Origin of the sequence: Streptomyces sp. NPDC048275, assembly GCF_040652275.1 — a bacterium.
In the GTDB taxonomy this organism is placed as follows: domain Bacteria; phylum Actinomycetota; class Actinomycetes; order Streptomycetales; family Streptomycetaceae; genus Streptomyces.
Genome location: NZ_JBEZLR010000002.1, coordinates 1 through 56,773 on the forward strand (window position 1 = coordinate 1; position 56,773 = coordinate 56,773).

General features: G+C 69.8%; 54 protein-coding genes (1 of these 54 cut by a window edge). 29 read left to right on the forward strand and 25 right to left on the reverse strand.

Annotated elements, in window-relative coordinates:
* Nucleotides 1–252: 252 nt before the first annotated feature.
* The 5 genes from AB0D57_RS01335 to AB0D57_RS01355 form a co-directional block, all read right to left on the reverse strand.
* Entirely contained in the window at nt 253–3,171 is a 2,919-nt protein-coding gene (locus tag AB0D57_RS01335) for a glycoside hydrolase family 2 TIM barrel-domain containing protein (RefSeq protein WP_362065695.1), read from the reverse strand.
* The gene (locus AB0D57_RS01340; protein WP_362065697.1) at nt 3,171–4,037 is read right to left on the reverse strand and encodes a carbohydrate ABC transporter permease; all 867 of its coding nucleotides are present in this window, start codon (nt 4,035–4,037) and stop codon (nt 3,171–3,173) included. Before AB0D57_RS01340 ends, AB0D57_RS01335 begins: the two co-directional genes overlap by 1 nt.
* 11 nt (nt 4,038–4,048) lie before the next feature.
* Nucleotides 4,049–5,011: a sugar ABC transporter permease gene (locus tag AB0D57_RS01345; RefSeq protein ID WP_362065699.1), complete on the reverse strand. Its 963-nt coding sequence runs from the start codon at nt 5,009–5,011 to the stop codon at nt 4,049–4,051.
* Nucleotide 5,012: 1 nt separating this feature from the next.
* Nucleotides 5,013–6,299 carry an extracellular solute-binding protein gene (locus AB0D57_RS01350; RefSeq protein ID WP_362065701.1) on the reverse strand — a complete coding sequence of 429 codons (1,287 nt, stop codon included), beginning with the start codon at nt 6,297–6,299 and terminating at the stop codon, nt 5,013–5,015.
* Between the two features lie 82 nt (nt 6,300–6,381).
* Nucleotides 6,382–7,419, reverse strand: a complete 1,038-nt coding sequence (locus AB0D57_RS01355; protein WP_362065703.1) for a carbohydrate kinase family protein — start codon at nt 7,417–7,419, stop codon at nt 6,382–6,384.
* A gap of 125 nt (nt 7,420–7,544) precedes the next feature.
* On the opposite strand from AB0D57_RS01355, the gene AB0D57_RS01360 reads away from it, so the two are divergent.
* The 4 genes from AB0D57_RS01360 (at nt 7,545) to AB0D57_RS01375 (ending at nt 13,790) form a co-directional block, all read left to right on the forward strand.
* Nucleotides 7,545–8,312, forward strand: coding sequence for a DeoR/GlpR family DNA-binding transcription regulator (locus AB0D57_RS01360; RefSeq protein WP_362066157.1), 768 nt, complete (start codon nt 7,545–7,547; stop codon nt 8,310–8,312).
* Nucleotides 8,309–9,646, forward strand: coding sequence for a 6-phospho-beta-glucosidase (locus AB0D57_RS01365; protein ID WP_362065705.1), 1,338 nt, complete (start codon nt 8,309–8,311; stop codon nt 9,644–9,646). The genes AB0D57_RS01360 and AB0D57_RS01365 overlap by 4 nt, the downstream gene beginning before the upstream one ends.
* Before the next feature lie 27 nt (nt 9,647–9,673).
* Nucleotides 9,674–12,721, forward strand: a complete 3,048-nt coding sequence (locus AB0D57_RS01370; RefSeq protein WP_362065707.1) for a glycoside hydrolase family 38 C-terminal domain-containing protein — start codon at nt 9,674–9,676, stop codon at nt 12,719–12,721.
* A gap of 178 nt (nt 12,722–12,899) precedes the next feature.
* Entirely contained in the window at nt 12,900–13,790 is an 891-nt protein-coding gene (locus AB0D57_RS01375) for a sulfotransferase (protein WP_362065709.1), read from the forward strand.
* Nucleotides 13,791–13,817: 27 nt separating this feature from the next.
* Here the strand turns inward: AB0D57_RS01375 and AB0D57_RS01380 are convergent, their stop codons facing one another.
* A complete protein-coding gene (locus AB0D57_RS01380) occupies nt 13,818–15,497 on the reverse strand; it encodes a carbohydrate binding domain-containing protein (protein ID WP_362065711.1) in 1,680 nt (559 codons plus the stop codon).
* A 134-nt stretch (nt 15,498–15,631) separates the two neighbouring features.
* Nucleotides 15,632–16,786, reverse strand: coding sequence for an ATP-grasp domain-containing protein (locus AB0D57_RS01385; RefSeq protein ID WP_362065713.1), 1,155 nt, complete (start codon nt 16,784–16,786; stop codon nt 15,632–15,634).
* Nucleotides 16,787–17,097: 311 nt separating this feature from the next.
* On the opposite strand from AB0D57_RS01385, the gene AB0D57_RS01390 reads away from it, so the two are divergent.
* Both AB0D57_RS01390 and AB0D57_RS01395 read left to right on the forward strand, forming a co-directional pair.
* Nucleotides 17,098–18,006 carry a metallophosphoesterase gene (locus AB0D57_RS01390; protein WP_362065715.1) on the forward strand — a complete coding sequence of 303 codons (909 nt, stop codon included), beginning with the start codon at nt 17,098–17,100 and terminating at the stop codon, nt 18,004–18,006.
* On the forward strand, nt 17,954–18,736 hold the full coding sequence (locus AB0D57_RS01395; RefSeq protein ID WP_362065717.1) for a 4'-phosphopantetheinyl transferase superfamily protein: 783 nt from the start codon (nt 17,954–17,956) through the stop codon (nt 18,734–18,736). The genes AB0D57_RS01390 and AB0D57_RS01395 overlap by 53 nt, the downstream gene beginning before the upstream one ends.
* 5 nt (nt 18,737–18,741) lie before the next feature.
* Here the strand turns inward: AB0D57_RS01395 and AB0D57_RS01400 are convergent, their stop codons facing one another.
* Complete coding sequence (locus tag AB0D57_RS01400) at nt 18,742–18,984, reverse strand: hypothetical protein (protein ID WP_362065719.1); 243 nt, start codon at nt 18,982–18,984, stop codon at nt 18,742–18,744.
* Between the two features lie 239 nt (nt 18,985–19,223).
* Between AB0D57_RS01400 and AB0D57_RS01405 the strand changes: the two genes are divergently transcribed.
* A complete protein-coding gene (locus AB0D57_RS01405; RefSeq protein ID WP_362065721.1) occupies nt 19,224–20,267 on the forward strand; it encodes an alpha/beta hydrolase in 1,044 nt (347 codons plus the stop codon).
* Between the two features lie 142 nt (nt 20,268–20,409).
* Here the strand turns inward: AB0D57_RS01405 and AB0D57_RS01410 are convergent, their stop codons facing one another.
* Genes AB0D57_RS01410 through AB0D57_RS01425 form a run of 4 tightly spaced genes read right to left on the reverse strand, consistent with a single transcriptional unit; the run spans nt 20,410 to nt 24,305 of the window.
* Nucleotides 20,410–21,870, reverse strand: coding sequence for an FAD-dependent monooxygenase (locus tag AB0D57_RS01410; protein WP_362065723.1), 1,461 nt, complete (start codon nt 21,868–21,870; stop codon nt 20,410–20,412).
* Nucleotides 21,854–23,068, reverse strand: a complete 1,215-nt coding sequence (locus AB0D57_RS01415) for an MAB_1171c family putative transporter (RefSeq protein WP_362065725.1) — start codon at nt 23,066–23,068, stop codon at nt 21,854–21,856. Before AB0D57_RS01415 ends, AB0D57_RS01410 begins: the two co-directional genes overlap by 17 nt.
* A gap of 14 nt (nt 23,069–23,082) precedes the next feature.
* Nucleotides 23,083–23,613 (reverse strand): toxin-antitoxin system, toxin component, encoded by a 531-nt coding sequence (locus AB0D57_RS01420; protein ID WP_362066159.1) that lies wholly within the window; start codon nt 23,611–23,613, stop codon nt 23,083–23,085.
* Nucleotides 23,614–23,645: 32 nt separating this feature from the next.
* Nucleotides 23,646–24,305, reverse strand: a complete 660-nt coding sequence (locus AB0D57_RS01425; RefSeq protein WP_362065727.1) for a helix-turn-helix transcriptional regulator — start codon at nt 24,303–24,305, stop codon at nt 23,646–23,648.
* A gap of 218 nt (nt 24,306–24,523) precedes the next feature.
* Here AB0D57_RS01425 and AB0D57_RS01430 point away from each other — a divergent pair, with 218 nt between their 5' ends.
* Entirely contained in the window at nt 24,524–25,180 is a 657-nt protein-coding gene (locus AB0D57_RS01430) for a hypothetical protein (protein WP_362065729.1), read from the forward strand.
* A gap of 64 nt (nt 25,181–25,244) precedes the next feature.
* Here the strand turns inward: AB0D57_RS01430 and AB0D57_RS01435 are convergent, their stop codons facing one another.
* On the reverse strand, nt 25,245–26,033 hold the full coding sequence (locus AB0D57_RS01435) for a cache domain-containing protein (RefSeq protein WP_362065731.1): 789 nt from the start codon (nt 26,031–26,033) through the stop codon (nt 25,245–25,247).
* Nucleotides 25,990–26,814, reverse strand: coding sequence for a GntR family transcriptional regulator (locus AB0D57_RS01440; RefSeq protein WP_362065734.1), 825 nt, complete (start codon nt 26,812–26,814; stop codon nt 25,990–25,992). Before AB0D57_RS01440 ends, AB0D57_RS01435 begins: the two co-directional genes overlap by 44 nt.
* 107 nt (nt 26,815–26,921) lie before the next feature.
* Between AB0D57_RS01440 and AB0D57_RS01445 the strand changes: the two genes are divergently transcribed.
* From AB0D57_RS01445 to AB0D57_RS01460, 4 genes are read left to right on the forward strand one after another with little or no spacing between them, the layout of a single operon-like run.
* Nucleotides 26,922–27,959, forward strand: coding sequence for an ABC transporter ATP-binding protein (locus AB0D57_RS01445; RefSeq protein ID WP_362065736.1), 1,038 nt, complete (start codon nt 26,922–26,924; stop codon nt 27,957–27,959).
* 38 nt (nt 27,960–27,997) lie between these two features.
* The gene (locus AB0D57_RS01450; RefSeq protein ID WP_362065738.1) at nt 27,998–29,194 is read left to right on the forward strand and encodes an ABC transporter substrate-binding protein; all 1,197 of its coding nucleotides are present in this window, start codon (nt 27,998–28,000) and stop codon (nt 29,192–29,194) included.
* 3 nt (nt 29,195–29,197) lie between these two features.
* Nucleotides 29,198–30,088 (forward strand): ABC transporter permease, encoded by an 891-nt coding sequence (locus AB0D57_RS01455; protein WP_362065740.1) that lies wholly within the window; start codon nt 29,198–29,200, stop codon nt 30,086–30,088.
* 10 nt (nt 30,089–30,098) lie between these two features.
* On the forward strand, nt 30,099–30,914 hold the full coding sequence (locus AB0D57_RS01460; protein WP_362065742.1) for an ABC transporter permease: 816 nt from the start codon (nt 30,099–30,101) through the stop codon (nt 30,912–30,914).
* Nucleotides 30,915–31,042: 128 nt separating this feature from the next.
* Here the strand turns inward: AB0D57_RS01460 and AB0D57_RS01465 are convergent, their stop codons facing one another.
* Nucleotides 31,043–31,600, reverse strand: a complete 558-nt coding sequence (locus tag AB0D57_RS01465) for a DUF1062 domain-containing protein (RefSeq protein WP_362065744.1) — start codon at nt 31,598–31,600, stop codon at nt 31,043–31,045.
* Between the two features lie 366 nt (nt 31,601–31,966).
* On the opposite strand from AB0D57_RS01465, the gene AB0D57_RS01470 reads away from it, so the two are divergent.
* From AB0D57_RS01470 to AB0D57_RS01525, 12 genes are all read left to right on the forward strand, one after another.
* Nucleotides 31,967–32,320: a VOC family protein gene (locus tag AB0D57_RS01470; RefSeq protein ID WP_362065746.1), complete on the forward strand. Its 354-nt coding sequence runs from the start codon at nt 31,967–31,969 to the stop codon at nt 32,318–32,320.
* A gap of 138 nt (nt 32,321–32,458) precedes the next feature.
* Nucleotides 32,459–33,610, forward strand: coding sequence for an FAD-binding oxidoreductase (locus AB0D57_RS01475; protein ID WP_362065748.1), 1,152 nt, complete (start codon nt 32,459–32,461; stop codon nt 33,608–33,610).
* Nucleotides 33,607–33,906, forward strand: coding sequence for a (2Fe-2S)-binding protein (locus AB0D57_RS01480; protein ID WP_362065750.1), 300 nt, complete (start codon nt 33,607–33,609; stop codon nt 33,904–33,906). The genes AB0D57_RS01475 and AB0D57_RS01480 overlap by 4 nt, the downstream gene beginning before the upstream one ends.
* Nucleotides 33,899–35,389 carry an NAD(P)/FAD-dependent oxidoreductase gene (locus tag AB0D57_RS01485; protein ID WP_362065752.1) on the forward strand — a complete coding sequence of 497 codons (1,491 nt, stop codon included), beginning with the start codon at nt 33,899–33,901 and terminating at the stop codon, nt 35,387–35,389. The genes AB0D57_RS01480 and AB0D57_RS01485 overlap by 8 nt, the downstream gene beginning before the upstream one ends.
* Before the next feature lie 87 nt (nt 35,390–35,476).
* The gene (locus AB0D57_RS01490; RefSeq protein WP_362066161.1) at nt 35,477–36,373 is read left to right on the forward strand and encodes a dihydrodipicolinate synthase family protein; all 897 of its coding nucleotides are present in this window, start codon (nt 35,477–35,479) and stop codon (nt 36,371–36,373) included.
* Nucleotides 36,374–36,405: 32 nt separating this feature from the next.
* A complete protein-coding gene (locus AB0D57_RS01495; RefSeq protein WP_362065754.1) occupies nt 36,406–37,407 on the forward strand; it encodes a proline racemase family protein in 1,002 nt (333 codons plus the stop codon).
* A gap of 61 nt (nt 37,408–37,468) precedes the next feature.
* Nucleotides 37,469–38,167, forward strand: a complete 699-nt coding sequence (locus tag AB0D57_RS01500) for a GntR family transcriptional regulator (protein ID WP_362065756.1) — start codon at nt 37,469–37,471, stop codon at nt 38,165–38,167.
* Between the two features lie 100 nt (nt 38,168–38,267).
* Entirely contained in the window at nt 38,268–39,266 is a 999-nt protein-coding gene (locus AB0D57_RS01505; protein ID WP_362065758.1) for a LacI family DNA-binding transcriptional regulator, read from the forward strand.
* A 144-nt stretch (nt 39,267–39,410) separates the two neighbouring features.
* Complete coding sequence (locus AB0D57_RS01510) at nt 39,411–40,757, forward strand: sugar ABC transporter substrate-binding protein (RefSeq protein WP_362065760.1); 1,347 nt, start codon at nt 39,411–39,413, stop codon at nt 40,755–40,757.
* 8 nt (nt 40,758–40,765) lie between these two features.
* Nucleotides 40,766–41,728, forward strand: a complete 963-nt coding sequence (locus AB0D57_RS01515; protein ID WP_362065762.1) for a sugar ABC transporter permease — start codon at nt 40,766–40,768, stop codon at nt 41,726–41,728.
* Entirely contained in the window at nt 41,725–42,600 is an 876-nt protein-coding gene (locus AB0D57_RS01520) for a carbohydrate ABC transporter permease (protein WP_362065764.1), read from the forward strand. Before AB0D57_RS01515 ends, AB0D57_RS01520 begins: the two co-directional genes overlap by 4 nt.
* A gap of 39 nt (nt 42,601–42,639) precedes the next feature.
* Nucleotides 42,640–44,250, forward strand: coding sequence for a glycoside hydrolase family 13 protein (locus AB0D57_RS01525; protein ID WP_362065766.1), 1,611 nt, complete (start codon nt 42,640–42,642; stop codon nt 44,248–44,250).
* A 26-nt stretch (nt 44,251–44,276) separates the two neighbouring features.
* Here the strand turns inward: AB0D57_RS01525 and AB0D57_RS01530 are convergent, their stop codons facing one another.
* Genes AB0D57_RS01530 through AB0D57_RS01545 form a run of 4 tightly spaced genes read right to left on the reverse strand, consistent with a single transcriptional unit; the run spans nt 44,277 to nt 47,630 of the window.
* Nucleotides 44,277–45,083, reverse strand: a complete 807-nt coding sequence (locus AB0D57_RS01530; protein WP_362065768.1) for an ABC transporter ATP-binding protein — start codon at nt 45,081–45,083, stop codon at nt 44,277–44,279.
* A gap of 20 nt (nt 45,084–45,103) precedes the next feature.
* Nucleotides 45,104–45,880 carry an ABC transporter permease gene (locus tag AB0D57_RS01535; RefSeq protein WP_362066163.1) on the reverse strand — a complete coding sequence of 259 codons (777 nt, stop codon included), beginning with the start codon at nt 45,878–45,880 and terminating at the stop codon, nt 45,104–45,106.
* An 8-nt stretch (nt 45,881–45,888) separates the two neighbouring features.
* Nucleotides 45,889–46,662 carry an ABC transporter permease subunit gene (locus tag AB0D57_RS01540; protein WP_362065770.1) on the reverse strand — a complete coding sequence of 258 codons (774 nt, stop codon included), beginning with the start codon at nt 46,660–46,662 and terminating at the stop codon, nt 45,889–45,891.
* Complete coding sequence (locus AB0D57_RS01545; RefSeq protein WP_362065772.1) at nt 46,659–47,630, reverse strand: ABC transporter substrate-binding protein; 972 nt, start codon at nt 47,628–47,630, stop codon at nt 46,659–46,661. The genes AB0D57_RS01540 and AB0D57_RS01545 overlap by 4 nt, the downstream gene beginning before the upstream one ends.
* A gap of 190 nt (nt 47,631–47,820) precedes the next feature.
* Here AB0D57_RS01545 and AB0D57_RS01550 point away from each other — a divergent pair, with 190 nt between their 5' ends.
* Nucleotides 47,821–48,639, forward strand: coding sequence for an IclR family transcriptional regulator C-terminal domain-containing protein (locus AB0D57_RS01550; protein ID WP_362065774.1), 819 nt, complete (start codon nt 47,821–47,823; stop codon nt 48,637–48,639).
* Here AB0D57_RS01550 and AB0D57_RS01555 read toward each other — a convergent pair.
* The 5 genes from AB0D57_RS01555 to AB0D57_RS01575 form a co-directional block, all read right to left on the reverse strand.
* Nucleotides 48,590–49,528: a PDR/VanB family oxidoreductase gene (locus AB0D57_RS01555; RefSeq protein WP_362065776.1), complete on the reverse strand. Its 939-nt coding sequence runs from the start codon at nt 49,526–49,528 to the stop codon at nt 48,590–48,592. The two genes, AB0D57_RS01550 and AB0D57_RS01555, sit on opposite strands and share 50 nt — an antisense overlap.
* Complete coding sequence (locus tag AB0D57_RS01560) at nt 49,525–49,695, reverse strand: hypothetical protein (RefSeq protein ID WP_362065778.1); 171 nt, start codon at nt 49,693–49,695, stop codon at nt 49,525–49,527. Before AB0D57_RS01560 ends, AB0D57_RS01555 begins: the two co-directional genes overlap by 4 nt.
* A complete protein-coding gene (locus AB0D57_RS01565) occupies nt 49,692–50,756 on the reverse strand; it encodes an aromatic ring-hydroxylating dioxygenase subunit alpha (protein ID WP_362065780.1) in 1,065 nt (354 codons plus the stop codon). Before AB0D57_RS01565 ends, AB0D57_RS01560 begins: the two co-directional genes overlap by 4 nt.
* A gap of 226 nt (nt 50,757–50,982) precedes the next feature.
* Complete coding sequence (locus AB0D57_RS01570; protein ID WP_362065782.1) at nt 50,983–51,357, reverse strand: hypothetical protein; 375 nt, start codon at nt 51,355–51,357, stop codon at nt 50,983–50,985.
* A gap of 31 nt (nt 51,358–51,388) precedes the next feature.
* Nucleotides 51,389–51,676 carry a hypothetical protein gene (locus AB0D57_RS01575; RefSeq protein WP_362065784.1) on the reverse strand — a complete coding sequence of 96 codons (288 nt, stop codon included), beginning with the start codon at nt 51,674–51,676 and terminating at the stop codon, nt 51,389–51,391.
* 130 nt (nt 51,677–51,806) lie between these two features.
* Between AB0D57_RS01575 and AB0D57_RS01580 the strand changes: the two genes are divergently transcribed.
* Entirely contained in the window at nt 51,807–52,883 is a 1,077-nt protein-coding gene (locus AB0D57_RS01580; RefSeq protein ID WP_362065786.1) for an iron chelate uptake ABC transporter family permease subunit, read from the forward strand.
* Between the two features lie 148 nt (nt 52,884–53,031).
* Here AB0D57_RS01580 and AB0D57_RS01585 read toward each other — a convergent pair whose 3' ends face one another.
* Nucleotides 53,032–53,847 (reverse strand): DUF3152 domain-containing protein, encoded by an 816-nt coding sequence (locus tag AB0D57_RS01585; protein WP_362065788.1) that lies wholly within the window; start codon nt 53,845–53,847, stop codon nt 53,032–53,034.
* Nucleotides 53,848–54,179: 332 nt separating this feature from the next.
* Here AB0D57_RS01585 and AB0D57_RS01590 point away from each other — a divergent pair, with 332 nt between their 5' ends.
* The 3 genes in view from AB0D57_RS01590 to AB0D57_RS01600 are tightly spaced (each overlapping or abutting the next) and all read left to right on the forward strand, a layout consistent with a single transcriptional unit that may run on beyond the window.
* Entirely contained in the window at nt 54,180–54,878 is a 699-nt protein-coding gene (locus AB0D57_RS01590; protein WP_362065790.1) for a response regulator transcription factor, read from the forward strand.
* Nucleotides 54,875–56,344, forward strand: a complete 1,470-nt coding sequence (locus AB0D57_RS01595) for a HAMP domain-containing sensor histidine kinase (RefSeq protein ID WP_362065792.1) — start codon at nt 54,875–54,877, stop codon at nt 56,342–56,344. Before AB0D57_RS01590 ends, AB0D57_RS01595 begins: the two co-directional genes overlap by 4 nt.
* Nucleotides 56,341–56,773: the 5' portion of a hypothetical protein gene (locus AB0D57_RS01600; RefSeq protein WP_362065794.1), read on the forward strand. The gene runs 95 nt beyond the window's last position; the window shows 433 of its 528 coding nt (coding positions 1–433); it begins with the start codon at nt 56,341–56,343; its stop codon lies off the right edge, out of view. The genes AB0D57_RS01595 and AB0D57_RS01600 overlap by 4 nt, the downstream gene beginning before the upstream one ends.

Here is a 56,773-nt window from a genome sequence, read left to right on the forward strand (position 1 = left end):
CAGGGCAAGGCGCTGTCGATAAACCGGCGCACGAGTCCGGACGTGATCGAGTCGCTTCCCAACTCCCGCCGTGGTCATCACCACATGGACCTGGCTCCGCCATCACTCCCTCCTCCGCCTTGCAGCTGCACGCACCAGACCCCGCTCCTTCTCCCACCCTCCAATTGCCGGTCGGTCTAAGGGACAGTGAAGGTGTGAGTCAGGTCGGTGAAGGTGCGAGTCGGGCCGACGCCGGGTGCCGTGAGTACGAGGTCAGAGCACGCGCAGCGTCCAGGACCAGTGGTGGATGCCGGTCCCGATCAGATGGCCGGGCGAGGTGTCCGACCCGCACGAGGCCGTGCCCAGGCCCCGGTGGGCCGCGTCGAGGTGCACCACGCAGCCGGGGCGCGGGACGAGTTCGTCGTGGTGGGTGGCGGCGGCCAGGTCCTCGGCCCGGTACCGGGTCACGGTCACCTGCCGCGGCTGGTCCAACGCGACCGCGAGCCCCGTGGCGTCCGGCGCGGAGAGCGTGAACCGGCGTACCCCGTGCCGCCCGCCGCTCTCCTGCGGACGCAGGTACGGAGTGAACAACTCGTCCACGGCGACGGAGTGGTGCCCCACGGGCGCGCCCGCGCTCCGGTCCGGATAGGACTCCCAGGGGCCCTGCCCGTACCACTCCAGGACATCGAGCCCGGCGACCGTCTCGAACACCGAGCCCACCCGGGGCACATCGTCGAGCCCCTCCGGCAGCTCGGCCGTCTCCTCGACCCGCACCCCGCCCTCGACGCTCGTGAACACCTGCTCGTGACGCACGACGCCCGCCATGGTCGGGTACTCGGCGACCACGGTGACGCTCCCGCCCTCACGGCGTACGTCGACGACCTTGCGTTCGAGCGTGTCGAGCCCCCAGGCCCGCCAGCGCGCCGCCATGCCGCCCAGCTCGTCGTTGTCGGTCGGCGTCCGCCACAGCGACAGCACGGGGGCCGACGTCAGCAGCGGATGGACGAGCAGCCCGTCCTCGGCGACCTCCACGGCCGGGGCGTCCAGCGTCACCGGAGTCTCGGATTCCGCCGCCCGCAACCTCACCTGCGGCATACATACCTCCGTACCCCGCGGCGCCCACGCCTCCTCGTCCGCCGTCGTCACCCGCAGCGTCAGCCAGGCCTCGCCACCGTCCTTGGGCAGCGCGAACGGCATCGGCACCACCACCGACTCACCCGCCCGTACGTCGGGCAGTTCGGCCGGCGCCGTCAGCGTGCCGCCGTCCGCGAGCGACAGCTGCCACTCGGCGGCCAGCCACGCAAGGCCGCGGAAGTGCTGGTGATTGCTCACCCGCAGTTCGCCCCCGACGTGGGCGAGCCGCACCGGCGCCGCGATCTCCCGGTGCTCGTACATCACCGGCTTGGGCGTGCGGTCGGGAAAGACCACCCCGTCGGCGATGAACGCGCCGTCGTGGATCGTCTCGCCGAAGTCGCCGCCGTACGCCCAGCGGTGGCCCGGTGCCGCGACACCGTTGTCATACAGCCCGGCGCCACCGCGCCCGGCCGGTCTTCCGTCACTCACGCGTTGCAGAATGCCGTGGTCCCAGAACTCCCAGATGAAACCGCCCTGAAGCCCTGGGGTCGACTCGATGGCGACCCAGTGCTCGGCGAGCGTGCCACTGCTGTTGCCCATGGCGTGGGAGTACTCGCACCAGATGAGCGGCTTGGTCTGCTCGCCGGAGAGGGCGTGCGCGACACAGTCCTCCAGGGGCGCGTACATCGGGCAGGCGATATCGGACGCGAGCGACGGATCGGCCCAGTCGAGCTTGGCCGCGCCCTCGTACTGGAGGGGCCGGGTCGGGTCGTGGCGCCGCACCCAGCCCGCCGCGGCGTCGTGGTTCGCGCCGTAGTCGGACTCGTTGCCCAGCGACCAGATGATGACGGAGGGATGGTTCTTGTCGCGCAGGACCATGCGGGAGACGCGGTCCACGAAGGCGTTCAGATAGCGGGGGTCGTCGGCGATCTCGTGGGCGTGGTCGTGCGCCTCGATGTTCGCCTCGTCGACGACGTAGAAACCCAGCTCGTCGGCGAGGTCGAGCAGGGTCGGGTCGTTCGGGTAGTGGGCGGTGCGGATCGCGTTGAACCCGAAGCGCTTCAGCAGCTCCAGATCCGCGCGCATGTCGTCGTACGACACCGTGCGGCCCGTCAGCGGATGGAAGTCGTGCCGGTTGACGCCTCGGATGTAGACCCGCTCGCCGTTCAGGAGCAGGTCCCGGCCGCGGATCTCGACCTCGCGGAAGCCCACCCGGTGGCGCGAGGTGTCGGCGACCGAGCCGTCGGCACGGTGCAGCCGGACGGTCAGGGCGTACAGCTCGGGTGTCTCGGCGGTCCAGGGGCGGACATCGGCGACGACGGTGGTGAGGCGGGCCTCGCCGAGGAAGTCGGAGACCCGGTCGTCCTCCTCCTTGAACCGCTCGAATTCCGCGTCCTGGGTGAGGAGGTGGCCGTCCAGCTCCCCGGTGACGTACCACCCGTCCGGCAGCGCACCCCCCGCGTCCCGCACCTGGCAGTCGACCCGCAGCCCGCCGTCGCACCGCGTCCGCACGGTCACGTCGGCGAGACGCAGCGGATCGGTGGCGTACAGCAGCACCGAGCGGGTGATCCCGGCGTGCCACCACTGGTCCTGGTCCTCGATGTGCGAGGCGTCCGACCACTTGACCACGGTCAGCCGCAGCCGGGAGCGTGCTCCGGGGCGTACGACGGCGGAGAGGTCGAACTCCGCCGCGAGATGGGAGTCCTTGGAGACGCCGACCGGCCGCCCGTCCACATGGACCAGCAGCACGCTCTCGGCGGCGCCGACCTGGAGCACGATCCGGCGTCCGGCCCACTCGGCGGGAACGTCGACCTCACGCTCGTAGACGCCCGTCGGATTCGCGGCGGGAGAGGTGGGCGGGAACTCGCCCCAGGGCATCGTGAAGTTGGTGTACTGCGGCAGGTCGTCGGTGCCCTGCATGGTCCAGGCGCCCGGGACCTGCTGGGAGGACCAGGTGTCGGACGGCGGCGCGGCCGGCGAGGGCAGCAGCTGGAAGCGCCAGTCCCCGTCCAGCGACAGGGCATCCGCCCGCCGGTCCAGGGCGTTCATGGGCAAACGCCCCCAGGAAGTCACCTCAGGTGCTTCCCAGGGGCGCAGCGCGAAGAGCGGGTCCGTCATCAGCGGATGGCCCCCTTGCCGAGGTCCGCGATGATCTGCTTGGCGCCGATCGCGAAGACGATCAGCAGTGGGATGAGGGCGAGAAGTGCGCCGGTCATGACCATTCCGTAGTCGGTGGTGCCATGGACACCGTTGAGCTGGGACAGCGCGACCTGCAGGGTCACGTTGTCGGGGTTGGTGAGGGCGATCAGGGGCCAGGCGTAGTCGTTCCACTGGCCCATGAAGGTGAAGATGCCGAGGAAGGCGAGGCCCGGCCGGACGACCGGGAGCGCCACATGCCAGTACTGGCGCAGGAAGCCGGCCCCGTCGAGCTTCGACGCGTCGATCAGCTCGTCGTGGATCGCGCTCTTCATGTACTGGCGCATCCAGAAGATGCCGAACGCGTTCGCCGCCGCCGGGACGATCAGTGCGGTCATCGAGCCTATCCAGCCCAGCTTCGCCATGATCACGAACTGCGGGATCGCCTGGAGCTGTCCCGGAACCATGAAGATCGCCATCATCAGGGCGAACAGCACCCCGCGGCCCGGGAACTGGAACTTGGCGAAGACGAACGCGGCCAGCGAGTCGAAGAACAGGACCAGGAAGGTCACCGAGGTCGCGACCAGCAGCGAGTTGAACATCGACCCGAAGAAATCGATGTTGTCGAAGAGATGGCGGGCGTTCTCGAGGAAGTGCGAGCCGGGCAGCAGCTTCGGCGGGTAGGAGAAGATCTCGGTCGACGAGTGCGTCGACATGATCACGGCCCAGTAGAACGGGAAGACCGAGACCAGCAGACCGATGATCAGGACCAGATGGAGGGCGATGCCCCGGCGCCGGTCACCCTTGATGGAGGACGTGCGCCCCGAGCCTTTGGTGGTTGATGCCATGGTGGGGCCTCCTAGTCTTCGCCCCGGCGCTGCACCAGGCGCCAGTTGATGATCGAGAAGATGATGACGACGAGGAAGATGCCCCAGGCCACCGCGGCGCCGTAGCCGAAGTCGTTGTTGTCGAAGGTCTGCTGGAAGAAGTAGAGGACCATGGTCTGTCCCGAGTGGCCCGGACCGCCCGCGAACGACGAGTTGTTGTCCGTGGTCTGCAGCAGCACCTGCGGTTCGGAGAAGGTCTGCAGGCCGGTGACCGTCGAGATGACGAGGACGAAGAGCAGCACCGGACGCATCATCGGCAGCGTGATCCGGAAGAAGGTCTGTACGGGCCCGGCGCCGTCCATGCGCGCCGCCTCGTACAGCTCGCCCGGGATCGTCTGGAGCCCGGCGAGGAAGATGATCGCGTTGTAGCCGGTCCACTGCCAGGTCATCAGCGTGGCGATGGCGACCTTGATGCCCCACGGTGTGTTCAGCCAGGCCACCTGGTCCAGGCCGACCGCCTCCAACAAGGCGTTCATCAGACCGAAGTTGGTGGAGAAGACCGAGCCGAAGATGATCGCGACGGCCACGATCGAGGTGACGTTCGGGAGGAAGAACGCGAAGCGGTAGACGTTCTTGAAGCGGACCGCCGAGTTGAGCATCACGGCCGTGACCATCGCCAGGAAGATCATCGGGATGGTGGCCAGCGCCCAGATGACGAGCGTGTTCCCGATCGAGGTCCAGAACTGGCTGTCCGACAGCAGATAGCGGTATTGCGAGAGCCCCGCGTACTCCATCGAGCCGAGGCCGTCCCAGCGGTGGAACGACAGATAGAGGGAGAAGCCGACGGGGATCAGACCGAAGGCGAGGAACAGCAGATAGAAGGGGGAGATCGCGGCGTACAGCCGCCAGTAGCTCAGGATGCCCTTCTTGGGGTGGACGGCGGGGACGGCGGCCACGGCCGCGGGGGGCGTGTCGACCACAGGTGCGGTAGCCATGTCAGTAACTCACCCCCAGGTGGTCCGCGATGCGCCGGCACTTGCTCATGGCGTCCTTCCATGCCTGCTTCTCGTCCTTGCCGAGGATGGAGAAGTTGCGCAGCTCGTCGTTGATGGGGGTGCTGAGTGCGATGTCGTACGGGCTGTTGAAGGCGACCGGGATCTTTTCCGCGGCCGGGCCGAAGACGTCCATGGTGATCTGGTTGCCGAAGAACGCGTCAGGTTCGCGCAGCTTCTTCATGGCGTACGACGCCGGAGTCGACGGGAAGAGCACCGAGTCGACAAAGCCCTGGGCCTGGTTGTCCGCGTCGAGCATCCAGGTGATCATCTCGAAGGCCTTCTCCGGTTCCCGGCACGCCTTGGTGATCGCGAGGAACGAACCGCCGATGTTCGAGGGCCCGCCCGGACACGCGGCCACCCGCCACTTGCCCTTGGTCTTCGGTACGTTGAGCTTGATGTCACCGGCCGCCCAGGAGGCGTTCAGCTGGCTCGGCAGCAGGCCCCGCTCGGTGGCCGAGGTGTTGTCCGCCGTGCCGTTGATGATCTTCGAGACCAGGCCGCGGCGGGTGGCCTCGACGGCACGGTCCCAGGCGGTGCGCACATGCTCCTGGTCGCCGATGAAGTGCCGGTCCTTGTCGACGTACCGCTTGGTCGTCTGGTTGACCGAGATGCCGAAGACGCTCAGGGCGTCGGTGAGGATGAACGTGCCGGGGATGCGCTTCTTGAGCTGCTCACCGGCCGCGAAGAACTGGTCCCAGGTGGCCAGCTCCTTGGAGACGTCCTCGGGCTCGTATGCCAGTCCGGCCTTCTGGAAGACGGCCGGCTGGTAGTAGTGCGCGACCGGCCCGCAGTCGATCGGGAAGCCCACCATCGAGCCGTCCTCGGCGATGCCCTGATCCCACTTCCAGGGCAGGTACTGGTCCTTCAGTTTGTCGGCGCCGAGCGTGCGCAGGTCCACGAACTGGTCGGAGTTCGGTAGGTACGAGGCCATGTCCTCGCCCTTGAGCCCGGCGATGTCCGGGACGTGGGCGCGTCCGGTCATGGTGGTCATCAGCTTCGAGCGGTAGTAGCCGCCGATCTGGATGGCCTGGAGGTTCACCGCGCTGTCGTAGCGGGTCTTGGCATCCTGGACGACCTTTGGGCTCAGCCCGCCGCTCCAGTACCACAGGACCATGTTCCGCCCGGTCGAGCCGGTCGGAACGCCACAGCCGGTCGCCAGGCCGCCGAGCGCCGTGGCGGCCGTTGTGGCCAGGCCCGCGCGCAGCAGGCCCCTTCGTGAGAGCCGCACTGCTCCCACCGCCTTTCGGATCTTTTCGGTCTTCGCGTACGAGGGGTCATACGTGGGGTGATGAAAGGGGTTTTACGTGGGGTCATCGGGGGGTGCTCGGCCGACGGGTGGCGTCGGGGGGAGTGACGGGAGCGTGCTGGACGGGCGGGCCCGGGTCCGCCGGAAGGCGGTCGGCCAGGAAGCCGTAGGCCTTGCGCAGTTCGGGATCCCGCAGCGAGTGCCACCAGCGGTGGACGCCGTACCAGCCGGGTGCCGCCAGCGCACCGCCGTGCTTCTGTACGGACAGGCCCGCGGCGAGCACCGCGAAGCGCAGCCGCTCCTCCAACGGCCAGCCGCCGAGCGAGGCCGCGACAAAACTCGCGCCGAAGACGTCTCCGGCACCCGTCGCGTCCAGGACATCGATGTCGAGCGCGGGAACCTCCGCGAACTCGCCCGTCAACTGGTCCACGGCCACCGCGCCGTCGCCGCCGCGGGTGACCACGGCGACCGGCACCAGTTCGGACAGCGTGCCGAGGGCCGCGACCGCGCTGTCGGTGCGCGTGTAGGCCATCGCCTCGGTCTCGTTCGGGAGGAAGGCGTGGCACAGGGTGAGCTGGTCGAGGAGGTCGCGGGACCACTGCTGGGTGGGGTCCCAGCCGACGTCGGCGTAGATCTGCGTGCCGTTCGCGGCGGCCTTGGCGAGCCAGCCGCGCGGCTCGGCCTCGAGGTGCACGAGGGCGGTGCGCGCCTCGGGCGGGTCGCCCATCAGCTCGTCCTGCGAGTACGGCGGTTCCTGGCCGTGGGTGACCAGGGCCCGATCGTCGCCGTGGGCGAGGGAGACGGTGACCGGGGTGTGCCAGCCGTCGGCGGTACGCGAGAGGGAGAGGTCGACACCCTCCTGGCCGGCGAGGACCTCGCGGCAGTACGCGCCGTAGTGGTCGTCGCCGAAGACCGTGGCCAGGGAGGTGCGCAGGCCGAAGCGGGAGGCCGCCACGGCCAGGTTGGCGATACCGCCGGGGCTCACGCCCATGCCCTCGGTCCAGATCTCCTCGCCGGGGGTCGGCGGCCGTCCCAGCCCGGTCAGGACGAGGTCGTAGAAGAGCAGCCCCGTCAGCAACACGTCGGGCCGTTCGTCACCCACAGGACACCCTCTCGTCAAAAGTCTGCAAGCGGTGCACAGGATCGTGCGCGCATCCAGCCAATTTGGCAAGAGTCGAGCAGAACTGAGCATAGAAATGATTGAGAATGACGAGTACTGTTCACGGTGTGCTGGCAGAGCGACGACATCAACTCATCCTGCGGGCCCTGCGCTCCGGCGGGCCCGCAGCCGTGACCGATCTCTCCGAACAGCTGGGTGTGAGCCCCGCCACGGTCCGCCGTGACCTGCTGAAACTGGAGGAGGAAGGCCTGCTCACGCGGGTGCACGGCGGCGCGGTCGTGGAGGAGGGTGACCAGCCCTTCGCCGAGGTCGCCGAGGTCCGCGTGGCCGAGAAGGACGCCATCGCGGCGCACGCCGCGTCGATGGTGCAGGACGGCCAGTCCGTCCTGCTGGACATCGGCACCACCGCCTACCGGCTGGCCCGGCAGCTGCACGGACGCCGGATCACCGTGATCACCAGCAATCTGGTGGTCTACGAGGAGCTCGTGGACGACGAGGACATAGAGCTGGTGCTGCTCGGCGGCATGGTCCGCCGCGAATACCGCTCCCTGGTCGGCTTCCTCACCGAGGACAACCTGCGGCAACTGCACGCCGACTGGCTCTTCCTCGGTACCAGCGGGGTGCGGCCCGGCGGGCAGGTGATGGACACCACCGTCGTCGAGGTGCCGGTCAAGCGCGCCATGATCGAGGCCGGCGGCAAGGTCGTCCTGCTCGCCGACCGCGCGAAGTTCCCGGGTACGGGCATGGCGCGGGTCTGCGGGCCGGAGGAACTCGACGTGGTGGTGACGAACGGCCCGCTGGACCCGGCGACGCGGTCCTCGTTGGAAGAAGCGGGTGTGCAAGTGGTCGTGACAGGAAAGGCGGATATGGCGTGAAGCTGACGATTCTCGGTGGCGGCGGTTTCCGCGTGCCGCTCGTGTACGGGGCGCTCCTCGGGGACCACGCCGAGGGCCGCGTCACCCATGTGGTGCTGCACGACGTGGACGCGGCGCGGCTGACGGCCGTGGCCCGCGTGCTGGCCGAACAGGCGGCGGGGGACCCGGACGCCCCCGAGGTGTCCTGCACCACCGATCTCGACGACGCCCTGCGCGGCGCCGACTTCATTTTCTCCGCGATCCGCGTCGGCGGCCTCGAAGGGCGCGCGGCGGACGAGCGGGTCGCCCTCGCCGAGGGCGTCCTCGGCCAGGAGACGGTCGGCGCCGGCGGCATCGCGTACGGCCTGCGCACGGTCCCTGTGGCCGTCGACATCGCGCGGCGGGTGGCCCGGCTCGCCCCCGACGCCTGGGTCATCAACTTCACCAACCCGGCCGGCCTGGTCACCGAGGCCATGTCCCGCCACCTCGGCGACCGGGTGATCGGCATCTGCGACTCGCCGGTCGGCCTCGGCCGCCGGATCGCCACGGTGCTGGGCGCCAACCCCCGCGAGGCGTGGATCGACTACGTCGGCCTCAACCACCTCGGCTGGGTGCGCGGGCTGCGCGTGGCGGGCCGCGACGAACTCCCGCGCCTGCTCGCGGACCCCGAGCTGCTGGGCTCCTTCGAGGAGGGCAAGCTCTTCGGCGTCGACTGGCTCCAGTCCCTGGGCGCCATCCCGAACGAATACCTGCACTACTACTACTTCAACCGGGAAACGGTCCGCGCCTACCAGCAGGCGGAGAAGACGCGCGGCGCGTTCCTGCACGACCAGCAGGACCGGTTCTACGAGGAGATGAAGCACCCGCAGGCCGCCGCGCTGACCGCCTGGGACCGTACCCGCGCCGAACGCGAGGCCACCTACATGGCCGAGAACCGGGACGCGGCGGGCGCGGGCGAACGTGACGCCGACGACCTCTCCGGAGGCTACGAGAAGGTGGCGCTGGCCCTGATGCGGGCCATCGCCCGCGACGAGCGCACCACGCTCATCCTCAACGTCCGCAATCGCGGCACGCTCAGCGTGCTCGACGCGGACGCCGTCATCGAGGTGCCCTGCCTCGTCGACGCCAACGGTGCCCACCCGGTCGCCGTCGCCCCGCTGCCCGGCCACGCCACCGGGCTGGTGTGTTCGGTCAAGGCGGTGGAGCGCGAGGTCCTGTCCGCGGCCGAGTCCGGCGCGCGCACGACCGCCGTGAAGGCCTTCGCGCTGCATCCGCTCGTGGACTCCGTGAACGTGGCCCGCAGGCTGGTCGAGGGATACACCTCGGTCCACCCCGGCCTGGCGTACCTTAAGTAAGCGCTTTCCACCTTTCTGGAGACTCTTATGCACGACGAACGCCGCCGGATCGAGGAGCGCGTCGCACGCGTCCACGACCAGCGCATCAAGCCCGCCGTCCACGCCACCTCGGTGCCCTTCGAGGTCGAGGCCTGGCAGGCGCCCGGCGAGCCCGTCCCCTTCGCGGAGGCCGCCGCCGCGCCCTACAAGCCCTTCGCGATGGACACCCCTTGGGGGCCGCCGTGGGGCACGACCTGGTTCCGGATGCGCGGGTCCGTCCCGGAGAACTGGGCGGGCAAGCGGGTCGAGGCCGTCTTCGACCTCGGCTTCGTCGGGGACTGGCCCGGAAACCAGGCCGAGGCGCTCGTCCACCTGCCGGACGGGGTGCCGCTGAAGGCGGTCAACCCGCAGAACCAGTACGTGCCGATCGCCCACCCCGCGACGGGCGGCGAGGAGATCCACTACCTGGTCGAGGCGGCCTCCAACCCCGACATCCTCGCCAATGACTTCGCGGCCCCGACCCCGCTCGGCGACCGCCTCACCGCGGGCGACAAGCCGCTCTACACCTTCAAGCGCGCGGACATCGCGATCCTCGACGAGGACGTCTGGCACCTCGACCTCGACATCCAGGTGCTGCGCGAGCTGATGCTGGAACTCGCCGAACTCGACCCGCGCCGCCACGAGATCATGACCGCGCTGGACCGGGCGATGGACGCGCTGGACCTGGACGACATCTCCGGGACGGCCGCCGCCGCCCGCGCGGTTCTCGCGCCGACCCTGGCCAAGCCCGCGCACGCCAGCGCCCACACCCTGTCCTCCGTCGGCCACGCGCACATCGACTCCGCCTGGCTCTGGCCGATCCGCGAGACCAAGCGCAAGACCTCCCGCACCTTCTCGAACGTCACCGCACTCGCGGAGGAGTACGAGGAGTTCGTCTTCGCCTGCTCGCAGGCCCAGCAGTACGAGTGGGTGCGCGACAACTATCCGCAGGTGTGGGAGCGCATCAAGAAGGCTGTCTCCGACGGCAGTTGGGCACCGGTCGGCGGCATGTGGGTGGAGGCCGACGGCAACCTGCCCGGCGGTGAGGCGCTGGCCCGCCAGCTCATCCACGGCAAGCGGTTCTTCATCGAGCACTTCGGCGTCGAGACCAAGGGCGTCTGGCTGCCGGACTCCTTCGGCTACAACGCGGCCTACCCGCAGCTCGCCAAGCTCGCCGGCAACGAGTGGTTCCTGACCCAGAAGCTCTCCTGGAACCAGACCAACAAGCTGCCCCACCACAGCTTCTGGTGGGAGGGCATCGACGGCACGCGCATCTTCACGCACTTCCCGCCCGTCGACACCTACAACGTCGAGTTCTCCGGCAAGGAGATGGCGCACGCCGTCCGCAACTACCAGGACAAGGGTCGCGGTACGACCTCACTGGCCCCCTTCGGGCACGGCGACGGCGGCGGCGGCCCCACCCGCGAAATGATGGAGCGCGCCCGCCGGCTGGCGAACCTGGAGGGCTCGGCGAAGGTCCGTGTCGAGCACCCCGACGCCTTCTTCGCCACCGCCCGCGAGGAGATCCCCAAGGACCAGGTCTGGTCGGGCGAGCTGTACTTGGAGCTGCACCGCGCCACCTACACCTCACAGGCCCGCACCAAGCAGGGCAACCGGCGCAGTGAACACCGGCTGCGCGAGGCCGAGTTGTGGGCGACGACCGCCGCGCTGCACGCGCCGGGCTACTCCTACCCGTACGAGAAGCTCGACCGGCTCTGGAAGACCGTGCTGCTGCACCAGTTCCACGACATCCTGCCGGGCTCGTCCATCGCCTGGGTGCACCGTGAGGCGGAGGCGGAGTACGCGCGGGTGGCGAAGGAGGTCGAGGCGATCACGGCCGAGGCCGTGGCCGCGCTGGGCACGGGCGAGACCCGGGTGTTCAACACCAGCCCGGTCGACCGCGCCGAGGTGGTCCGGACGTCCGTCGGCATCCCGATGTACGCCGAGGTCCCCGCGAACGGCAGCGCCCCGCTCGGCACGGGCGAGCCCGCGCGGCCGGTGACCGTCAGCGGCCGCGTCCTCGACAACGGCCTCGTCCGGGTCGAGTTGGCCGAGGACGGCACCCTGGCCTCGGTACGGGACCTGACGGCCGATCGCGAAGTCCTCGCCGACAAGGGCAACCTGCTCAGACTGCACAGCGACCTCCCGAACTACTGGGACGCCTGGGACATCGACAAGCACTACAAGAACCGCTACACGGACCTGCTCGACGCCGAGTCCGTGACGGTTGTCGAGGACGGCCCGCTGCTCGGTGCCCTGAAGGTGGAGCGCGCCTTCGGCAAGGGCTCGCGGATCACGCAGACGATCACCGTCCGGGCGGGCAGCCGCCGGATCGACGTCGAGACGGAGATCGACTGGCACGAGGCGGAGAAGATCCTCAAGGCCGCCTTCCCGGTGGACATCCGCGCCCCGCACTCCTCCGCGGAGATCCAGTTCGGCCACGTCCAGCGCCCCACCCACACCAACACCAGCTGGGAAGCGGCCCGGTTCGAGGTCTACGGCCACCGCTGGGTGCACATTGCCGAGCCCGGCTACGGCGTCGCGGTCATCAACGACTCGACGTACGGCCACGACGTCTCCCGCACGGTCCGCGAGGACGGCGGTACAACGACCACCGTCCGGCTGTCCCTCGTGCGCGCCCCGCGCGTGCCCGACCCCGAGGCCGACCAGGGCAAGCACCGCTTCACCTACGCCCTGCTGCCGGGAGCGAGCGTCGAGGACGCCATCGCGGAGGGCTACGCGCTCAACCTGCCGCTGCGGGTGGCCGATTCCGCCGGTCCCGCGCGGCCGGTCGTCTCGGTCGACGGCGAGGGCGTCACGGTCGAGGCGGTCAAGCTCGCCGACGACGCCTCGGGCGATGTCGTCGTACGCCTCTACGAGTCCCGCGGCGGTCGTGCCCGGGGCACCCTGCGCACGGGCTTCCCGCTCGCGGGGGCCCAGGTGACCGACCTCCTGGAGCGACCGCTGGCGGCGGCGGACACGGACGGGGACGCGGTCCCGGTCGAGTTGCGCCCCTTCGAGGTGCAGACGCTGCGACTGGCCGTACGGAAGAACTGACCGATGGCCGTACGGAAGAACTGACCGACCGTACTTCCCATGAAGAATTAAGGAAGTGGTAAAGCGCCTGGTCACGGCAGGTTTGGCGGCTGCCGTGACCGCGGCTCGTTCCCTACCCGACACCTGAAGTTCGCTTGTCACCCCTGCGATGCGGGGGAGTCGAGAGAGAGGTGTCACGGTGCGAGACCCGCGTATGTCCGCGATCAGCAAGGGCCTCAAGCGTCGGGGGAGGCTGGTGGCGGAGGCCGTGCGCCCACCGCGGCGGGGTCTGGACGCCGTGCCGTCACCCCGGACCCCCGCCAAGGCCCCTGAGGAGTGGAAGTACGTCGCCCCGAGCGCCCCGCGCCTGGTGGACTCGCCCGTGTTCGTGCTCTCCTCCGTGCGCTCCGGCTCGACCCTGCTGCGGGTGCTGCTCAACAGCCACAGCCAGATCCGCGCCCCGCACGAGATGCATCTGCGCACCCTCCACGTCACCATGTCCCGCGACTTCACCGCGGCCGCCATGCAGGCGCTCGAACTCGACAAGGTCGAGCTGGAGCACACGTTGTGGGACCGGCTGCTGCACCTCGAACTCAGCCGCAGCGGCAAGCAGATCATCGTGGACAAGACCCCGCCGAACACCCTTGTCTGGCCGCGCCTGCACCGATGTTGGCCCAGCGCCCGCTTCATCGTGCTGCTCCGCCACCCGGCCGCGGTGATCAGCTTCCTCACCAACCGTCGCGCGAACCCCGACCACGAGGCCATTCGCCGCGAGGTTCTCCACTACAGCGAGAAGCTGGAAGAGGCCCGCCAGAGCCTCGACACCGCCCATGTGATCACGTACGAAGAGCTCACCGCCGATCCCGAGCGGATCACCCGCGGCGTGTGCGACTACCTCGGAGTCCCCTGGGAGAGCACCATGCTCGACTACGGCTCCCGGGACCACGGCACCTTCCGCCCCCAGCTCGGCGACTGGAGCAAGACCATCAAGTCGGGGCGTGTCCAACCCGCCCGCAGCGCCGATCCGGGGCTCGAACTCCCGCCCAGGCTCGCTGAGTTGGCGCGAGCATGGGGATACCCGGCCGGCTGAGGACCGGGTACCCCCGCACCGTGCGCGTCAGCCGGTGAAGCCGGCCGTGATGGACGTGAACTGCCAGGTGTTCTGGCTGATGCCGGAGCAGTTGCTCACCACACCACCACCCGGGCAGGGCCGGTCGCGGTTGACCGACCAGTAGGCGAGCCGGGCGATGTGGTGGGAGTTCGCCCAGTCACGGATCTGGGTCCAGATCGCCGGACTCGTCAACTCCTGCTGGTCGCTGAGCCCGTTCATGCCCGAGATACCGATGTGGGCGTAGGCCGTGGCGTCGTCCCAGCCGAAGGCCGACTTCAACTTGGTCTTCAGCCCCTCGGTGGCGCCCACGGTGTTGCCGTACATGTCGGCACCGCCGCCGAAGTCGAACGGCATGATCGTGAACACGTCGATGTTCGCGTTCAGGGCCTTGGCCTGGTCGATGAGGCGGCCGCCCCAGTAGTTCGGGCCGGTCGTCGAGGTGCCGAAGGTGATGATCGTGCGCAGGCCCGGGTTGTTCGCCTTGACGATCTTCAGGGCGTTCAGGATCCGGTCCTGGACCGTCGCGTTCTCGAATTCGTCCGTGTTCTCGATGTCGACGTCGATCGCCTTGAGCCCGTACGCGTCGATCACCTTCTGGTACGCGCCCGCCAGCGCCTCCGGTGTCGAGCAGTTCGGCCCGAGCTTGTTGCCGCTCCAGCCGCCGATCGACGGGACGATGTCGCCGCCCGCGGAGCGGATCGAGTTGATGACGGTCTGGTCATTGCCGCCGGTCAGCGCGCGCGATCCGTCCCAGGCGGGGTTGCAGCCGCCCGAGGAGAGGATGAACGCCATCGTGAACCACTTGATCCCGGTGGAGCTCATCACCGAGGTCGCGCTCGGCGGGTCGCCCCAGCCGAGGTAGAGGTAGGGCGCCGCCTGCTTGAAGCCGGTGTCGCCGCCGCCCGAGTTGGTCGTGACGCTCACGGTGTTGGACGCCGCCGAGGTGTTCCCGGCCGCGTCCCGCGCCTTCACGGTGAAGGTGTAGGCGGTGCTCGCCGACAGCCCGCTGACCGTGGCACTCGTACCCGACACACTGAGCACCCGGTTCGAGCCGCTGTAGATGTCGTACGCGCTCACGCCGACGTTGTCGCTCGACGCGCCCCACGACAGCGACACGCTGGAGGAGGTCTTGCCGGTCGAGGTCAGGTTCGTGGGCGTGGTCGGCGCCTGGGTGTCCGAGCCGCCGCCCGGGCCGTCCAGGCTGATGTCGTCCGCGTAGTAGGTCCCTTGCCCGTACCAGCCGTGCGTATAGATCCGGGCGCTGGTCTGCGCGGCACCAGTAGTGAAGGACAGGGTGAGTTGGCTGTACGCCGATGGGGAGGTCGTCCAGGTCGAGGCGCCGCCGTCTACGCCGAGGTAGACGTAGTTGCCGCGCACCCAGCCCGACAGGCTGTACGTCGTGTTCGGCTGGACCGCGACGGTCTGGCTGCACTGGGCGTTGTCGCTCGAACTCGCGGCTCCCGCAAGGGCTTTGGTGCCGCCGTGCACGGGGCTGGTGACGACCGAGCCGAGGTTGCCGGTGCATGACCAGGGGGAGAGGCTGCCCGACTCGAAGCCGGGGTTGGGCAGGATATTGGCCGCCTGGGCCGTGGTGGGGAGGGCGACCGCGCCGGCCAGGGCCAGGGCGGCGGTGCCGAGCAGGGCGAGGAAACGACGTCTGGAACGTCCGAGGTCTGTGATGCGCACACGATCTCCCTGAAGAAATGGGGGTGTTCGGGAGTGCTGAGGGGTGCGCAACCAAGTTGGTATGGACCAATCCCGCTGTCAAGGTGCTGAGCGGAAATTGGTCCAGACCGGTGGGCGGAGCGGGTGGCGTTTGTCTACGCGGGCGCGATGGCCGCGGTGGGTGCGCCGGTGGGGGCGGGTTCCATGGCGGGGGCGGGCACGGCCGGCAGCGTGGATGCGGGCGTGGGGGTGGGGGTGGGCGCGTCGGTCCGCTGCTGCGGCACCGACACCGGACGCACGGGACGGGGTCCTGAGACCACGGTGTAGTCCTGCCCGAGCAGCGGCGGTACCACCTCGCCCGGCTCCTCGCCGAGCGCCAACCGCACAGCGGCCCACGGCGCGTTGATGCCGCACTGCGAGAGCTGGTGCAGGCCGCCCGCCGGGCGGGTGTTGACGTCCATGAGGACCGGCTCGTCGCCGTACATCCGGAACTGGATGTTCGTCAGATAGTGCAGCCCGAACGCTTCCGCGAGCAGCCGCGCGGGCTCGATCCACGAGGGGTGGAGGGTGAAGCCGCGGCGGCGCCCGTTCTTGGTGCGGCCCACGGCCATGCGGACCCGGCCGTCGGGCCCGGTGAGGCAGTCGACGGACACCTCCGGCTGCCCCAGCAGCGGCATGACCAGCCAGTCGACGGGCTCGTCCGTCTCCCGCAGCGCGTCCTGGACCAGGCTCAGCGGCACATACGGACTCGGAAATCCGTTGAGGTGCGCGAGGGAGAAGGGGGCGCGCGTGATGACGCGGAAGCCGACCCCGCCCGCCCCCGCCGCCGGCTTGAAGCAGGCCTTGTGACCCGCGGCCTCCAGCGCCTCGACCGCCACGAGAAGCTCCTCCTCGGTGCGCACCCGCCACCACGGCGGCACCGGCACGCCCACCGCCTGGACCGCCTGGTACGCGGTGGCCTTGTCCTGGAAGACGGCCACCGCCTCGGCGGGCGGCGCCAGCAGGGCCGTACCGATCGCGGCGAACTCCGCGCGATGCGCCACGATCGCCGACTGGTGCAGGACCGGCACGAACACGTCGATGGAGTGGCGGGCGCACTGGTCGAGGGCGTACTCGACGTACGCGGCGGGGGAGAGGCCCTCCGGCTCCATGGCCGCGGTGTCGGCCGCGGCCAGTACGGGAGAGTCGGGATCGCCGTGCGTGGCATGGATCTCGACCGGACGGAGCTGCGGATTACTTCGCAGCTGATCCATGAAGAACACGTTCTCCGCGTACGTGCGGTTGAGCCAGACGCGTACGCGAGAGCCCATGCAGGCCGCCTTTCACGGTTCCCGGGCACGGCGAAGCAGGCCGTGCCCGGCCAGGGGAGAGGGAGGTACACGAAACCGCCGGACGCCAAAGGAGGTTCGAGACGGTCGTGTTGGGGCGATCATAAGGGGCGCGGGCCGGGTGTGACGCTACAGGCGTGTTACGGATTCCCGGAGAAGGCGATCGCGGGCGCTCGGATGCCGTGGATCAGGCCTTCGCGATGCGCGGGATCCGGCCTTGGGGCGGGCCGTTCTTGTTCCATGGGGGCGAATGTGTTCTTGTGTTTCCATTCGTTTTCTCGGAGGTGGCGCAGGTGCGGTCGACGGTCGGCGGACATGGAAACCTGCTGGCCATCAGCGACCTGCACATCGGGTACGCGGAGAACCGCGCCCTGGTGGAGAAGATGCGCCCCGAGTCCGACGACGACTGGCTTCTGGTGGCCGGTGACGTCGCGGAGACCGTGGCCGACATCCGATGGGCCCTCGAAACACTCGCCGGCCGCTTCGGCAAGGTGATCTGGGCGCCCGGCAACCACGAACTGTGGACCCACCCGAAGGACACGGTGAAGCTGCGTGGCGTCGCCCGCTACGAGCATCTGGTCGCCATGTGCCGGGAGTTGGGCATCACGACGCCCGAGGATCCCTACCCCGTGTGGGAGGGGCCGGGCGGGCCCGCGGTCGTCGCACCGCTCTTCCTGCTCTACGACTACTCGTTCCTGCCGCCCGGCTGCGCGACCAAGGACGAGGGGATGGCCTACGCCCAGGAGACCGGTGTGATCTGCACCGACGAGGTCACCCTGCACCCCGATCCCTACCCGAGCCGCGATGCCTGGTGCCACGCCCGGGTCGCCGAGACCGAACGCAGGCTCGCCGAACTGCCCGACGACCTGCCCACGGTCCTCGTCAACCACTACCCGCTGGACCGCCACCCGACCGACGTCCTGCGCTACCCCGAGTTCGCGATGTGGTGCGGCACCCGGCTGACCGCCGACTGGCACCGCCGATTCCGTGTCGAGGTCATGGTCTACGGTCATCTCCACATCCCGCGGACCACCCATCACGAGGGTGTCCGCTTCGAAGAGGTCTCGGTGGGATACCCCCGTGAGTGGCGCGCCCGCTCGGGCCCGCCGGGGACCCTGCGCCGCATACTGCCGATGGAGGTCGAAACCGGTGATCGAGGAGCTGCTCCCGGATTCGGTCGTGACCGTGGAAGCACACGGTGACGACGCGGCCGGAGGCGCGACGCTGTACCCCGAGGAAGCGGCTCAGGCGGCGCCGTTCGTGCCCAAGCGGCGTGCTGAGTTCGCCGCCGTGCGGGCGTGTGCCCGCCGGGCCATGGAGAAGCTCGGCGTGCCCGCGCAGCCGGTCCCGCGCGGCGCGAGCGGAGCGCCCGTCTGGCCCTCCGGGCTGATCGGCAGCATGACGCACTGCCCCGGCTACTGCGCCGCCTCCCTCACCCGGGCCACCGACCTCGCCTCCCTGGGCATCGACGCCGAAACCCACGAGGAGCTCCCTGAGGACGTCATCGACCAAGTGGCCCTGCCCACGGAGAGCGACCGTCTGCGGGGGCTGGCGGTGCGGCACCCCTCCGTGCACTGGGACCGGCTGCTGTTCAGCGCGAAGGAGTCCGTCTACAAGGCGTGGTTCCCCCTCACCGGGCAGTGGCTGGGATTCTTCGAGGCGGACATCGAGCTCTTCACGGACAGCGGCGTCGAGCGGCGGGGTCCCGACGGGCGGGGTCTCGACGGGCGGAGTAGTCTCGAGAGGAAAGATCTTGAGGAACCGGGTGCAGGGCCGTGGGGCCCCGCCCGGTCCGGCGGTTTCCGCGCCGAACTCCTCGTGCCGGGACCGCTGGTCGGCGGGCGGCGGATCGAGATCTTCGACGGGCGCTGGACCATCCGGCGGGGCCTGGTCGCCACGGCCGTCGCCGTGCCCCACGCCGTCCGCGGCTGACAGCCTCAGGCCAGGCGGCCTCCGGGCTTTGGACACCAGCTGTGCAGCAGCCGGAAGAACTCCTCCTCGTTGCCTGCGAGCCCGGCCGCCGCCAGTGCCTGCTCCGCCTCGGCGAGTGCGGAGGGCGGCACGACGGGTGGTCGAGGCCCGTCCGGTGTACCGTCGAAAGTGGCTCGAACGGTATGGAGGAGACGCAGATAGGCCTGCACAGCGGCGCGTTCGTGGTCGGTCAGTACGGCGGTCGGCATCGGACGGCTCTCCCCGGGTCGGCTGGTCGAAGCGGTGCATGGCACTCCCCGACCCCAGCTTGCCGTCCGGCACTGACAATCCCGTATCGGTCCCTGGAGGTTCGCCCGCTTAGCGGGGGTGAAACCTCACGGAAATCCCTCGTGGGACGAGCGCCCTAGGCTGGAGAGGAGAGCTGGGGCCTCCTTCGCGGAGGCCCGTGAGCTGCCCATACGGCGGCCTGGGAACAGGAGGTGAGCCCGTGGTCGACGTACCGCCTCGACGTCCGCGGCGAAACCTGCGGCTGCGCTCGGTGGGCGACGGAGAAGTGCGCCTGCACCACCGTGTCGTGCACGGTTACCGCCGCGCCTTCCGCATGGCCGGCGAGGGCCCCGCGCTCGTCCTGATCCACGGCATCGGCGACTCCTCGGCGACCTGGGCCGAGCTGATCCCCGACCTGGCCCGCTCGCATACGGTGATCGCACCGGACCTGCTCGGTCACGGAGCGTCGGACAAGCCGCGGGCCGACTACTCGGTGGCCGCGTACGCCAACGGGGTGCGCGATCTGCTCACCACGCTCGGCATCGAGTCCGCCACGCTGGTCGGGCACTCGCTCGGCGGCGGCGTCGCGATGCAGTTCGCCTATCAGTTCCCCGAGCGCACGGAACGGCTGATCCTGGTCAGCACGGGCGGCGTCGGCGGCGAGGTCAACCCCGTACTGCGGGCGGTGTCGCTGCCGGGTTCCCACCTCATGCTCTCGACGCTGAGACTGCCCGGTATGCGCCTTCAACTGGGCTTGTTCCTCCGCCTGATGAGACTCCTCGACACCGATGTCGGCCAGGACGCCCCGGAGTTGCTGAACCTCGTGGACGCGCTGCCCGACGGGATGTCCCGCAGCGTGTTCATCCGCACCCTGCGGGCCGTGGTCGACTGGCGTGGTCAGGCGGTGACCATGCTCGACCGCTGCTATCTGACCCAGGGCATGCCCACGATGCTGCTCTGGGGCGACCGCGACAGCGTGGTGCCGGTGCGGCACGCGTACGGGGCGCACCAGGCGATGCCGGGCAGCCGTCTGGAGATCTTCGAGGGCGCGGGTCACTTCCCCTTCCACAGCGACCCGGCGCGCTTCCTCGCCCTCGTTGACGAGTTCGTCAGCACCACCAGCCCGGCCGACTGGAGCCGTGAGCACTGGCGCGAGCTGCTGCGCGCGGGCCGCCCCGGCACGACGGCCGGACAACCTGACACGGCGCAGAGCCGGGCGGCGGAGCGAGACCTCCGAGAGGCCAGCGAACGCAGCGCGACATGACCCCCACCGCACGGCCGGACCGCGTGCCCGGGCACCCGGCACCGGGAGCCCAGGACCGCTCCGGCTGAGCCGTGTGCGCGTCGCTTCGCGGCGCTCGTGGTCCGGCTCAGCCGTGCGAGGGGTGGGACGTCCGTCTTCCCGTTCAGCCGTGCGTCTGTGTTCCCGAGGGCTCCCGGGTGTTGAGTACTGTCTCCCGTTCCTCGGTGGTGAGGGGTGGCTCCGTCAAGGGAGGGCGCCGGGGGCCGCGCAGTACCGCGAAGACGACCTCGGGTTTGACGAGCGTGGTGAGCGGCCCGGAGAGGGTGATCACCTTCAGGAACGCCTGGGCGACCAGCGGGCGTCCGGCCGCGGTCCGCATGAGCCGCTCCACATAGCGGCCGAGCAGCTTCTGCGCGCCCCCTGGCTCGGTGCCGATCGCCCCGGGATAGCGGATGTCCGTGCCCGTGGCCAACTCCCAGGCGATCGTCACGGGAAGCGCCACCGCGCGCTGCACCCGCCGCCCGAGCCCCGGAGCCGTCAGCCCGTGCTCGAGCACCTGCTCGCGCAGCGCCACCGCGCCCTGCGCGGCCACCGACATGCCGTGCCCGTAGACCGGGTTGTACGTGGCGACGGCGTCGCCGAGCGCGACGAACCCCTCGGGCCAGTCGCGTACCTTCTCGAAGAAGCGCCGCCGGTTGATCGTGCTGCGGGTGAGTACGACGTCCGTCAGCGGCTGCGCGTGTGCGATCAGCTCGCCCACCACGGGATGCCTGACGCCGCGCGCGAACGCCTCGAACTCCTCGACCAGGCCGGTCGGCTGGCCGCCCCGCGTGCCCGACAGCGTGACCAGCCAGCGTCCGCCCTCGATCGGCACGATGGTCGCGGACTGCGCCGGCACCGGCTGCGCGGGGTCCGGCTGCACGTTGACCACGGGATGGTCCTCGGTGCCCGTCGGCGCCCGGAAGATCCGGCTGGCGTAGGCGAGTCCGGAGTCGACCTCGTCCATCGGCGGCTGCGGGACGCCCAGCGCGTCGAGCCAGGCGGTGGACCGCGAACCGCGCCCCGAGGCGTCCACCACCAGGTCCGCGTCCAGGACGCGCTCCTCGCCCTCGGGCGTCCGTACACGCACGCCCGTCACCCGGGAGGCGTCGCCCTCCAGGCCGAGCAGCTCGGTGCCCTCCAGTATGGTCACCCGGTCCTTCTTGGCGACCTGCTCGCGCAGCACCGAGTCGAGCAGATCGCGGCTGCACGAGATCATGAACTCCATCTCGGGCCAGCGCCGCAGCCAGCCCTGCGCCGACAGCGTGACGAGACCGGTCGGCAGCGGGATGCGGCGGGCACCCGCGGCGAGCCAGGCCGCGGTCACGCCGGGCAGCAGGTCCTCCATCGCACGGGCGCCGCCGGACCACAGCAGATGGGCGTGGCGGGCCTGCGGGAGGCCCTTGCGCGGTTCGGGCCCGGCGGGCAGGACATCGCGCTCGACGACGGTGACGTCGGCGTGCGGGTGCAGGGCGGCGGCGGCCAGCAGGCCGGCCAGCCCCGCGCCGATGACGACGGCCCGACGGGGGGCCGTACCGCGGTCGGCTGCTGCCGCGCCCCGGGGGGCGCTAGCGGGTTCGTTCATGGAAGTCGCTCTCTGACCTGGTCGGGGCCTGCCCTCGGGCGGCCGCGACGACGGGTGACTGACGCAGGGCCATCGACATCCGCACGAGGTGGCGTGGCCCCTCGGCGCCGGTGGAGGTGGTGGTGGGGGCGGTCGCCTCCGCCGCGCCGATGACACTGCCGTCCGGGTCGGCCGCCCTGGCCCGTACCGCCGCCGTCACCATCGCCGCGTCGGCCTCGGCCTGTGCCTGGGCGGGCACGGAGCCCGCCGCCAGGGCCGCGTCGTAGGCGAGGGAGCGCACCTCGGAGTCGAAGTAGGGGTACAGGCTGAGCATGCCGTCGTGGATGTCGGACTCCCGCTGGGTGACCTGGAGTTCGGCGGGGGACCACCAGGAGATGCGCACCGCGTGGTCCTCGTGCACCGAGACCGGCCTCAGCTCGCGCCACAGCGGCCCCAGCCGGCGGTAGGTCGACCAGGTGGTCCAGCTGTCCTGGATGCGCTGGCAGGCCAGTGGGAGCAGAAAGCCGACCGCGCTGACCTGTGCGCCGACGGAGGCCAGCACGGGTGCCACATCGGTGCTCAGGCCGTCCAGGTCCACGCCGTTCCAGCGGGCCGCCACGGCGGTGAACTTGGTCGCCGCATACGGGATGTTGAAGAGGAATCCGACCGCGATGGTCAGCAGCCCCGCCCGCAGCCAGCCGCTCACCTGGAGGGCCCAGCGCCAGCACATGACGTTCATCGCGACCGCCGCGACGGTCAGTGCGAGGAGGTAGAGCACGATCATCTCGCGGATGAACGGAGTGTTGGCGTAGTAGGTGTCGAGGTCCCGCAGCCGCTCCTCGGGGGCGTCCCCGAGCAGGAACAGCACGATCAGGGCCACGCTCACCAGGGCGTACCCGATGATCCAGCGCTGCGAGAGCCGGCGGGTCACCTCCGGCGGTCCGCCGCGCCAGTTGATGATCAGCACCAGGCAGGAGGCGCTGAAGGCGCTCAGCAGGCAATAGACCAGTGGCGCCGAGATATTGGTGATCCCGATGATCTGATTGACCTCGGCGATCGTCGGCGGGGCTGCGAAGAGGAACACCAGGCAGGCCATCGCGAGCAGAACGCCGACCGACCGCAGCAGCGGGTCGCGCCAACCCCGGATCAGGGTGGGTGCCTTGACGGCGAGGGCGACGCCCATGGCGACAGCCGGGACGTAGTAGCTGGATCCGTCCATGTCCTGGAAGTGCCTCAGCCCTGCGGTCCGCGATAGCCCAGGGACGCCTCGATCCGGCCGGCCAGGCCGTCGCGCCGCGCGGGTCCGCGCAGCGACGAACCGGCCAGCCATGTACGGCACTTGCTGGCGAGCAGCAGACCGAAGCTCTCGGCCTCCTTCTCGTCCGCGAGGTCGAACCGGGTGCGCGCGGCGACCTTCAGCACGGTCGCTTGCAGGTCCGCGTTGTCGCTGAGTAAACGGGCCGCGACGGTGGCACCCTCGACGTGGTGGCCGCAGTGTCCGGCCTTCATGTGCCACAGCTCGTGGCCGAGGATCACCAACTGGTGGTCGGGGGCGGTGCGTTCCTCGATGACGACGAGATCCTGGTCGGCCATGTCGAGCCAGAGCCCGCTGGCGGTCCCGGGCGGGAAGGCGGCCGTACGGAACTGGACGGGACGACCACGGCGTCTGCTCATGGCGTCGCACAGAGCGGCGTACAGGTCCGCGGGTTCCGCCGGTGCCGGGAGCGACAGCTCTCCGACCAACTCGCCGCACAGACGGCGCATTTCCTTTCCGATGCCCACAGTTCTCCCCCGGGTCACGACTCGGGCCGCTTGACGCTCTCCAAGAGCATGTCCAGCCACTCGGCGACCTTGTCGCGGTGCTGGTCGGTGGGCAACTGCGCGGCCCGCCAGGCGATTCCGCGGACACCGTGGTCCTGCAACAGCCGCTCCAGCGGGTCGTCGGCAGCCGCGGCGGCAGCCTCGCGCTCACGGTCGGCGAGCTGTTGCAGCAACTCCTGCTCCGAGCGCTGCAGGGCACCTACGAGCGCCTCGGAGTCCTCTGCCGTGAGGAATCCCGCGTGCACCCGGAAGAAGCGCTGAATGGCGTCGCAGTGCTCCATGGTGGGGCGCCGGTCGCCGTTGATCAGGGCGCCCGCCTGCTGACGTGACATGCCCGCGCCGTCGGCGATCTCCTGCTGGGTGTATCTGCGCCCGTTGGGCTTGAGCCTGGTGCGCCGCAACAGGTCCAGGCGCTGCAGGAATCTGGCCTGCAGATCGGGCTCCCCGGCGGGGCGGCCGCCGAGCAGGGCCCGCACCACGGGTTCGGGAACACCGCATGCGGCGGACAGACGCTGAACGTCGAAGACTTCGGTGTGCGGCACGCCGAGCCGGTTCGCGAGTGCGGTGACCCGGACCACGACGGCCGGAAGCAGAACCGTCGCCGTGGCGCCCGGAACTTCGAAGCCCTCCGTCACCGACAGATCTCCTACGTCTCTCTACAGGTCTCTCTCATGATGGTCAGAAACCGGAGACTAGCCGGTAGCTCGAACTCACATCCAGGTCTCGCCACAACTGTGGCCAGATTCAGCCGTCAACGAGCGCCAAATGCCACGATAGTTGACACGACTGAGCTCCGGGCAGCAGGATCGGGGCGCCGCGAGAAGGCCGCAGAGGCAAGAGGGGTGACCTCCCGATGGCGTACCAGGCAGGAAGGCAGCGGTCCCGGCCGCGACCTGTCCCCGAGAGTCTCGAGGCTCAGGCGTATCTCCAGGACTACGCCGCTCTCCTCGATGCCGTTCCGTTCCCCTCCGTCGTCCTCGACCACCGCTGGGACGTCGTACTGTCCAACGCCGGGTTCGAGACACTTTTCCGCGGCGTCGGCCCTCATCCGACGGCCATGCCTGGCGACAACTTCCTCCGGTTCGTCCTGTTTCATCCGGACGCGTCCATGATCCTCGGCGAGCACGAGTCGAGTTGGTGCCTGCCGATGCTGGCCCACTTCGCGGCCGCAGTGGAGCGTCACGGCCAGGACCGCGGACTGCAGGCGATCCGCCGGGACATCGCCCAGGACCCGATCATGGAGGCCGCCTACCGGCACGGCCTGCCGCACTGGATCCGCGCGGTCGGCCAGGAAGCCCTCGAGCACGACGGCGCCGTACGGCCGCTGGTGCACCCCGACCCGCGCTGGGGCAGTACGGACTGCCGTATCGTCGGCGAGACCCCCAAGTCCCTTCAAGACATGGGCTATACACGGATGACGCTGGTCCTGCGCGAGGCGCGGCACGCGGCGACAGGACCGCGCAAGGCGCGCAAAACCCGCAATGGCGCGGCGGAGCTGCGAGCGGTGTGAGCCCACGGAAGGGTCACGCCATGGCGGTGTGAGCCCGCTCGGCCGTGCGATACATGCGCGCCGCTCAGCCGTGCGATACGTGCGGTACCACGAGTACGAGCGGAACCCCGTCGCACGGAACCAGCCGCATCCCCTCGAAACTCTCGGCCCGCCCGCGCGTCAGCACGGACCCGAAGTCCGGCCCCTTGGTGAGTGATCCGGCCAGATGCGCGGGATGAGCGGACGCGGCCACCCGCCCCCGCGCGTTCACCAAGTAGGCTGCCCCCGGCAGCCGTTGGAGCAGCGGGATCACCGCCGACTCGAAATGCCGCAGATATACGTCCGCCGCGGCGACACCCACGAAGTTGCCCTCCACCTGCACGGGCGCGGACAGCGTCAGGCTGTATTCGTCGGAGCAGAGGTAGTCCACATAAGGCCCGGCGACCGCGCGTTGCCCGGTGTCGCGGGGGAGGGTGAACCAGTCCCAGTGCGTGTAGTCGGAGTACGCCGAGTGCTCCGGGTCGAGGTCCAGCAGCAGTGGTCGTACGTCTCCGCCGGCGACCTGCTGCCACCACTCCAGCCACGCCGGTACATCACTCAGCAGCCCGGGCGCCGCGACGAACCCGACGCCCGACACCAACTCCTGCCGGGCGAGCCGGAGGTGAAGCCCGGGGCGCAGCGCGGCCAGGTCCGCGCTCGCGGGACGACGGCTCTGCGCGGCGACCCTGGTGAGCAGGGTCGCCGTATCGGCCCGGGTGGCGGCGACGGCCTCGAAAACGGCTTCCACGGTGGAACGGACCTGCGCGGCCACAGCCGCCTCCGGTGTCGCGTCAAGCGTCGCCGAGGCGCCGGCCGGGGCGGGGCTCCTGCTCATGGGTGCCCTCCAGCGGACGGAAACCGGACGCGGTGCGCGGCATCGCCAGGCGCAGGGCGATGAGCCGCGCCGTCGAGTCCTGCACGCACTGCTCGGCCAGCGCTCTGGCCGATTCGTGGGCCCCATCCTGCACCGCCGAGATTACGGAGCGGTGACGGTCCGAGACCTCTTCACGATATTCGTCGTTCCCGAGCACGAGACACAACAACGCCCCCACCTCCGTCTGGAGGGCGACCTGTTCGCGGGTCAGCCGGGCGGACTGTGCCGCGGCGGCCAGCTCGACATGAAACCGGCCGTAGACGCGGCTGCGCGCGGCGGCCTCCTCGGCGGAGGCCAACTCGTCGAGCGTGCGCCGCAGTTGATGAAGGTCGCCCGGCTCCGTGCGCTGAGCTGCGAGCCGGGCTGCCGCGCCCGACACGGCAGCCCAGTGGTCGCCCAGGTCGCGCAGCTCGTCGGTGCTCCAGGCGGCCAGCCGCGCCCTGAGCCGGTCCTCGCCGGGCCCCTCGGGGAGCGATACGAAGCTGCCGCCGCCGCGCCCCCTGCGGGTGATGACAAGACCCTGCTGCCGCAGCGCCATCAGAGCTTCACGGAGGGTCACGGTGGAGACGCCGAGCTGTCCGGCCAGCTCGCTCTCGCCGGGCAGTTGCTCCCCGTCGGCGAGCAGGCCGAGCTCGATGGCGTCACCGAGCCTGCTCACGACCGTCTCGACCCGGGCGCGGTTGTCCACCGGGGTGAAAACGGCTCGCCGGACGCCTTCGCCGCTGTGTTGCTTCACGGTCACCGCCTTGTCCGTTGACTCAACCTTTACTTTAAGGGGGTCTTGAGCTTTGAACTATGACTTCATATCTTTCACTCCAACGTTCGAGCGCACCAGAAAGGTTCCCGACCATGGAGGGAAGTGCGGTCCGGCTCCAGGGACTGCGGAAGGCGTTCGGTGACACGACCGCCGTGGCCGGAGTCGATCTGGACATCGCCGACGGAGAGTTCTTCTCGATGCTCGGCCCGTCCGGCTCCGGCAAGACCACGGTCCTGCGGATGATCGCCGGCTTCGAGAGCCCGACCTCGGGCAGCATCGAACTGGCCGGGCGGGAGGTCACGGGGCTCGCCCCGTTCGAGCGGGACGTGCACACCGTCTTCCAGGACTACGCGTTGTTCCCGCACATGACCGTGGAGCAGAACGTCGCGTACGGCCTCAAGGTCCGCAAGGTGCCGAAGGCCGAGCGGCTCGTACGGGCCCGCAAGGCGCTCGCAGACGTACGCCTCGAAGACTTCGGCAGGCGGCGCCCGAGCCGGCTCTCCGGCGGCCAGCGCCAGCGTGTCGCGCTCGCCCGCGCCCTCGTCGGGCGCCCCCGCGTGCTCCTGCTGGACGAGCCGCTCGGCGCGCTCGACCTCAAACTGCGCGAGCAGATGCAGGTCGAACTCAAGGCGATCCAGCGCGAGGTCGGCATCACCTTCGTCTTCGTCACCCACGACCAGGAGGAGGCCCTGACGATGAGCGACCGCATCGCCGTCTTCAACCAGGGCCGCATAGAGCAGGTCGGCACCCCGGCCGAGATCTACGAACGGCCCGCCACGCCGTTCGTCGCGGGCTTCGTCGGCACCTCGAACCTGCTCGAAGGAGCGTCCGCCCAGCAGGTCGTCGGCGCCCCGGGCACCTACAGCATCAGGCCCGAGAAGATCCGGGTCCTGAAGGAATCCGCCATCGCGGACGAGCCGGAGCACTCCACCGCCACGGGCACCGTCGTCGAGGTCGTCTATCTGGGCGACGCCACCCGTTTCCTCGTGGACCTCGACGCGGGAGGACGCCTGACCGCGCTCCAGCAGAACCTGGAGACCTCCTCCGAGGACGTCGCCGCCTACCGCGGCACCCGCGTCCGGCTCCAGTGGCACCGCCGCCACAGCTTCAAGGTCCCGGACGCCCGCTGATCCCCACCACGCCAGGCCCCTCACGTATGGAGACACCCGTGCGCCTCAACCGAACCCTCCAAGCCGCGGCCGCCGTCGCGGCGCTCCTCGCGGCCACCGCCTGCGGATCGTCCGACTCCGCATCGTCCTCGTCCACCGGCCTCAATCCTCCTGACCTCAAGGCGCAGTCCAAGCTCGGCAAGACCGAGGGCGAGGTCAACCTCATCGCCTGGGCCGGCTATGTCGAGGACGGCTCCAACGACCCCGAGGTCGACTGGGTCAGCGACTTCGAGAAGCAGACTGGTTGTCAGGTCAACACGAAGACCGCGGCCAGCTCCGACGAGATGGTCAAGCTGATGAAGACCGGGCAGTACGACGCCGTCTCCGCCTCCGGTGACGCGTCCCTGCGCCTCATAGCCTCCGGCGACGCGGCCCCCGTCAACACCGACCTCGTGCCCAACTACAAGGATGTCTTCAGCGGTCTGAAGCAGAAGGCATGGAACTCCGTCGACGGCACGGCGTACGGCATTCCGCACGGGCGCGGCGCCAACCTGCTGATGTACAACACCGAGAAGGTCTCGCCCGCCCCGGCCTCCTGGTCCGTGGTCTTCGACGACGCCTCCCCGTACAAGGGCCACGTCACGGCGTACGACTCCCCGATCTACATCGCCGACGCCGCTCTGTACCTCAAGGCGACCAAGCCGGAGTTGAAGATCGAGGACCCCTACGCGCTCGACCAGGATCAGTTCGACGCGGCCGTCGACCTGCTCAAGAAGCAGAACGCCAACGTCGGCGAGTACTGGAGCGACTACCTCAAGGAGATCTCCGCCTTCAAGAGCGGTGACTCCGTGGTCGGCACCACCTGGCAGGTCATCGCCAACCTCGCCGAGGGGGAGGGTGCCAAGGTGAAGGCGGTCGTGCCGAAGGAGGGCTCCACCGGCTGGTCCGACACCTGGATGCTCTCCGCGAAGGCCGAGCACCCCAACTGCGCCTACAAGTGGATGGACTGGATCATCTCGCCGAAGGTGAACGCCCAGGTCGCCGAGTACTTCGGTGAGGCCCCGGCCAACGCCGAGGCGTGCGACGAGACCAGCGACGCGTCCTTCTGCGACACCTTCCACGCCACCGACGAGAGCTACTGGAAGAACATCGCGTTCTGGAACACGCCCATCGAGCAGTGCCTCGACGGACGCACCGACGCGAAGTGTGTGCCCTACGCCAAGTGGGTCCAGGCCTGGACCGAGATCAAGGGCTGATCGATGACCTCTTCCGCGCAGGCCGCCGGACGGTCCCCTGTCCGGCGGCTCGCCGGGACCCTGCACCGCCGCCCCCGGCTCAGGCTGTCCCTGCTGCTGACCGCACCGCTGCTCTGGCTGGCGGTGCTCTACCTCGGCTCACTGGCCGTGCTGTTCATCTCGGCGTTCTGGACGACGGACTCCTTCACCTCCGAGGTCGTGAAGGTCTGGTCGACCGACAACTTCGAGGCGCTGTTCACCACACCCGTCTTCCGGCAGGTGATCCTGCGTAGCGTCGGCGTCGCGCTCGCGGTCACCGCCCTGTGCGTGGTGATCGCCTTCCCGGTCGCCTTCTTCACCGCCCGGATCGCCAAGCCGAAGTGGCGCCCGCTGCTCGTGGTGGCCATCCTCACGCCGCTGTGGGCGAGTTACCTCGTCAAGGTGTATGCCTGGCGGCTGATCCTCTCTCAGGGAGGACTCGCCGACTGGATGCTGAAGCCCTTCGGGCTGAGCGGACCCGGGTACGGACTGAGCGCGACGGTCATCGCGCTGACGTACCTCTGGCTGCCGTACATGATCCTGCCGATCCACACGGCACTCGAGCAGCTGCCCGCCAACCTCCTTGACGCGTCGGCGGACTTGGGCGCGCGTGCCGGTCGCACGTTCCGCGAGGTCGTGCTGCCGATGGTCCTGCCGTCCGTGGCGGCGGGCTCGGTCTTCACCTTCTCGCTCAGCCTCGGCGACTACATCACCGTGCAGATCGTCGGCGGCAAGACCCAGCTCATCGGCAACCTCGTCTACTCCAACATCGAACTGAACCTGCCCATGGCCGCCGCGCTCGGCACCGTTCCCGTCGTGGTCATCGTGCTCTACCTGCTCGCGATGCGCCGCACCGGCGCCCTGAGCAGTCTCTGAGGAGCCCGCTGTGCAACTGTCCCGTTCCGCGCGCATCGCGCTGCGTGTCGCCGCCGGGCTCGGCTTCGCGGTCATCTACGTCCCGCTCGCGCTCGTCCTGGTCAACTCCTTCAACCCGGACCGCAGCGCGAGCTGGCCGCCGCCCGGCCTCACCTTCCACTGGTGGTCGGTCGCCTGGGAGAACACGGGTGCCCGCGAGGCGCTCTGGGTCTCCGTCAAGGCAGGCCTCGGCGCCACCGTCATCGCCCTGGTCCTCGGCACGCTGATCGCGTTCGCGGTGGCCCGGCACCGCTTCTTCGGCCGCGACGCCATCTCCTTCGTGGTCGTCCTGCCGATCGCGCTGCCCGGCATCGTCACCGGCATCGCGCTCAACTCGGCGTTCAGCACGGTACTCGAGCCGCTCGGCGTCGGCCTCGGCATGTTCACCGTGGTCGTCGGCCATGCCACCTTCTGCATCGTCGTCGTCTTCAACAACGTCGTCGCGAGACTGCGCCGTACCTCCGGCTCGTACGAGGAAGCGGCCATGGACCTGGGCGCCGACACCTTCCGGGCCTTCGTCGACATCACCTTCCCGCTGATCCGCTCGGCACTCCTCGCGGGCGGACTGCTCGCCTTCGCTCTCTCCTTCGACGAGATCGTGGTGACGACGTTCACGGCCGGACCCGGCATCGAGACCCTGCCGATCTGGATCTTCAACAACATGACGCGGCCCCAGCAGGCACCGGTCGTGAACGTCGTGGCGGCGGTGCTCGTCCTGCTCTCGGTGATTCCGATCTACGTGGCCCAGCGGCTGTCGGTGGGCACGACGGCCGGGAGCAGGGTCTGACAACGGGGCGCTACCCGACGAACTCCCTTATCCACGACTCCACTTCGCTTGCCGAGCGCGGCAGGGCGGCCGACAGGTTCTCCTGTCCGGCGGATCTTGCCGGACAGGCCCGTGGTCCCGAGGAGGACTCAGCGCTTGAGCGTGAAGGTGAAGTCGCCGGAGAGCTTGCCGCTCAGCCGGACTGCCGAAACGAGTTTCCCCTCCGTGATCAGTCTCTCGACCTCGGCCCGCGAAAGACCGCACTCTTCAGCGATCAGTCGCACCGGCCGGACAGGGATCCGCGCCGCAAAGCGGACCGATACATCTATCACCTCGCTCACCTCGCGGTCCAGGTGATCCGATCCGCCGGTGTCGAGGCGCCAGGCGTTGTCCCAGTCGAGGGCGATGCGATTACGGCGCTGCACGACCGGATCCTGGAGCAACTCGGCTGCCAGGCCGGGGTCGTTGTCATGTAGCCGGTCCAGCAGCTCAGGTCGTACGGAGCGCACATTCATCCGCTCCAGGACTGTGAGCTTTGTGGTTTTCCCGCAAGCGGTGCAGAGCGCGAGGAGCCAGGCGTCGATGAGTTTGTGGTTCGCGTTGACGCGAAATTTGCCGCTTGTCCGGAAGCGTTCGGAGGCGCACGCGTGGCAACGGCGGCGAACGAGCGGCAGGCAGGTGGGCACGACCACCCAGTTTTCGAGCACAGAAGTACACCGGTTTCAGTGAGAAGTCCGCAGCAAAAAGCAGCGCGGCGCACATGCGCGACGCGCGACGAATCAGCACTCGGGAGGTCTCACACGGTGTACAACGGCACGTCCTTGCCCAGACGACTTGGTTCGGCAGCACGGTAATGGCGCACAGCGGCGCTGATCCACTGGTTTTCGAGCGCCTCACCGCCAGGTTCCATCCGGCGGATCATGGATGAAGCCAGAGCCGGATCGCGGCCGCGACGGTGCCGTGGAAGACGTAGGCAACGACCCCGGACCGAACCAGTCGCATGATCCGCCGGACAGGGGGACGATGCCTTGAAGCACCTGTTTTCGAAGCCTTGCCAGGTCCAATCTTTGCGGATGACCTTGCAATGGGAACAGGTGATTGTTCACTCGGTAGATCCGGTGGCCTTGGGACAGTGGTGGGCCGAGGCTCTTGGGTGGGTGGTGGTCCACTCCTCTGATGAGGAGTTCGAGATCCGCCCGGAGCCGGATCGCCTGCCGGGATTGGACTTCGTCCGGCTTGATGAGAGCAAGAAAGCCAAGAGCCGACTGCATCTCGACTTCAGGCCTGATGACCAGGACGCCGAGGTGGCTCGTCTGGTGGCTCATGGCGCACAGCGTGTTGATATCGGCCAGGGTGATCAATCGTGGGTTGTATTGGCAGACCCCGAAGGTAACGAGTTCTGTGTCCTTGGCCAGCGGCGTCAGTAAGAACTCCTGACTGAGCGTCCGATGCCGCGAACTCGTCCGCCGCTCGACCTGATCACGCTGCGGGCAGCTCTTTTGCGTGTCGTCGCTGGTTCCAGCGATGTTATTCCCCGAGAGAGAAGCATGTGACATAGTACTGATGTGAGCAAGCGACTGACCTGCGACGTCGTGGTCGTCGGAGCCGGAATGGTGGGCGCGGCTTGCGCCTTGTACGCGGCGCGGGCGGGCCTGGACGTCGTCCTGGTGGACCGTGGTCCGGTGGCCGGCGGCACGACCGGCGCGGGTGAGGGGAATCTGCTCGTCTCCGACAAGGAGCCGGGGCCCGAGCTCGACCTCGCGCTGCTGTCGGGGCGCCTGTGGGCCGGTCTTGCCGAGTCGCTCGGGCAGGCGATCGAGTACGAGGCCAAGGGCGGTGTCGTCGTGGCCGCCGCACCCGAGGGGCTGGCCGCGCTGGAAGCCTTCGCGGCGGGGCAGCGGGCCGCCGGGGTCTGCGCGTTGTCGGTCGCGGCCGACCAACTCCACGACCTGGAGCCGCACTTGGCCCCCGGGCTCGCGGGCGGCGTGCTGTACCCGCAGGACGCCCAGGTGATGCCGGCGCTGGCCGCCGCGCACCTGGTGCGGGCGTCGGGCGCGCGGCTGCTGACCGGGTGGACCGTGACCGAGGTGCTGCGCACGGCGGAGGGCGCGGTGCGTGGGGTGCGGACCAGCCGGGGTGACATCCATGCCCCGGCCCTCGTCAACGCGGCCGGGACCTGGGGCTCGGCGGTGGCGGCGCTGGCGGGGGTCTCCCTGCCCGTCCTGCCCCGGCGCGGGTTCGTCCTCGTCACCGAGCCGCTGCCCCGGCTGGTGCGGCACAAGGTGTATGCCGCCGACTATGTGGCCGACGTGGCGAGCGACTCGGCCGCGCTGCAGACCTCGCCGGTCGTGGAGGGGACCGCGGCCGGGCCGATCCTGATCGGCGCGAGCCGTGAGCGGGTGGGCTTCGACCGCTCCTTCTCGCTGCCGGCCGTACGGGCCCTGGCCGCGGGGGCGACTCGGCTGTTCCCGTTCCTGTCGCAGGTGCGTGCGCTGCGTACGTACCTGGGGTTCCGCCCGTACATGCCCGACCATCTGCCCGCGATCGGGCCCGACCCCCGGGTGCCCGGCCTCTTCCACGCCTGCGGGCACGAGGGCGCGGGTATCGGGCTCGCCACCGGTACCGGTCACTTGATCGCGCAGATCCTCGCCGACAAGACGCCCGACCTCGACCTCGCGCCGTTCCGACCCGACCGCTTCCCCCAGGAGTCCGCGTGAATCCCCTGGAACTGGTTCAGGCCCAGCCCGGGCCCGCGTTCACGGTCACTCTCGACGGCCGTGACATCGAGGCGTTGCCGGGCCAGACCATTGCCGCCGCGCTGTGGGCGGCGGGCGTCACCTCCTGGCGCACCACTCGCGGGGCGGGCCGCCCGCGTGGCGTCTTCTGCGGCATCGGCGTCTGCTTCGACTGCCTCGTGACCGTCAACGACCGCTCCAACCAACGGGCCTGCCTCGTACCGGTCCGTCCGGGCGACACCATCCGCACCCAGGAAGGGACAGGCCACGATGACTGAGCGCCCGCACCTCGCGGTGATCGGTGCGGGGCCGGCGGGCCTCGCCGCCGCGCTGGCCGCGGCGGCGCGCGGCATCCGCGTGACGCTGGTCGACTCGGCGGGGGAGGCCGGGGGCCAGTTCTACCGCCAGCCGGCGGCCGGACTCGGGGCACGGCGGCCGAGGGCGCTGCACCACCAGTGGCGGACCTGGGAACGGCTGGCGCGTGGGCTCGCCAGAGAGGTGGAGGCGGGCACGATCGAGCATGCGACGGACCATCATGTGTGGCTCGTCGAGCACCGCGGGAAGACGCCCGGGGCGGGCGCGCTTCACGTGGAAGGGCCTGCCGCGTCCGGCGCGCAGGCCGCCCCCGCTGCGCGGAGCCCGCGGTCATTGCCCGGCGGCTTCGCTGTTCACGCCCTCCTCGGCCCTCTCCAGGAAGTCCCCGTCACCGTTCACGCCGACGCCGTCCTCCTCGCCACCGGAGGGTACGAGAAGGTCCTGCCCTTTCCCGGCTGGACTCTCCCCGGTGTCGTCACTGCCGGCGGTGTCCAGGCCATGCTCAAGGGCGGCCTCGTGGTGCCGGGACGGAGGGCTGTCGTGGCCGGCACCGGACCGTTGCTGCTGCCCGTGGCGACGGGGCTCGCCGCGGCCGGGGTCGATGTCGTCGCGCTCGTCGAGTCGGCCGATCCGAAGGCGTTCGTGCGGAAGGCGGGGGCGCTGGCAGCCCAGCCCGGCAAGGTCGCCGAGGGCGTACAGTACGTGGCCCAACTGCGGCGGCACCGCGTCGAGTTGCTCCCCCGGCATACGATCGTGGAAGCGCACGGCGGGGAGCGGCTCGTCGCCGTGACCGTGGCCGCGCTCGACGCCGACGGGCGCGTCAGGGGCAATACCGAGCGGCGTATCCCGTGCGACACGCTCGCCGTCGGGCACGGCATGCTGCCGCACACCGATCTCGCCGAGTCGCTCGGCTGCCGTATCGACGGGCTCAACGTCCATGTCGACGAGGAACAGCGGACCGACGTGCCCGGTGTATGGGCCGCCGGCGAGACCACCGGCATCGGCGGCGCCGCGCTCTCGCTCGCCGAGGGGCACATCGCGGGACGCTCGATCGCCGCCAGGCTGAACGGCGACGAACCCGACCCGCGCGGGTGGGCCCCGGCCGCCAAGTCCCGTACGAGAATGCGGGAGTTCTTCGCCGCGCTCGACACCGTGTACGCACCGCCCGCGCACTGGACGGACCAGGTCACCGACGACACCGTGGTGTGCCGCTGCGAGGAGGTCACCGGCGGTGAGATTCGCGAGGCCGTCGGCGAACTGGGCGCGGGTGACCTACGGACCGTGAAGCTGCTCACCCGCGCCGGCATGGGCTGGTGCCAGGGCCGGATGTGCGAGCCCGCGGTCGCGGGGCTAGCCGGGTGCGAACAGCTGCCCGCACGGCGGCTGTTGGCCCGGCCGGTGCCCCTGGGTGTCCTCGCCCGCGCCGGGGAGCCCGAGGGCGACTGACCCACGTGGTGCGGCACCTCGCCGTACCCCACAGTGAAATGTCACACCTTATTGAGAGGGGATCCGTACATGACCACCGATCCGCACATGACCACCACCGAGAACCGCCCCTGGCGTGGTGTCCTCGTCGCCACCGCGCTCCCGCTGAACGACGACCTCTCCGTGAACCACGACAAGTTCGCCGAACACTGCGCCTGGCTCGTCGAGAACGGCTGCGACGGTGTCGTACCGAACGGCTCCCTCGGTGAGTACCAGGTGCTCACGCCCGAGGAGCGGGCCAAGGTCGTCGAGACGGCGGTCGCGGCCATCGGCGGCTCCCGCGTGATGCCCGGCGTCGCCGCCTACGGCTCCGCCGAGTCCCGTCGCTGGGCCGAACAGGCCCGCGACGCCGGCTGCCGGTCCGTGATGCTGCTGCCGCCGAACGCCTACCGCGCCGACGAGCGCTCGGTCCTCGCCCACTACGAGGAGGTCGCCAAAGCGGGCATCCCGATCGTCGCGTACAACAACCCCATCGACACCAAGGTCGACCTGGTCCCCGAGCTGCTCGCGAAGCTCTACGACGAGGGGTACATCCACGCGGTCAAGGAGTTCTCCGGCGATGTGCGCCGCGCCTACCAGCTCGCCGAACTCGCCCCCGGACTCGACCTGTTGATCGGTGCCGACGACGTTCTCCTCGAACTCGCCGTCGCGGGCGCCAAGGGCTGGGTGGCCGGTTACCCGAACGCGCTGCCCGGCGCGAGCGTCGAGCTGTACCACGCCGCCGTCGCGGGCGACCTCGACAGGGCGGGCAAGCTCTACCGCCAGCTGCACGCGCTGCTGCGCTGGGACTCGAAGGTCGAGTTCGTGCAGGCCATCAAGCTGTCCATGGACATCGTCGGGCGTCATGGCGGCCCGGTCCGCCCGCCGCGCGTCCCGCTACTGCCCGAGCAGGAGGCCGCCGTCCGAGCCGCCACGGAGCGGGCCGTCACCGCCGGTCTCGCCTGACCCGCCTTCCACCGTCAGGAGTCAGTGATCCCATGCGCAGCAAACTCGTCCTGCACGCCGTCGACTCGCACACCGAGGGCATGCCCACCCGGGTGATCACCGGCGGCATCGGCACGGTCCCCGGCTCGACCATGAACGAGCGGCGGCTGTACTTCCGTGAGCACCGCGACGACATCAAGCAGCTCCTGATGAACGAGCCGCGCGGCCACTCCGCGATGAGCGGCGCCATCCTCCAGCCGCCGACCCGGCCCGACTGTGACTATGGCGTCATCTACATCGAGGTCTCGGGCTACCTCCCGATGTGCGGGCACGGCACCATCGGGGTCGCGACCGTGCTCGTGGAGACCGGCATGGTCGAGGTCGTCGAGCCGGTCACCACCATCCGGCTCGACACCCCGGCGGGCCTCGTCGTCGCCGAGGTCGCGGTCGAGGACGGCGCCGCCAAGGCCGTCACCTTGAAGAACGTGCCGTCCTTCTCCGCCGGCCTCGACCGCAAGGCCACGCTCGCCGACGGGAGGACGGTGACCTACGACCTGGCGTACGGCGGTAACTTCTACGCGATCCTGCCGCTGGAGCAGTTCGGGCTGCCCTTCGACCGGGCGCGCAAGGACGACATCCTGAAGGCAGGACTGGCACTGATGGACGCCATCAACGCCGAGGGCGAGCCCGTCCACCCCGAGGACCCGTCCATCCGCGGCTGCCACCACGTCCACCTGTACGCGCCGGGCGCGACCGCCCGCCACTCCCGGCACGCCATGGCGATCCACCCCGGCTGGTTCGACCGCTCACCCTGCGGTACGGGCACCAGCGCGCGCATGGCCCAGCTGCACGCCCGCGGCGAACTCCCGCTCCACACCGAGTTCGTGAACGAGTCCTTCATCGGGACGCAGTTCACCGGCCGGCTGCTCGGCACCACCGAGGTCGCCGGAATCCCCGCCGTGCTGCCCAGCTTCACGGGCCGCGCCTGGATCACCGGGACCGCCCAGTACCTGCTCGACCCCTCCGATCCGTTCCCGGCCGGATTCGTCCTGTAGGACCTTCCGGAGATACTGGTAGCGCGTGACATTGCATATGCCCGTACGAGGAGACACCCCCATGGCCGCCCAGCGCAGCAGCGCACCCTCCGCCGCTCCCGCCCTGCCGACGCTCGGCGGGAAGAAGAGCAGCTACCGCGAGCGCGTCGCCGACGCCCTGCGGGCCGCGCTGATCGCGGGCGAGCTGCGCGCGGGTGAGGTCTACTCCGCGCCGACACTCGCCGCCCGCTTCGGCGTCTCCGCCACCCCGGTGCGCGAGGCCATGCTCGACCTCGCCAAGGAGGGCCTGGTCGACACCGTGCCCAACAAGGGCTTCCGGGTCACCGCCGTCTCCGAGAAGCAGCTCGACGAGTACACGCACATCCGGGCGCTCATCGAGATCCCCACCACCGTGGAACTGGCCACCACCGCGGACCCCGTCTCCTTGGAGGCGCTGCGCCCGGCCGCCCGGGAGATCGTGACCGCGGCGGCGGCCGGCGACCTCATCGCGTACATCGAGGCGGACATCCGCTTCCATCTGGGTCTCCTTGCCCTCGCGGGCAACGCGCACCTGGTGGAGGTCGTCGGCGACCTGCGTAAGCGCTCCCGTCTCTATGGCCTCAACGCCCTCGTCGAGGCGGGCCGCCTGCGGGACTCCGCGGAGGAGCACCTCGAACTCCTCGACGCGCTCCTCGACCGCGACCAGGACGCCGTACGCGAAGTGATGACCCGTCACTTGGGCCATGTCCGAGGCCTCTGGGCCGCTCGCCGACCCGGCTGATCCACCGGCAGGGGATCCGGTCGATCCACTCGTACGGGATCCAGCCGATCCATCTGCAACTACGCAAGCCACTTGCATATCTTGCGATATTCTTGCGCGCATGACGCGACGACTTGCTCAGGTGGCGAAGAAGGTCGGGGTCAGCGAGGCCACGGTCAGCCGGGTGCTCAACGGCAAGCCCGGAGTCTCCGATTCCACCCGGCAGGCGGTGCTCTCCGCACTGGACGTGCTCGGCTACGAGAGGCCCACGCAACTGCGCGGTGTACGCGCTCGGCTCGTGGGCCTCGTGCTGCCCGAGCTGCAGAACCCGATCTTCCCGGCGTTCGCCGAAGTGATCGGCGGGGCGCTCGCGCAGCTCGGTCTCACCCCGGTGCTGTGCACCCAGACCAAAGGCGGCGTCTCCGAGGCGGACTACGTGGAGCTGCTGCTCCAACAGCAGGTCTCCGGCGTGGTGTTCGCGGGCGGTCTGTACGCGCAGGCGGACGCGCCGCACGACCACTACCGGCAGCTCGCGGACCGCAACATCCCCGTGGTGCTGGTGAACGCGGCCATCGAGCACCTCGGGTTCCCCTGCGTCTCCTGCGACGACGCCGTCGCCGTCGAGCAGGCCTGGCGCCACCTGGACTCGCTCGGCCACGAGCGCATCGGGCTTGTCCTCGGCCCCGGCGACCACATGCCCTCGGGGCGCAAGCTCGCGGCGGCGCGCGCACTCGCCCCCGACCTGCCCGACGAGCACGTCGCCCGGGCCATGTTCTCCCTGGAGGGCGGACAGGCCGCGGCCACCCGGCTGCTCGACCGGGGTGTCACCGGCATCATCTGCGCCAGCGACCCCCTCGCGCTCGGCGCCGTACGGGCCGCCCGCCGCAAGGGACTCTCCGTCCCGGGCGAGGTCTCCGTGGTCGGCTACGACGACTCGGCGTTCATGAACTGCACCGAGCCCCCGCTGACCACCGTGCGCCAGCCCATCGAGGCCATGGGGCGCGCTGCCGTCGAGCTGCTGAACGCGCAGATCGGCGGCAGCAGTGTCACCGCCGAAGAGCTTTTGTTCGAGCCGGAGTTGGTGGTGCGAGGGTCCACTGCGCAAGCACCTCGCCACTGAGATACGCGTGGCTGTCAAATAATTCCATATTCTGCGCGACATCTTGCGGACCGATGTCGCCGGTGCTTGAGTGTGCGGCGCCCACCGCTCCAGGCCACGGGTCGCCAAAGGGTTCCACCCGCTCCTGCCCAAAGGGGTCCACCGATGAGAAGCACCGGGTTCCGCCGTACCTTCATCACGCTCATGGCGTGTTCTTTCGCGCTCACCGCCACCGCCTGCGGTTCGAGCGACGACACGGCCGACGGAAAGACGCGTATCACCGTCAACTGCATGCCGCCCAAGAGCGCCAAGGTCGACCGCTCGTTCTTCGAGGCCGACATCAAGGCCTTCGAGAAGGCCAACCCGGACATCGACGTCGTCGCACATGACGCGTTCCCGTGTCAGGACCCCAAGACGTTCGACGCCAAGCTGGCCGGAGGCCAGATGGAGGACGTCTTCTACACCTACTTCACCGACGCCAAGCACGTCGTGGACATCAACCAGGCCGCGGACATCACGAGTTACGTCAAGGACCTCAAGAGCTACGACACCATCCAGCAGCAGCTGCGCGACATCTACACCGTCGACGGCAAGATCTACGGCGTCCCGCGCACCGGCTACTCGATGGGCCTGATCTACAACAAGAAGCTCTTCGAGCAGGCGGGCCTCGACCCGGAGAAGCCCCCGGCGACCTGGGAGGAACTGCGCGCGGCCGCCAAGGCGATAGCCGGGCTCGGCAACGGCACCGTCGGATACGCCGACTACAGCGCCCAGAACCAGGGCGGCTGGCACTTCACCGCCGAGCTCTACTCACAGGGCGGCGACGTCGTCAGCGAGGACGGCAAGAAGGCCACCATCGACACCCCCGAGGGCAAGGCCGTCCTGCAGAACCTCAAGGACATGCGCTGGACCGACAACTCCATGGGCAGCAAGCAGCTCCTCGTCATCAACGACGTCCAGCAGATGATGGGCTCCGGGAAGCTCGGCATGTACCTCTCCGCGCCGGACAACATCCCGATCCTGGTCAAGGAGAAGGGCGGCAACTACAACGACCTCGCCCTCGCTCCCATGCCCGGCGGCCAGGGCACGCTCATCGGCGGCGACGGCTACATGTTCAACAAGAAGGCGACGCCCGAGCAGATCAAGGCGGGCCTGAAGTGGCTCGACTCGATGTTCCTCACCCCCGGCGACGGCTTCCTCGGCGACTACGCCCGCGCCAAGCAGAACGACGCGCCCGTCGGCCTGCCCGAGCCCCGCCTGTTCACCGGCGCCGCAGACGACAAGGATCAGCAGGTCAAGGAGGCCAACGCCAATGTCCCGGTGGAGAACTACCAGGCCTTCCTCGACGGCAACCAGAGCCTGGAGATGAAGATCGAGCCGCCGCAAGCCCAGCAGATCTACTCGGTCCTGGACGGCGCGGTCTCCGCGGTGCTCACCAAGAAGGACGCCGACGTCGACAAGCTCCTGAGCGACGCGTCCGGCAAGATCGACTCCATTCTGGCCCGGGGCTGACACCGTTCATGGAGACCGCATCGAAGCCCGCGGTGCCTCCACCGACGGCTGTACGGCGGGTGGAGGCGCCCAGGCCCGGACCGCAACGGCCGCCGCTGCGGCGGCGCCTGGCCGACCAGTCGCGGGCGTACGGCTTCCTCATCGGCGGCCTGCTCTGCTTCGCGCTGTTCTCCTGGTACCCGGCGATCCGCGCGGTCGTGATCGCCTTCCAGAAGTACACGCCGGGGGCGGAGGCGGAATGGGTCGGCACCGAGAACTTCACCCGCGTCTTCCACGACCCGGAGTTCGCGGCCGCCTGGCGCAACACCCTGACCTTCACGCTCCTCGCCCTGCTCATCGGCTTCGCCGTCCCCTTCGTGATGGCGCTGGTGCTGAACGAACTCCGGCACGCGAAGGCCGTCTTCAGAGTCGTGGTCTATCTGCCGGTGATGATTCCGCCGGTGGTCAGCGCGCTGCTCTGGAAATGGTTCTACGATCCCGGAGCGGGCCTGGCGAACGAGGCGCTGCGCTTCCTGCACCTGCCCACCTCGAACTGGTCCAACGGCGCCGACACCGCCCTCGTCTCCCTCGTCATCGTCGCCACCTGGGCGAACCTCGGCGGCACCGTCCTCATCTACCTGGCCGCGCTGCAGAGCATCCCCGGTGAGCTGTACGAGGCCGCCGAGCTGGACGGCGCGAACATCTGGCAGCGCGTCCGCCATGTGACGATCCCGCAGACCCGCTTCATCATCCTCATGCTGATGCTGCTGCAGATCATCGCCACCATGCAGATCTTCACCGAACCGTTCGTGATCACGGGCGGTGGCCCGGAGAACGCGACCGTGACGGTCCTGTACCTGATCTACAAGTACGCCTTTCTCTACAACGACTTCGGAGGAGCCTGCGCCCTGAGCGTCATGCTTCTCGCTCTGCTCAGCGCGTTCTCCGCGCTCTATCTGAGGCTGACCCGCTCCGGAGGTGAGGACTCATGAGCACCCGCACACTCGTCTCACCGCTCACCCTGGCCCGCCGCCGCGGCAAAGCCCTCTACTGGACGGTCTTTTCGGGCGTGGTGCTGCTCTTCGCGCTCGCCTTCCTCTTCCCCGTCTACTGGATGGTCACCGGCGCCATGAAGTCGCCGGACGAGGTCGCCCGCACACCCCCGACGCTCGTCCCCGACCGGTGGAGCATCAGCGGCTACACCGACGCCTGGGACCTGATGGACCTGCCCACCCACCTCTGGAACACGGTGGTGCAGGCCACCGGCGCCTGGTTTCTCCAACTCGTCTTCTGTACGGCCGCCGCGTACGCCCTGTCCAAACTGAAGCCCGCCTTCGGCAAGATCGTCCTCGGCGGCATCCTCGCCACCCTGATGGTCCCCGCCCAGGCACTGGTCGTCCCGAAGTACCTGACGGTCGCCGACCTCCCGATCGTCCACGTGAGCCTGCTCAACGACCCGCTCGGCATCTGGCTGCCCGCCGTGGCCAACGCCTTCAACCTCTACCTGCTCAAGCGCTTCTTCGACCAGATCCCGCGCGACGTCCTGGAGGCCGCCGAGATCGACGGCGCCGGCCGGCTGCGCACCCTCTGGTCGATCGTGCTGCCCATGTCCAGGCCGGTCCTGGGAGTCGTGTCGATCTTCGCCCTGGTCGCCGTCTGGCAGGACTTCCTCTGGCCGCTGATGGTCTTCTCCGACACCGACAAACAGCCCATCAGCGTGGCCCTCGTCCAGCTGTCGCAGAACATCCCGCTGACCGTGCTGCTCGCCGCGATGGTGATCGCCAGCATCCCCATGGTGGCGATGTTCCTGGTGTTCCAGCGGCACATCATCGCCGGGATCAGCGCGGGCAGCACGAAGGGCTGACCCCACCCCCTTCCAGAGCTTCACAGAAAGGTAGGCACCGTGGGACAGCATTCCCCTGCCCGCACCCAGGGCGAATGGTGGCGCTCCGCCGTCATCTACCAGGTGTACGTCCGCAGCTTCGCGGACGGCGACGGCGACGGCACCGGCGACCTCGCGGGCGTCCGCGCCAAACTTCCCTACCTCGCCGAACTCGGTGTGGACGCCCTGTGGTTCAACCCCTGGTATCTGTCACCCATGGCCGACGGCGGCTACGACGTCGCCGACTACCGCGCCATCGACCCGGCCTTCGGAACGCTCGCCGAGGCGGAGAAACTCATCGCCGAAGCACGGGAGTTGGGCATTCGCACCCTCGTCGACATCGTGCCGAACCACGTCTCCGACCGGCACGCCTGGTTCCGCGCGGCCCTCGCGGCCGGCCCCGGCAGCCCGGAGCGCGCGCTGTTCCACTTCCGCCCCGGACGCGGCGCACACGGCGAGCTCCCGCCCAACGACTGGCCGTCGCAGTTCGCGGGCTCCACCGAACCCGTCTGGACCCGGCTGCCCGACGGCGACTGGTACCTCCACCTGTTCACCCCCGAGCAGCCCGACCTCAACTGGGCGCACCCGGCCGTCCGGCAGGAACACGAGGACGTCCTGCGCTTCTGGTTCGAACGGGGCGTGGCCGGCGTCCGCATCGACTCGGCCGCGCTGCCCGCGAAGGACCCGGACCTGCCCGACTTCGTCGAGGACCGCGACCCGCACCCCTTTGTCGACCGCGACGAACTCCACGACATCTACCGTTCCTGGCGCACGGTCGCCGATGCCTACGACGGCATCTTCGTCGGCGAGGTCTGGCTGCCCGACAGCGAGCGCTTCGCCCGCTATCTGCGTCCCGACGAGCTGCACACCGCTTTCAACTTCTCTTTCCTGTCCTGCCCTTGGGACGCCGGACGGCTGCGTACGTCGATCGACGAGACCCTGGCCGAGCACGCCCCGGTCGGCGCGCCCGCCACCTGGGTGCTGTGCAACCACGATGTGACGCGCACGGTCACCCGCTACGGCCGCACGGACACCGGCTTCGACTTCGCCACCAAGGTCTTCGGCACCCCCACCGACCTCGCCCTCGGCACCCGGCGTGCCCGCGCCGCCGCCCTGCTCTCACTCGCCCTGCCCGGCGCCGTCTATGTCTACCAGGGGGAGGAACTCGGCCTGCCCGAGGCGGAGATACCGCGCGACCGTATCCAGGACCCGATGCACTTCCGCTCCGGTGGCACCGACCCGGGCCGGGACGGGTGCAGGGTCCCGCTGCCGTGGACCGCCTCGTCGCCCCACGCGGGCTTCGGCGGTGAGCCCTGGCTTCCGCAACCCGCGGGCTGGCCGGCCTACGCGGCCGACCACCAGGCAGCCGACCCCGCTTCGATGCTCGTCCTCTACCGCGAGGCGCTCCGCATCCGCCGAACCGAGCCCGGCTTCGGCGACGGCCCGCTGACCTGGCTGCCCACCCCTGACGGCGTCCTCGCCTTCGCCCGCACGGACGGCACGCTCTGCGTGGTCAATCTCTCCGACACCCCCGCCGAACTCCCCGACCACACCCAACTCCTCCTCACCAGCGGCCCCTTGGACGCCGAGGGCCACCTCCCCCAGGACACGGCGGCCTGGCTGCGCACCTGACACCGCAGCCCGGCCGGCGGACCGGATCAGCGAGGTGGAGGCGTATCCGTCTTGAGGTCGGAGGGCGTTCCCCGCTTCGCCGCCTGGATCTGCTCGTACACATGGGTCCGTAGCTCGGCGAAGCGCGGGGCGACCCGGGTGTGCAACTGATCGCGCTCGTCCGGGAGATCAACCTTCAGCTGCTCCTGGACCACGGTGGGGGAGGCGGACAGGACGACCACCCGCTCACCCAGGTACACGGCCTCGTCGATGTCGTGCGTGACGAACAGGATCGTGATCCCGCGCTCCCGCCACAGCCCCCGGACGAGGTCCTCCAGATCGGCCCGCGTCTGAGCGTCCACCGCCGCGAACGGCTCGTCCATCAGCAGCACATCGGGCTGGTACGCCAGCGCGCGGGCGATGGCGACCCGCTGCTGCATACCGCCGGACAGCTGCCACGGATACGCCCCGGCGGCATCCGAGAGTCCGACCGACTTCAGCGCGTCCGCGACCAGTTCGCGCCGCCGTGACTTACTCAAGTCCTTCTGTTTCAGCGGTAGTTCGACGTTCTCCCCGACCCGCATCCAGGGAAACAGGCTGCGCCCGTACTCCTGGAACACGAACGCCATCCCGGGCGGCGGACCGCTCACCGGCCGGCCCGCGAGCAGCACCTCGCCCGCCGTCGGGGTGAGGAGCCCGCCCATGCACTTCAGCAGGGTCGTCTTGCCGCATCCCGACGGACCGACCAGACAGACCAGTTCACCGGCGTCGACGGTGAAGGTGAGATCGCGGACCGCCTCGACCCGGCGCCCCGAACCCTCGTAGACCTTCCTCAGGCCGCGTACGTCGAGCATGGACCGCCCTTTCATGAGCTTCACGAGGACCGCCGGGTGGAGCGCAGACCGTGGTACCAGCCGAGCACACGCCGCTCGACCAGTTGGAAGACGACGGAGAGCAGGAAGCCGAGCAGACCGAGGACGAGGATCCCGGTCCACATGTCGGGGATCGCGAAGCCGCGCTGGAACTGCACGATGGTGAAGCCGAGGCCGTTGCTGGCCGCGAACATCTCGCTGATGACCATCAGGATGATGCCGATGGAGAGGGCCTGGCGCAGGCCCGCGAAGATCTGTGGGCTCGCCGAGGGCAGCACCACGGTCCGCAGTCGGGCGACGCCCGTGATGCCGTACGACCGCGCCGTCTCCGCCATCACGGAGTCGACCGCCCGTACCCCCTCCACGGTGTTGAGCAGGATCGGCCAGACGCAGCCACTGGCGATCACGGCGATCTTCATGGTGTCGCCGATGCCCGCGAACAGCATGATGACGGGGATGAGGACGGGTGGCGGCACCGCGCGCAGGAACTCCAGGACCGGTTCGCACACGGCCCGCACCCGGCGGTACGAGCCGATGACCGTGCCCAGCGCCACGCCCACGACGGCCGCCGACAGGTAACCGGCGAGCAGACGCGTCACGCTGGGCAGGACGTCGGCGCGCAGCCGCTCGCCCGTCCAGACGTCCGGGAAGGTCTTCAGGATCGTGCGCAGGGGCGGCCAGTAGATGTCGGTGCTGCCGTCGGAGGCCAGCCACCAGCCGGTGACGAGCAGGGCGGGCACGGCGATGACGAAGAGGATCCGCGCCAGGACCCGCAGCAGGATCCCTCTCACACCGTCACCTCCGCGCGCACCGACTGGTGCCAGGCCAGCGCCCGCCGCTCCACCGCGCGGGCGCCCACGTTGATCACGAGGCCCAGCAGACCGGTGACCACCACCAGCGCGTACATGTCCGGGACGGCCCCCGAGGTCTGGGCGACCGCGATCCGCGCGCCCAATCCCGGTGCCCCGATGACGAGTTCGGTGGTGACGGCGAGAATGAGGGCGACCGCGGCGGCCAGCCGGACACCCGTCATGACGTACGGCAGCGCCGTGGGCCACAGGACGTGCCGTACGCGGGCCCAGGTGCCGAGGCCGTAGGAGCGGGCCGTCTCCTCCGCGACCGGGTCGACGTCCTGGACGCCGTACAGGACCTGAACGAGGACCTGCCAGAAGGAGGCGTACACGACGAGGAGGAGGACGGAGCGGAGTTCGCTGCCGTAGAGGAGGACGGCGACGGGGATGAGGGCGACGGAGGGGATCGGGCGGAGGAACTCGATCGTCGAGGCCGTGGCCTCCCGCAGATACGGCACGACCGAGACGACCAGGCCCACGGCGACGCCCGCGCCGACCGCGATCACCAGGCCCAGCGCCCAGCCGGTGAGGGTGTCGCCGAGGGCGGTCCAGAAGGCGTCGTCGTTGACCTCCTGCCCGAGCGCGTCGGCGATGCGGCTGGTCGGCGGGAAGTAGGCCTCCTTGACGAGACCGAGCCGCGGCACCGCCTCGCCCAGGGCGAGGAAGGCCGCGAGCCCGGCCGCACCCAGTACGGCGTTCAGCCCCCTCACGGCAGCAACTTGTCCAGGTCGGGCGCCGACTTGAACAGCCCGTCCTGCTCGCCCAGCTTCTCCAGCGCCTCGATCGACGCCCTGTTCGGTTCGGCCGGCCACTTCGGCAGGATCACCTGCGCCAGCACGTCGGCGGGGATCTTCGTGTACGTGGTGACGGTCTCGCGGACCTCGTCCGGGTGGGCGTCGGCGTAGGCGAGGGACTCGGCCGTGGCCTCCTGGAACTTCTTCACCACGTCCGGGTTCTGCTGCGCGTACTGCGTGGACGTGAAGTACATCGCGACGGTCAGGCCCTCCGCGACGTCGACCAGGGGTGAGGCGATCTCGCGCGCCCCCTGGCTCTTGACGGTGGCCAGGGCCGGCTCGACCACCATGGCGGCATCGATCTGGCCGCCGTCCAGGGCAGCGGGCATCTGGTCGAAGGCGAGTTCGACGAAGTTCACCTTGTCGGGATCGCCGCCCGCCTTGCGCACCGACTCACGCACCGCGGTCTCGTTGATGTTCTTGAGGGTGTTGATGGCGACCTTCTTGCCCTCGAGGTCCTTCGCCGACTTCACCGGGCTGTCCTTCTTCACCGTGAGGGCGCCGAAGTCCTTGCCCTGGGCGCCCGTTGAGGCGATGCCGTTGGCGACGGCCTGTACGGGCACGCTGTTGGACTGGGCGACCATCAGCGAGGTCATGTTGGAGAACCCGAACTGGAACTGACCGCTGGTCACGCCCGGCACGATCGCCGCGCCGCCCTGTGCGGTCGTCATGGACAGCTTCAGGCCCCGCTTGCTGTAGAAGCCCTTCTCCTGGCCCAGGTAGAGGGGCGCGACATCGACGATGGGGATGATTCCCACCTTGACCGTGGTGGTACCGCCGGACGACGTGCCCTTGTCCGATGTTCCGGAGTCGTCGGACGAGCCACAGGCCGACGCGGCGACCAGCAAGGCTCCGACCGCGAGACCGGCGAACAGACGACGCATGGCTCCTCCTGTGCAGACGACAGTGTTCCGACAGGCTGTGCGCACACCGCACAATGGTGCTCAGCGGGAAAAGTAGAGCCCTCGTAACCCCGAGGTCAATGGCTATGGCTGACAATATTGTTGACAGTTATCGAAGCGTGTTCCTGACGTGCGCGGATCGCGCACGCCGTGCGTCCAATTGGAGGCGACGATGCCTGCCGCAGCACGCGCACCGCATTTCGTCCGGTCCTTCGAGCGCGGCCTCGCGGTCATCCGCGCCTTCGACGCCGACCACCCGGAACTGACGCTCAGTGAAGTGGCGCGCCGCTGCGAGGTGACCCGCGCGGCGGCCCGCCGCTTCCTGCTGACGCTCGTCGACCTCGGATACGTGAACTCGGACGGCCGGATGTTCCGGCTCACCCCACGCGTGCTGGAACTCGGCTACTCCTACCTCTCCGGCTTCACCCTGCCGAGGATCGCCGAACCGCATCTGGAGCAACTCGTCGACCACGTAGGGGAATCGTCGTCCCTGTGCGTACTCGACGGCGACGACATCGTGTACGTGGCGCGGGTGCCCGCACATCGCATCATGACCGCGACGATCACCCTCGGCACCCGCTTCCCGGCCCACGTCACCTCCGTGGGCCGGGCGATCCTCGCGCAGCTGCCGGACGAGGAGATCGAAGCCCGGCTGTCCCGCGTCGAGTTACGGCCCCTGACCGCCCGCACCATCGTCTCGGCACAGCAGTTGCGGGCCGAGCTGCACCGCGTACGGCGTCAGGGATACGCCCTCGTCGACCAGGAGTTGGAGGAGGGACTGCGCTCGGTAGCCGCCCCGGTGCGGGACCGGGACGGCGAGGTGGTGGCGGCCGTGAACATCCCGGTGCACGCGGGCCGCAACTCGGCCGCGTCCGTACGCCGCGAGCTGCTGCCCCAACTCCTCACCACGGTCGCACGGATCGAAGCCGATCTCCGGATGTCTACAGGTCGAGCACGAGCCGCTTCCCCCGGCAGCGGGAGACACAGATGAGCATGGTCTCGCCCGCCGCCCGCTCCTCCTCGGTCAGCACCGAGTCCCGGTGGTCCGGGGTGCCTTCGACGATCTCCGTCTCGCAGGTCCCACAGGTGCCTTCGGTGCAGGAGAAGAGCACCTCGACACCCGCGGCGCGCACGGTGTCGAGCACGGAGACGTCCGCGGGCACGGTCAGCGTGCGGCCGGTGCGCGCGAGCTCCACCTCGAACTCGCGGTCCGCGCCCGTGTCCTGAACCTTCGGCTGGAAGCGCTCGACGCGCAGCAGCCCGGTGGGACACCGCTCCTCCACGGCGTCCAGCAGCGCGCCGGGCCCGCAGCAGTAGACGAGGGTGCCCTCGCGGACCCCGGTGAGCACGGAGTCGAGGTCCAGCAGCCCGCTCTCGTCCTGGGGAGCGATCGTCACCCGATCCCCGTACCGGCCCAACTCCTCGGTGAAAGCCATGGAGTTGCGCGTTCGCCCGCCGTAGAGCAGCGTCCACTCCGCGCCCGCGGCCTCCGCGGCGGCGAGCATCGGCAGGATCGGCGTGATGCCGATGCCGCCCGCGACGAAGCGGTAGCGAGGGGCGGGCGCGAGGGCGAAGTGGTTGCGCGGACCGCGCACGCGGACCGTGTAGCCGTGGTCCAACTTCTCGTGCACGTAGGACGATCCACCGCGCCCGTCCGGCTCCCGCAACACCGCGATCCGCCACGCCTGACGGTCCGCCGGATCGCCGCACAGTGAGTACTGCCGCTCCAGCTCGGGCCCGAGTACGACGTCGACATGGGCGCCCGGCTCCCAGCCGGGGAGTTCCTCGCCGAGCGGGTGGCGCAAGGTGAGCGCGAGCACCCCGTCGGCCGTGAACTCTCGCTGCTGGACGATGAGTTCGGCCTCGTACAACTCGGTCATTGTCCGCTTCCTCGGGGCGTGTGACCGTCGGGGTGGGCGAGCATCCACTCCCACATCTCGATCGGGTCCTGGGCGGTGTGCTCGGCGCCGCAGTGACAGGTGCCGTGCAGGACGTCCGTGCCCGGCAGCCAGTCGATGCGGTAGATCTCGCCCGTGGGGGACGTCACTGGACCTTCTCCATCGGCTTGTCGCCCTCCTCGACCAGCCGGGCGAGGATGCGGCGGGCGGCGAGGCCGCCGGTGTCGATGTTGATGCTCAGCTCCTGGTAACCGGTCCGCTCGGTGCCGAGGGTCTTCTGCAGCAGATTCAGTGCGTCGACGTCCTGCATGACGACCGTGTGGTTGAAGTCCCGCAGAAACGTGCTGACTTCCTCGTCCTCGCGGGCGAAGTCCCGGGAGACCGCCCAGAAGTCGTAGACATGGCCGTCGCGCGACGGCGTGATCGCGTACGTGATCTCGGTGTGGAAGCCGTTCGGATCGCTGCCGTCCGCCTCGGGAAGCACCCCGACCGGGGCGATCCGGCTGTGCAGCAGATACAGGCACGGAGCGTGGTACTCGATGTCCTGCCAGCGGGTGATCCGGCCCTCGATGCCGGTCGAGCGGGCGTAGAACGGCGGACACTCGGCGTCGTCCATGTGCCGGCTGACCCGCACGATGCCCGCGCCCTCGTCGACCTCGGTGGTGATCGGCGTCTCGGCGACCTCGGGCGTGCCGATGTAGCCGCCGTGCAGATAGGTCTCGTGGGAGAGGTCGAGGAGGTTGTCGACGAGGAGTCCGTAGTCGGCGTCGATGGGCTCCATGCCGCAGACGGTGACCCAGTCGGGGGAGTCGAGGTGCCGGGCGCGCGGAATGGCCCCCGGGTCGGCGAGCGCCGGGTCGCCGATCCAGACCCAGATCAGGGAGTCCTGTTCGACCACCGGGTAGGAGGCGACACGGGCCGTGCGCGGTATGCGTTTTTGGCCCGGCACGTACACGCAGCTGCCCGTCGTGTCGTAGGTGAACCCGTGGTACCCGCACACGATCCGGTCGCCGTCGAGCCGACTCTCCGAGAGCGGGAAGCGCCGGTGCACGCACCGGTCGGCCAGCGCGACGGCCGTCCCGTCGTCCTCGGTCCGGTAGAAGACGAGCGGCTCGTCGAGAAGCGTCCGCCCGAGCAGCTCACGCCCGACCTCGTGCGAGTAGGCGGCGACGTACCACTGGTTCCTGGCGAAGGCGGTCATGTGAGGCATGGCTGCGGCTCCCGTCTGTCTGCGGTGGTGGCATCGTCCGGAAGGGCGCCACAGCATCGCAATACCACTTCCGCCTCACGGAAGAGAATCGGTGAACCGCCTGGTCAGAGCGCGCACTGTGCAGGGCCCGTTCTGGGTTGCGTGGATCGCCTGTCCTGGCTCCCAAGCAACCTGGGACAGGCCCACCTCGTCAGCGTTCCCGCGCCCCGCCGGAACCCGGAGTCGATCAGTGGTACTCCCGGTGCTCTCCGGTGCCGCCGCAGGTCACGCAATTCTCGAACCAGTTTCCGGCGCCCACGACTTGGCCTGTGCCATGGCAACTCACGCATCCCCGCCGGCGTTTCCGCGCCGCCTCCTTCGCCCGGTCTCCGGCCGCCCACTCGTTGACCCACCGGTTGGTCCGCTGCCACAGCGAAGGATTCTCGAGCCGCTTCAGCGCCTTGGTGTACTCGTGGCGGGCGGTGGCGAGGTCACGCAGGGTCTCCAGGTTCTGTCGGGTGCTCGGCATGCTGCGTATCTGCGTCTCGAGTTCGTCGATGCGCGCGAGTTTGTCTTGGCAGTACCGGATCTGCTCCGCCGGTGTGAGGTTCTCGAATGCCATGGTCTGGGCGTCTCCCATCGGGCTGCGGTGGTCAGGACAGGTCGTCGGCCAGCTCGACCAGGGCGACGCGCGCCGCAACGATCAGGCACAGCAGGCCCGGTGCGGGTGACACGACATCATTCACCTGCCCGAGGAACGGGATCGCCGCCGCGATCGCCCCGTCCTCGGGGCGCACGAGCAGCACCCGATCACGGTCCGGTAGTGCCAGGAAACGCCGGTCGGCGACGCGGACGACGGTGGCGCGCTGCTCGTGCGCGCCGGCCGCTATCCACCGGCGCGCCCCCGACGAATCGACCCAGTGCACACCAAGGTGCGGCATGGAGGCGTACATCGACGCCGTCGTCGACGCACTGACGAAGTAACGCCGGCCATGGCCGTCACCGCAACGTCCCCCCGCCACCCGTCCGTCGACGGCCGCGTCCCGGACGGGCGCGGCCGCGGTGACGGCCGTGCTCGTCCTTCTGGTCGCGGCCCTCGCAGTCGTCGACATCACCCAGGGCACCGCCGCCGTCGGACCGGCCGAGGTGTTCAAGGCCCTGACCGGGCAGGCCGATCCGGCCGACGCCTCGGTCGTGATCGCCTCCCGGCTGCCGCGGATGACCGACGGCATTCTGGTCGGTGTCATCCTCGGCGTGGCGGGCGCCGTGCTGCAGGCCGTCAGCCGCAACGTGCTCGCCTCTCCCGATATCCTCGCGGTGAACGCCGGTTCGTACCTGGCGCTCGGCCTGGTCGGCGCCACCGGCGTCTCGCTCCCGTTGCTCGCCTCCTCCAGGGTCGCCTTTGTCGGCGGACCCGCTCGCCGAACCGGGGGTGTTGGGTGTCTCCGGAGGAGCCGCGCTGGGCGCGGTACTGCTCGTCACCACCGCACCCGGCGCCGGTCCTGGAGCGTCGCGGGGGCCGCGTTCGCGGGCGCCGCGGTGGCCTCCGTGGTCGTCTGCGGGCTCGCCGCCCCGGGCGGCTACCAGCAGAACCGGCTGGTTCTCGTCGGTATCGGCGTGGCCGCCGGTACCACGGCGCTGATCAGCCTGCTCATCGTGCTCACCGATCCGTTCAACGCCACGAAGGCGCTGACCTGGCTGTCCGGTTCGACGTACGGCCGGACCATGCCGGACGTCCTGCCCGTCGCACTCGTGCTGATGCCGGGCCTTGTCGTCGCGGTCGCCCGGCGCACCGAGCTGGACCTCGTCTCCCTGGACGGGGACACACCGAGGCTCCTCGGCCTGCGGCTGTCCCGGGCCAGGCTCGGGTTCCTGGTGGTGAGCGTCCTGCTCAGCGCGACCGCCGTCGCCTCGGCCGGCACCATCGGTTTCGTGGGCCTCGTGGCGCCGCACGCGGCACGTGCCCTTGTGGGCCGGCGGCACGTACGGGTGGTGCCGGTCGCCGTCCTCCTCGGTGCCGCGCTCGTCTGTACGGCCGACCTGCTCGGCCGCACGGTCATCGCCCCCTCCCAGCTGGGCGCCGGCTTGATGACAGCGGTGATCGGCACGTCGTACTTCCTGTATCTGCTGGTACGGAGCCGACGGTAGCCCGGCGGGACCGCGTCCGTGGTACGGATGCGCGGTCCACACCGCCACGTCCGCCGTCAGCGGTCGAGGGCGAGTCACGGCGTCGGGTCGGCGCACGCCCCGTGGGCGAGGACCTCGACGTGCAGGTGCGGGCCGGTCGACAGGCCGGTCAAGGCACGGCAGGTCCGGTGAGGAGTCGGCCCTTCGTGTCGTACGGCCAGACGTTGGGGGCGCAGCCGTGCATCCCCTTGATCTGCTGCATCATCGCCGGGGCCGGCTTGCCCGCGCCGGGGCAGGTCACATGGCCGTGACCGAGGAAGTGGCCGACCTCGTGGTTGATGATCAGCGCCCGGTAGGCGTCGACGTCGTCGGCGTACACCGGAGTCGCCAGCAGCCACCGCTTGAGGTTGACCACGACGTCCTTGCCCACATTGCAGTTGACCTCGCCGCGGGTGTTCAGCCCGTACCGGCCGCAGATCTTGTCCACGGTTCCCGGCGTGGCGAGCCGTACGACGAAGTCGGGCGTACCGTCGGCGACGCGCCGGAACGCGGACTCACCGTCGGCCGTCCAACCGCGGGGGTCGGCGAGTATGCCCTCCACTTGCTGGGCGACGTCGGCGGCCGATTGCTCGAGGCCGTCCTCGACGACGACCTCGTAGCGCAGCAGCCGGCTGCCCTGCCCCACGGTCCCGCTTCCACCTCCGGCGGTGGTGAACGTGCCGGGGCCCGAGGACGGGATGCCGGCCGAGGAGGAAGACGAGGAAGAAGAGGGCGAGGAAGAGGGGGAGGAGGGGGAGGGGGAGGGGGTGGCCTTCGGAGGCGGGGTGACCGTCCCGCCGGGCTTGGTGCCGGCCTTCTCGAGGCCCTGGGCACCGGTCGCCGTGCCGCTCGGCTTCGCGGACCGGTCCGGCGCCGGCCGGGAGGGTCGCGCGGCGGCAGCGGGTCCGTCGCCCGCCCCGGAGGCCGCGGGCGGCGTCCAGTTCATGGCCAGGGTGGCGGCGGAGGCGAGTGCGGCGAGCGCGGCCAGGCCCCCCAGCAGGGGCCCTTTCGCCTTCCGGCCATGCCCGCCGGCATGCGCGGGGCCTCTGCGACGACGACGGGATCGCGAGGAGGATCGCGAGGTCGAAGGCGTCGCACGGTGAGCGGTCGTGGTCATAGCCGTCAAGGCTGTGTGCGCGATGTGATGGAATCTGGCCCAAGAGGTAACGGAACTGTAACGCCTGATCGTCGGCGGGGCTATGTGATCGTCCCGTAACAGTTCCCTGGCCGGACCTCGTCCCCACCTCAAGTCCCTTGATCCGTACGGATACTGAGGGCATGCCACGTGTCCTGCTCATCGAAGACGACCGCGCCGTACGGGAGGGCGTCCTGCTTGCGCTGCGCCGCCAGGGGCACGACGTCGCCACCGCCGGGACCGGGGAGGACGGACTGGCCCGGCTGCGGTTCTTCCGGCCGGACGTCGTCGTGCTCGATCTGATGCTGCCCGGCCTGAGCGGCCTTGAGGTGTGCCGCCGGATCCGTGCCGAGGACCAGGTGCCGATCATCATGGCGACCGCACGGGGCGACGACACGGACATCGTGGTCGGGCTCGAAGCCGGAGCGGACGACTACGTCGTCAAGCCGGTGCAGGCACGTGTGCTGGAGGCCCGTATCCGCGCGGTCCTGCGTCGGGTCGGCGCCGCGCCCGCCGACGGCGGCATACCGAAGATCGAAGCCCACGGCGAGGGCGGCGAACTGGCCATCGACCGGGCCGGGTTGACCGTCACCCGGCAGGGCGTGCCGGTCTCCCTCGCCCCTTCCGAACTGCGGCTCCTGCTGACGCTCTCGGCCTCACCCGGCCAGGTGTTCTCCCGGCAGCAACTGCTGGAGGCGGTCTGGGAGCACAGCTATCACGGTGACTCACGGCTGGTCGACGCCTGCGTCAAGCGGCTGCGCACCAAGATGGGCGAGCCGGCGGGGCAGCCGCGCTACATCCAGACCGTGCGCGGCTTCGGTTACCGGTTCCAGTCCCGGTGAAGCCACCGCTGCGCGGCCTGCGCGGCCGGCTCCTCGTGGCGTTCGTCCTCGTCGCCGCCGTCGCCACCCTGACCACGGGCGCCCTGACCTTCAGGGAAGCCCGCACCGGGGTGCTCCAGCAGGGCCAGGACACCGTGATCAAAAGATTCCGGTATCACGTCAACGCCATTGCCGCGGGCATCAGTTATCCCCCGAGCCGGGCCGACCTGCAGTGGGTCGCCACGGAGGTGGCCCGCGCCGAACCGGCGCAGAACTGGCGCGTACTGGTCACCTATCGCAAGCTGCGCGCCACCTCCACGCCGCAGGACAGGTTCACCGAGCTGACGCCCGCCATGCGGTCGGCCGTGGGTTCCCGCCGGGCCGCCGTCTTCCAGCGGGTGTCGACGGACGGCCGCTCCTCGCTCGTCGTCGGCCTGCCGGTCACTTTCGAGAGCCCCAGCGAGCACCCGGCGTCCGGGGTCGCGGTCTTCCTGACCGTGCGGCAGACCGCCGAACAGGGGTACGTCGATGCCCTGGTCGCCGCCATCGGGCGCGCCGTCGTACCCGCGCTGGGCCTGGCCGTCCTGCTCGCCCTGCTGGCCGCCCGGGGTGTGCTGCGCCCGGTACGGGAGTTGCGCCGCGCCACCCGCAGGATCGCCGAGGGCCACCTGGACACCCGGCTCGCCATCAACGGCTCCGACGAACTCGCCGACCTTTCGCACACCTTCAACGAGACCGCCGCCGCGCTGGAGGAGTCCGTGGCCGAGCTGCGCCGCATGGGGGCCCGCGCCCGCCGCTTCGTCGCGGACGTGTCGCACGAGCTGCGCACCCCGCTGGCGGCGATGTCGGCGGTCACCGACATCCTCGACGAGGACGCGGCCCGGCTTGCCCCGGACACCGCCACGGCCGTACGGCTCATCAGCGAGGAAACCGTGAAGCTGGCCCGCCTGGTGGACGACCTGATGGAGATCTCCCGCTTCGACGCGGGCGCGGCGGGCCTGCAACTGGACGACATCGACCTCGCCGAGTCCCTCCGGCGCACCCTCGTCGCCCGCGCCTGGTCGGCCACGGTGGACACCCGGCTCCCCGAGCCCGGCGAACTGAGCGGCCGGGTCGACCCGCGCCGCCTCGACGTGGTCGTCGCGAACCTGGTCGGCAACGCGCTCGGGCACGGGGCGCGCCCCGTGCAACTGAGCCTGTACACAAGGAAGATGCCGGACGTGGAAGAAGCGAGGTGGGCGGTCATCGAGGTGCTGGACAGTGGGCCGGGCATTCCCGCCGACGTCCTGCCGCACGTCTTCGACCGCTTCTACAAGTCGGACACCGCCCGGACCAGAACGGAGGGCAGTGGCCTCGGGCTCTCGATCACGGCCGAGAACGTCCACCTGCACGGGGGCACGGTCCGGGCGGCGAACCGTGCGGAGGGCGGCGCCGTGTTCACGGTCGAGATCCCCCTCCAACGACCTCTGGAACGGGGGGAGTCATGAGCCCCGCACGCCCGTGGTTCCGGCCCGCGCTGCTGATCACGACCGCCCTCCTGCTCACCTCCTGCGGTATCCCCGAGACCGGTGTGGTGGAGGCCGGAGAGCCCGCCACCGGCATCCGCCCGGCCCACCTCCTCTACTTCGTCAACGAGGGCACTCTGCTCCCCGTCCGTCGCCAGGCCACCGGCCAGATCGGCATCGAGACGGCTGTGGACATGGTGTTCCGGGGCCCGGACATCATGGAACGCCGTAAGGGCGTGACCACCGACCTTCCCCGGCTGACGGTCGGTCCGACGGTCCGGACGGACGGCGGGGACGGCGGGCGGGTGTCGATCGAACTGCCCTGGGGCACCGGGCCACTGACCGACACGGCCCTCACCCAACTGATCTGCACAGTCGCCGACGCCCGCCTCCTCGAAGCCCCGGACACCG

Bases quoted from the DNA above. Each gene is read 5' to 3' on its own strand.
- AB0D57_RS01340 (WP_362065697.1), bottom strand. From the start codon at position 4,037: ATGGCATCAACCACCAAAGGCTCGGGGCGCACGTCCTCCATCAAGGGT.
- AB0D57_RS01575 (WP_362065784.1), bottom strand. From the start codon at position 51,676: ATGCCGCACCTTGGTGTGCACTGGGTCGATTCGTCGGGGGCGCGCCGG.
- AB0D57_RS01400 (WP_362065719.1), bottom strand. From the start codon at position 18,984: ATGCCGACCGCCGTACTGACCGACCACGAACGCGCCGCTGTGCAGGCC.
- AB0D57_RS01495 (WP_362065754.1), top strand. From the start codon at position 36,406: ATGCGCAGCAAACTCGTCCTGCACGCCGTCGACTCGCACACCGAGGGC.
- AB0D57_RS01345 (WP_362065699.1), bottom strand. From the start codon at position 5,011: ATGGCTACCGCACCTGTGGTCGACACGCCCCCCGCGGCCGTGGCCGCC.
- AB0D57_RS01545 (WP_362065772.1), bottom strand. From the start codon at position 47,630: ATGCGTCGTCTGTTCGCCGGTCTCGCGGTCGGAGCCTTGCTGGTCGCC.
- AB0D57_RS01370 (WP_362065707.1), top strand. From the start codon at position 9,674: ATGCACGACGAACGCCGCCGGATCGAGGAGCGCGTCGCACGCGTCCAC.
- AB0D57_RS01515 (WP_362065762.1), top strand. From the start codon at position 40,766: ATGGAGACCGCATCGAAGCCCGCGGTGCCTCCACCGACGGCTGTACGG.
- AB0D57_RS01335 (WP_362065695.1), bottom strand. From the start codon at position 3,171: ATGACGGACCCGCTCTTCGCGCTGCGCCCCTGGGAAGCACCTGAGGTG.
- AB0D57_RS01510 (WP_362065760.1), top strand. From the start codon at position 39,411: ATGAGAAGCACCGGGTTCCGCCGTACCTTCATCACGCTCATGGCGTGT.
- AB0D57_RS01570 (WP_362065782.1), bottom strand. From the start codon at position 51,357: ATGGCATTCGAGAACCTCACACCGGCGGAGCAGATCCGGTACTGCCAA.
- AB0D57_RS01455 (WP_362065740.1), top strand. From the start codon at position 29,198: ATGACCTCTTCCGCGCAGGCCGCCGGACGGTCCCCTGTCCGGCGGCTC.
- AB0D57_RS01505 (WP_362065758.1), top strand. From the start codon at position 38,268: ATGACGCGACGACTTGCTCAGGTGGCGAAGAAGGTCGGGGTCAGCGAG.
- AB0D57_RS01555 (WP_362065776.1), bottom strand. From the start codon at position 49,528: ATGACCGAGTTGTACGAGGCCGAACTCATCGTCCAGCAGCGAGAGTTC.
- AB0D57_RS01485 (WP_362065752.1), top strand. From the start codon at position 33,899: ATGACTGAGCGCCCGCACCTCGCGGTGATCGGTGCGGGGCCGGCGGGC.
- AB0D57_RS01420 (WP_362066159.1), bottom strand. From the start codon at position 23,613: ATGCGCCGTCTGTGCGGCGAGTTGGTCGGAGAGCTGTCGCTCCCGGCA.
- AB0D57_RS01590 (WP_362065790.1), top strand. From the start codon at position 54,180: ATGCCACGTGTCCTGCTCATCGAAGACGACCGCGCCGTACGGGAGGGC.
- AB0D57_RS01500 (WP_362065756.1), top strand. From the start codon at position 37,469: ATGGCCGCCCAGCGCAGCAGCGCACCCTCCGCCGCTCCCGCCCTGCCG.
- AB0D57_RS01415 (WP_362065725.1), bottom strand. From the start codon at position 23,068: ATGGACGGATCCAGCTACTACGTCCCGGCTGTCGCCATGGGCGTCGCC.
- AB0D57_RS01430 (WP_362065729.1), top strand. From the start codon at position 24,524: ATGGCGTACCAGGCAGGAAGGCAGCGGTCCCGGCCGCGACCTGTCCCC.
- AB0D57_RS01530 (WP_362065768.1), bottom strand. From the start codon at position 45,083: ATGCTCGACGTACGCGGCCTGAGGAAGGTCTACGAGGGTTCGGGGCGC.
- AB0D57_RS01445 (WP_362065736.1), top strand. From the start codon at position 26,922: ATGGAGGGAAGTGCGGTCCGGCTCCAGGGACTGCGGAAGGCGTTCGGT.
- AB0D57_RS01565 (WP_362065780.1), bottom strand. From the start codon at position 50,756: ATGCCTCACATGACCGCCTTCGCCAGGAACCAGTGGTACGTCGCCGCC.
- AB0D57_RS01435 (WP_362065731.1), bottom strand. From the start codon at position 26,033: ATGAGCAGGAGCCCCGCCCCGGCCGGCGCCTCGGCGACGCTTGACGCG.
- AB0D57_RS01520 (WP_362065764.1), top strand. From the start codon at position 41,725: ATGAGCACCCGCACACTCGTCTCACCGCTCACCCTGGCCCGCCGCCGC.
- AB0D57_RS01585 (WP_362065788.1), bottom strand. From the start codon at position 53,847: ATGAACTGGACGCCGCCCGCGGCCTCCGGGGCGGGCGACGGACCCGCT.
- AB0D57_RS01385 (WP_362065713.1), bottom strand. From the start codon at position 16,786: ATGGGCTCTCGCGTACGCGTCTGGCTCAACCGCACGTACGCGGAGAAC.
- AB0D57_RS01550 (WP_362065774.1), top strand. From the start codon at position 47,821: ATGCCTGCCGCAGCACGCGCACCGCATTTCGTCCGGTCCTTCGAGCGC.
- AB0D57_RS01490 (WP_362066161.1), top strand. From the start codon at position 35,477: ATGACCACCACCGAGAACCGCCCCTGGCGTGGTGTCCTCGTCGCCACC.
- AB0D57_RS01410 (WP_362065723.1), bottom strand. From the start codon at position 21,870: ATGAACGAACCCGCTAGCGCCCCCCGGGGCGCGGCAGCAGCCGACCGC.
- AB0D57_RS01470 (WP_362065746.1), top strand. From the start codon at position 31,967: ATGACCTTGCAATGGGAACAGGTGATTGTTCACTCGGTAGATCCGGTG.